This is a genomic window from Nitratireductor sp. ZSWI3 (assembly GCF_024655565.1).
GTDB lineage: Bacteria > Pseudomonadota > Alphaproteobacteria > Rhizobiales > Rhizobiaceae > Nitratireductor.
The window spans coordinates 1-57,081 of sequence record NZ_JANKOF010000003.1 but is presented as its reverse complement, the minus strand read 5'-3'; the positions used below and the strand labels follow the sequence as shown (position 1 = coordinate 57,081).

The window sequence follows — 57,081 nt, the reverse complement described above, 5'->3', positions numbered from 1 at the left end:
CGCTGGAGGCGTCCGATGCCGCCCGCCTCGCCTGGAGGCCGCAGGCAAACGAGGTCTTTGCGGTGATGAACGAGAAGACCGCGGCGGCTTTGCAGGCCGGCGGCGCACGCTTCCACGCCTGGAATCCGCCGCTCTCCTTCGCCGGTCAACTGGCGCAGGGCGAAGGGCTCTATCGTTTCGTTACCAGCTTCGCGACCGGCGCGGCCGAAATCGAGGCCTTTGCCGACAGGCTGTCCGCGCGGCGGTAACGCAACCTCTCACGGTCATGTGAACCTCCCTCGCGCGCGCTTGATTTCCAAGTGAGCGCGACCTCTGGGAGAACGACGGGGTCGGTGCAAGACCGGCGTCAACCTGACCTCGAGAGGAGAAATCCATGTCTACGAAAGCCACGCTGAGCCTCGCCTATCTGGCGGGCGCGGTTGCAACAGCGCTTGCCTCCAGCGCCGCCGCCGCACCCCTTTCCCAGGAACAGGTGGATGCAGCGATGAAGGCCGGCAAGGAAAAATGCTACGGCGTTTCCCTTGCAGGCCAGAACGACTGTGCTGCCGGCCCCGGCACCACCTGCGCTGGCACGTCCAAGGTCGACTATCAGGGCAATGCCTGGAAGTTCGTCGACGGCGGCACCTGCACGACGATGGACCTGCCGGACGGCCGCCAGGGCTCGCCCGAGCCTCTCGACCGCGATCTTCCGTCCTGACCTACCGAATGCCGGGAGACGCGATGATGAAACGCGATTTCACCAGAACCACCGTATCCAACGGCCGTTTCCCGGCGTTCGATCCCGTCGGTCGTGCCGGCGCGAGCTTCAAGCCGCAACACATCGAGGCGATCGCCGGGCAATCGGCCTCGATCGGTTTTCTCGAAGTGCATGCGGAAAACTACATGGGCGCCGGCGGCGCTCCCCATGCAGCCCTCGCGAGAATGCGCGATATCCTGCCGCTCTCGTTGCATGGCGTCTGCATGTCGATCGGGGGCCTTGCTCCGCTCGATCGCGAGCATCTCGCCCGTTTCGCCGGTCTCGTCGAACGCTACGAGCCATTCCTGGTTTCGGAGCACCTTGCGTGGTCGACCCATGACGACGTGTTCTACAACGACCTGCTGCCCCTGCCTTACACCGATGTGACGCTGAAGCGGGTGTGCGAGCACATCGACCAGGTCCAGGAGGCGATCCGCCGGCCGATGCTCTTGGAAAATCCCTCGACTTACGTGATCTTCCCCGAATCCACCTGGAAGGAGACCGATTTCCTGCGCGAGATCGTGTCGCGGACCGGGTGCGGGCTGCTGCTCGACGTCAACAACGTCTTCGTCTCCGCCACCAATCACGGCTTCAGCGCCACCGGGTATCTCGCTGATTTCCCCCTGGAACACATTGGCGAAATTCACCTTGCAGGCCACGACGAGCAAGAGGACGACGAGGGCGCACCGCTGCTCATAGACAGCCATGATCGCCCCGTGGCCGACCCGGTGTGGACGCTTTATGAGGAGGTCATCGCCAGATGCGGCCCCATAAACACGCTGGTCGAATGGGATGCGGATGTTCCCGACTGGCCGGTTCTACAGTCGGAAGCGGCCGCCGCCCAACGCATCCTCGATCGTTCCCTGTCCTCGGCAGCAAGCGAAAGATCCCATGCGCTTCACGGCTGACCGTCCCCGGCGGGCTCCTTCCCCAACCGCTTACGATGCGGCCTTCGGCCAGACGCTCCTCAGCCCGGATCGCCCGCAACCCTCCTGCGTCGCAGGCCCGGGCGGAAAAGCTGCAGTCAAGCGCTTCAACGTCTATCGCAACAATGTGACCCACAGCCTGGTGACGGCCCTGACCGAGATCTATCCCATCGTCACGCAAATCCTGGGCGAACAGAATTTCCGCATGATTGCCCGGGATTTCGTCCGCGCGCATCCTCCGACATCGAAGCTCGTCCTCGAATACGGACGCGGCTTTGCCGAGCACCTCGCCGATTTCGACCCGATCCGGCATCTGCGCTATCTGCCGGACGTCGCCAGGCTTGAACGGGCGTGGCTCGACGCCTACCACGCCGCCGACCGGGCGCCGCTGGACCCGGCCGAATTCGCGGCACTGCCGCCCCAGGCGCTGGCCGAAATCCGGCTGTCGCCACACCCGGCGATGCACGTCATCGAATCGGACTACGCAATCCACACGATCTTTACTGCTCACCGATCCGGCCCGATGCCCAGGAGGATCGACGCCGGCATTCCCGAGGCCGTCTTGATAAGTCGTCCCCTGCTGCGGGTCGAGATTCGCAAGCTCGCCCGCGGGCAACCGGTCTTCTTCAAGGCCCTGCGAAAAGGAGCGCCGCTCCGCCAGGCCGCCTCGCTGGCGATGGAACAGGATCCCTCCTTCGATCTCGTCGAAGCCATCGGCCTCACCATCGAAAGCGGTGCCTTCAGCGGAAGCGGTTTTCCGCCCCCGAACTAGCAAAAAGGACTGATGCCGTGATTCGTTCTGCAACTACCGTCGCCTCGGCCCATCACCGCGTCTTCGCGACGATCGAGCGGCTGCTCGACGGCTGGTTCCTGGGGCTCGCCGCCCGCTTCGCCTTTTTGGCGGTTCTCTATTTCTACTTCCTCAATTCGTTCCGCACCAAGGTGGGAGCCGGCCTGTCCGGATTCTTCGAGGTTTCCGACGGCGCTTACTACCAGATCGTCCTGCCGGCGGTCGAAGCTGCGGGAGGCGATGTTGCTGCGCTGGCGTTCTTTCCCTGGCGGCTGATCGTCTGGCTCGGCACCTATTCCGAGTTCGTCCTGCCGCTGCTCATCGTCGTCGGCCTTTTCACGCGCCTCGCCGCGCTCGGCATGATCGGCTTCGTCCTGGTCCAGTCCTATGTGGACATCAACATCCACAAGGTCGGTGCGGAAACCGCAGGCGCCTGGTTCGACCGCTTCTCCGACAGCCTGATCTGGGATCAGCGCACGCTCTGGGTGTTCCTGCTGCTGTATCTCGTGGTCAGGGGTGCCGGCCGGATCTCCATCGACGCCTTGCTGGCGCGCCGCATGCGGCTTGCCTGACCACAAAGAAAAAGCGGCGCCCTTTTTGAGGGCGCCGCCGCGACTTCTCCTATTGTCGGAGAGTTACTCGGCCTTGGCTTCGATCTTCTTCGCGCCCTTCACCGATGCGATCGGGATGCGGCGCGGCTTCATCTCCTCGGGGATGTTGCGCTTGAGGTCGATGTGCAGAAGACCGTTCTCGAGGTTGGCGCCCGTCACCTCGACATGGTCGGCGAGCTGGAAACGGCGCTCGAAGCTGCGCGCGGCGATGCCGCGATAGAGCAGCTCACCTTCGCCTTTCTCTTCGGCGGTCTTCTCGCCCTTGATCGTCAGCACATTGCGGTGCGCCTCGATCGCGATGTCATCGTTGCCGAAGCCGGCGACGGCCATCGAGATGCGGTAGGCGTCTTCGCCGGTGCGCTCGATGTTGTAGGGCGGATAGGTCTGGCCGCCATCGGGCTGAGCCAGGGAATCAAGCATCGTGAAAAGCCGGTCGAAACCGACAGTCGAACGATACAGAGGCGAAAAATCAACATGACGCATGGGTCTGTTCTCCTGTTGAGCAACATTGCGTTTGGCCTTTCCTCGGAAACCCGCTCAAGGGCGTTTCCTGCGTGGCCAGCGACCCCGGATTGGCGGCCGCAAACATCATATGGGCCTTGCAAAACAGGCCTTCAAGACCGGCCGGACCAAGATGAACGCCGGATGAACGGCACCATCGGACAGCGTTCAGCTTCGCCCGGTTAGGCTCTTCTCAGTTGTTTGGCGGCGAAACGGCCTGCCTAACCCAACGCACCGGATGTAACGTCCCTTCCACCGGTGCGCTACGCCGGAAGCGGCTTCGTGCCGCTTCCGGCATTCGTCTGTCAGAGACCGCTCATTCTTGCCTATCGGCGCGTCCACCAGTATCACTCGGCACGTGCCGTCGTTGAACGCATCTGAGGCAGTCACCCCCGCATGGCCGACCTTCTCGTCGAGATTCCGGAGAACCCGATCCCGAAGGGCACAGACGCCGGCCTGATCGAGACGGCGGACGGCTGCCGTTTGCGCTATGCGCGCGTGCCGGCGCCCACCCCCTCCGGCAAAGGCACGGTCGTCATCCTGCCGGGGCGCAACGAGTTCATCGAGAAATATCTGGAAACGGCACAGGATCTTCTCCGGCGCGGTTACGGCTCGGCGATTCTCGACTGGCGCGGGCAAGGAGGCTCGGACAGGCTGCTGCGCGATCCGGATCGCGGCTACATCGAGAACTTCAGTGACTATGTTCGCGACCTCGACGCATTCTTCCAGTCCGTCGTGCTGCCGGACTGCCGCGGTCCCTATTACATCCTCGCCCATTCCACCGGTGCGCTGATCGCCCTGCTCGCCACCCCCAACCTGACCAATCGGGTGCGGAGGATGGTTCTGTGCGCACCGCTGCTCGGCCTCTACGCAAAGCCGGCCGCCGCCCGCTGGGTGGAACGGCTCGCCGGGTTTCTCTATGCGATCGGTCTGGGCAAGCTCTACATGCCCGGGCGCAGCCGGCGCGGAAAGACCCCGCTCTTTTCGGATGCCGCTCTCAGCACCGACGCGAAGCGTTTCGAGCGCAACCGGGCCGTCGTTCTGCAAAGGCCGGACCTGGCCATCAACGGCCCGACCGTCGCCTGGACGCGCGCCATGTTCAAGGCGATCGAAACGGTCACCGCTCCGGCCTTCATGGCTGAAATCCACATCCCAACGCTGTTCCTGGCGGCCGGCCGCGAACGCGTCGTCTCGACCCTTGCCATAGAGCGCTACGTTCGGCGCCTGCGCAGCGCCTCGTTGCTGACCATCGACGGCGGCCGCCATGAACTTCTGCAGGAGGCTGATTTTTATCGGGAGCAGGTGTTGGCTGCGTTCGAGGCCTTTGCCGACAATGACGGCCAGCCCTGGCTGTGAACTCTACCGCAGCAGCGCCATCGCCTGTTCGTGCAGTTGCGGCGTTGCTGCCGCAAGAATGTCGCCACCGCCTTCCGCGCGCCCGCCCGCCCAGGTCGTTATGATGCCGCCCGCCTGCTCGATGACGGGAATGAGGGCGACGATATCGTATGGCTGCAGCCCCGCCTCGATCACCAGGTCCACCTGACCGGCCGCCAGCATGGCATAGGCGTAGCAATCGGTGCCATAGCGCGCCAGGCACACGCCCGCCTCCACCCGGTCGTAGGCCGCGCGCCGCAGCGGATCGAACAGTGCCGGCGTGGTGGTGCAGAGCGTTGCATCCGAGAGGACGGTCGTGTCGCGCACCGAAAGACGCCGGTTGCCGCCCGGGCCCTCATAGTGGGTGCCCTCGCCGCAGGCATAGAACAGCTCGCCCGTGAAGGGCTGGGACATCAGGCCCGCCACTGCACGGCCCTCGACCGTCAGCCCCACCAGGGTTCCCCACAGGGGAAGGCCGGAGATGAAGGCGCGCGTGCCGTCGATCGGATCGATGATCCAGCGGTGGGCGCTCCCTTCCCGCTCGAGCCCGAACTCCTCGCCATGGATGCCATGATCCGGATAGGCCTCGGCAATCAGGGTCCTGATCACGCGTTCTGCTTCGCGGTCGGCTTCCGTTACCGGGTCGAACCCGCAGGCCAGCTTGTTGTCGATCAGAGCCGGGCGGCGAAACCGCGGCAGGGTTTCCGCAGCAGCCGCCTCGGCAATGCGGCGCATCAGGGCCGGCGTGATCGTCATCGATATCTCCTCAGGCAGCCGGCCGAAATCCGGCCGGTCCGGCAATCGGCCTCTTTTGCCACAGCCCTCCGGCTTTGCAATGGTGAATGACCGGTAAAGCGCTTGACAATTGTGCAGCGCAACATAAACTTTGATCGGGCAGTTGTTCTGCCTAATGCCCTTTTGGGCGTTTCCTCCCTAGACTTTAGACCGCGTCGCCAGGCGATGCGGTCTTTTTTTTTTGCAGCGCAACAAGTTCCGCGCGGTTATTCGGCGGCCAGCGGAACGTCAGCGAAATGCTGCCCCGCAATCACCATCAGCTCGCGGGCAAAATCGCTGAGATCGTCCATCAGGGCATGAAAACCCGCTGTCTTCTCCAGTGTGCGCTCGTTCATGTAGAGCCCGCGATTGACCTCGATCTGCACCGCATGCAGCCCCTGGGCCGGCCGGCCGTAATGTTCGGTGATGAACCCGCCGGCATAGGGCTTGTTGTGAATCACGCAATAGCCGCGCGCCGATAAGAGCCCGATGACGCATTCCGTCAGGGCAGGAGACGCCGAAACGCCGAAACGATCGCCGATGATGAAGTCCGGCCGCAGCGCGCCCTCGCCGGAGCGGATGCCGGCCGGCATGGAGTGGCAGTCGATCAGGATGCCGACGCCGAAGGCGCAGTGCGTATCGATCAGCAGGCGCTTCAGGCAGTCGTGATAGGGCATGTAGATCGCCTCGATGCGCGACCTCGCTTCCGAAAGGGGCAGGCGCCCCGAATAGATGTCCAGCCCCTCGCCGACCAGTTTCGGGACGGTGCCCAGCCCACCGGCCACGCGCGGCGAGCGGATGTTGGCGAACGGCGGCACCGGATCGCTGAACATGCGCGGATCGAGCTCCCACGGCTCGCGGTTCACGTCGAGATAGGCGCGTGGGAAATTGGCCGTGAGCAGGGGGGCTCCGCAGCCGACGACGCCGGAGAACAGCTCGTCGACATAACAGTCCTCGGACCGCCGGATCATGGACGCGTCGAGGCGGCTCATCGCCAGAAACCGGTGAGGATAGTGCCGCCCGCTGTGAGGCGAATTGAACACGAAAGGAACGGTTTGTGAGGTCGGTGTAAGCACCTCAAAGGCCGGAACCTGCTCGAAGTCCGCAACCGCATTCATCCGTGTCGGCGCCTCCAGCCTCATGACATCATTGTGAAGCCTGCCACCGGCGACAGCCCCTGTCCAGCCCGCATTCGGCTCTTGCATGGCGGGATTCACTTGATATTTACCACGTGAGAATCATATAGCTAAACACAGTGATGCGGTTTGCGGGACGGCCGCTCTTGCACAATTCGGACGACATGATGGCACGGATTCTCCTGGCGGAAGACGACAATGACATGCGGCGCTTTCTGGTGAAGGCGCTTGAGCGGGCGGGGTACGAAGTGGTCGACTTCGACAACGGTGCAGGCGCCTATGAGCGGTTGCGCGAGGAGCCTTTCTCTCTGCTTCTGACCGATATCGTCATGCCCGAGATGGACGGTATCGAACTGGCGCGCCGCGCGACCGAGATCGATCCCGACCTGAAGGTGATGTTCATCACCGGCTTCGCGGCCGTTGCGCTCAACCCCGATTCCAACGCACCACGCGATGCGAAGGTGCTTTCCAAGCCCTTTCACCTGCGCGATCTGGTGAACGAGGTGGAAAAGCTGCTGCAGGCTGCTTAGGCTTGAAGCGGGAGACCCGCGGCGGCCGTTTTCGCGTGCTCGCTGGGAAGCGAAAAATCGCTTCAATCCTCTATTGACGCCGACTGCGAATATGTGGTCTATGCCCGCGTCGGATGGGCGTGTAGCTCAGCGGGAGAGCACTACGTTGACATCGTAGGGGTCACAGGTTCAATCCCTGTCACGCCCACCATCCTTTCAAAACTTCGCGACAGGCTCCAGCCCGGAACGGGTGCGGGAGAGGCGTGCGGTCAGTGCCTGACCGTGCGGAAGCGCTCCTCCAGATAGGAGACGAGCCGCACCAGCGGCCACAGGACGATGAGATACATCACCGCGGCGGCGATCAGCGGTGTCGGGTTTGCCGTCAGCGCCTGCGCATCCGTCGCCTGCTTGAGCAGGTCCGGCATCGCCACGACGGAAGCCAGCGAGGTGTCCTTGGCGATCGCCACGGAATTGCTCGTGTGCGGGGGAATAGCGACCCGGAACGCCTGCGGCAGGATCACCTTGTAGATGATCGCCCAGAAGGGCATGCCCAACGCCTTGGCGGCTTCCGTCTGCCCGGGCGGGATCGACTGGATGCCGGCCCGGAAGACCTCGGCGGTGAAGGCCGAGAAAACCAGCCCCAGCGCCATCGTCGCCGAGGTGAAGGCGTTGAGCCTGATGCCGACGAAGGGCAGCGCGTAATAGATCAGCACCAGCACCACGAGAATCGGCAAGGCGCGAAAGATGTCGACGTGAAGCACCGCCAGGACCCGCACCGGCTTGGGCGCGTAAAGGCGGGCAAGGCAGATCAGCACGCCGGCGAGGCCACCCAGGATGATGGTGGTGAGCGCAAGCAGCACCGTGTTGCCCACACCCCTGAGAAGCATGGGAAAGATGCGCACGAGCACATCCGCGTTCAAGAACGTGTCGACGAATCCCGGCATCGCGATGCGATCCTCCCATTATCGCTTGCTGAAAACACGAAAGCCTCTGCCCGTCTCAACGATGGGCGCCTCCCTCCCCCGGCGTCCCTTGCGCGGCGACCGAGCGATAGACCATCAACGTGAACTGCACATGCGCGCGCATGAGGTTCAGCGCCGACGGCGTGTCCCTGGCAAGGGCTGCATTCATCAGTTGCGTGTGGTGATCGAGGGCGAGTGCCTGTCGCAACAGCTCTTGCGTCCGTGCGTCGTGGCCGCCCTCCCCGGTCGGCTTCCCCATGCCGGGATGAAACAGCAGCGCCTGGTGGTGGCGCCGCAACTGCTCGCTGACCTGTCGCTGAAACGACTTCAGCCAGGAGGAGCGGGCGGCCGCCAAAAGCGCCTGATGGAAGGCGTCGTGCGCCTCCATCCAGGCTGCAACGCCATTGCCCTCTCCGGCAGGGCAATCGCCTAGGATCTTTCTTGCAGGCTGCGCCTGCGACCCCCACCCTCGATCCCTCCCCTCAAGGGGGAGGGAAGTCAGGGGGTGCGCCCGATCGTCCCCCTCCCCCTTGAGGGGAGGGGTAAGGGGTGGGGGTACCGCGGCGGCGCCATAGGCGATTGCACGGCCCTCTCGAGTCAGCGCCCTCGCCGCGCCGGTGAGCTTGTGATGCGCGGCCACGATGCCGCTCTCCCAGGCGAGATCGCCACAGGCGATCGCATCTTCGAGCAGCGCCGTCTCGACCACGCTGCGTGCCTGTTCGAGATCCTCCAGTTCCGTCAGCGAAACCGGGGCGACCCGGTAGCCGCGGTTTGGTTGCAGAACCACCAGCCCCGTTGCCTCGAGGCGGGACAGCGCCTCGCGAAGCGGGGTGTAGCCGATGTCGTATCGCTTCGACAGAGCCATCAGGCGCAACGGCGCATCGGGCGCCAGAACGCCGCTCACGATGTCGCGCCTGAGAGCGGTCAAGGCGGCCTCGACCCTCCGCCCACCATCATCAGCCATTGTGCCGACCCATGATTTCATATAATCCATCACAATATATATAATTCTTCGGCACAATCCATCTTGATCAAATGAGCACGGAGGAAGAAATCAGGATATGCGGGACGAGACAAGTGCGCATGAGCGAGACCGGCAGGATCCGCTGCGGGAATTCCGCGCCCGGTTCCGTCTTCCTGAGGGCGTGATCTATCTCGACGGCAACAGTCTCGGCGCCATGCCTGCCGGCATCGGCGAGCGCATGCGCGAGGTGGTCGAGCACGAATGGGGCGATCATCTGGTGCGCGGCTGGAACGACGCCAACTGGATCGACCTGCCGGCGCGGGTCGCCGCGAAGATCGCTCGCCTTGTCGGTGCGCCGGAAAACACGGTGGCGGTCGGAGATTCGACGTCCGTCAACGCGTTCAAGATTCTGTCCGCCGCGCTTTCGCTGCGCCCGGAAAGGCGCGTCATCCTGTCCGACAGCAACAACTTCCCGACGGACCTCTACATCGCTGACGGTCTCGCCCGCCTGCTCGGCCAGGGCTACGAGCTGCGCACCGCGACGGCGGACGACATGCACGACGCCATCGACGAGACCGTCGCGGTCGCCCTCCTGACCGAGGTGGATTACCGCACCGGCTGGCGCTACGACATGGCCGAAACCACGAGACGGCTGCACGAACGGGGCGCGCTGGCGGTCTGGGACCTCTGCCACAGCGCCGGCGCGTTTCCGGTGCATCTTGAAGAGGCGAAGGCGGATTTCGCGATCGGCTGTGGTTACAAATACCTGAACGGCGGGCCCGGCGCCCCGGCATTCCTCTATGTGGCGCAAGCCCACCTGCCGCATGTGCGACCGGCATTGTCTGGCTGGATGGGCCACCAGGCCCCCTTTGCCTTCACGCCGGACTACACGCCGGCGGGCGGCATTGCCCGCATGATGGTCGGCACTCCGCCCATTCTCTCGCTCTCCTCGATCGATGCGGCGCTCGACGCCTTCGAGGGCGTCGACATGCAGCTCGTGCGTGCGAAGTCCCAATCCCTGTGCGATCTCTTCATTGCGGAAGTGGAGCGGCGCTGCCCCGGGCTGGAGCTCGTCACGCCGCGGGACCACCAGCGGCGCGGCAGCCAGGTCTCCTTCCGCCACCCGGAAGGGTATGCCATCATGCAGGCATTGATCCGTGAAAACGTGATCGGCGACTTCCGGGCCCCCGACATCCTGCGGTTCGGCATGACGCCGCTCTATCTGCGCCACGCCGATGTGGTGGATGCGGCAACGGTTCTTGAGCGGGTCATGCGGGAAAAGCTGTGGGACCGCCCGGAATTTCACAGACGTGCAAAGGTCACGTGAGCGCAAGCCTTCCCCCTGCGCCGGCGGTGCGTGACAGCCGGGCGGAGTCCCGTTTGTGCGTGCAAGACCTATGCGCCACATCCATTTGTGGCGCATGACCTTACGATAATTTAATACTAGAACAGATGAAAACCTCCAGCGAAGCTGGCATAAAGACGATCGCCTGATGCGCTCGGTTCACCGGCTGTCGGCACCGCCTTACACCAGTGATCCAACAAGCCGGAGCGTGCATGTCTTTATGGAAACAGGCGATCCTCTGCCTACTTCTCGCTGTCGCGGCAGCGCTCGCATGGCTTTGGTACTATCCGGGCTCCAACGCCTTTCTGGCCCGCATCGGCCTTGCCAGGCAGACCGTGGCAAGCACCGAAGGAGCGCCTGCCGAAGGACAGCGCCGCGGCCCGCGCGCCGGAGCGTCGGGCCCCGTCGTCACCGCTCCCATCAGCTTTTCGACGATAAACGACCGTCTCACGGCCATCGGCACCGGCCGCGCCCTGCGCTCGGTGGTGGTCAACCCGCTGACATCGGGAACCCTTCGCGAGATCGCCGTCACGTCGGGCATCGAGGTCAAGAAAGGCGATCTGATCGCCAAACTCGATTCCGAGTCTGAGGAAATCGCCGTCGACCGCGCCATCATCGCGCTCGACGATGCCAGGACCAAGCTCGACCGCATCATGGCCCTTCGCACCACCAACACAGTCACGGTGGCGCAGCAGAACGAGGCCGAACTGGCGCTGAGGAATGCCGAACTCGCCAGGCGCGAGGCCGAGCTGGCGCTGGAGCGCCGCTCCATCACCGCCCCGATCGACGGCACGGTCGGCATCCTGCCGATCTCGGCGGGAAGCTACGTTACCAGCAGCACGGAAATCGCGACGATCGACGACCGGTCGCGCATCCTGGTAGATTTCTGGATTCCCGAACGTTACGCGGACCTGGTCGAGATCGGATCGCCGCTGGCGGCAACCTCCGTGGCCAGGGCCTCGTCGCAGCACCAGGGCGAGATCACTGCCGTCGACAATCGGATCGACCCGGAAAGCCGCACCCTTCGGGTCGAGGGCCAGATCGAAAATCCCGACAACCGGCTGCGCGCCGGCATGGCTTTCAACATCTCCATGCGCTTTCCCGGCGAGACGTACCCGGCCATCGATCCGCTGGCCATCCAGTGGAGCTCGGACGGGCCCTATGTATGGGTCGTCGAAAACGGCACGGCGCGGCAAAAGCCGGTGCGCATCATCCAGCGCAATGCCGACAGCGTCCTCGTCGACGCCGAGTTCTCCGACGGCGACCTCGTGGTGACGCAAGGCATCCACAACGTCCGCGAGGGCGTTCCGGTGGAGGCGGCCGGCGCCCCCACATCCAGCGGTTCCCGCGTCGTGAGGGCCGAGGGGAGCGCTTCGTGAAGGACCGGATTCACAATGCGCAGAGCGGCCTGACGGCGATCTTCGTCCGCCGTCCGATCCTTGCCTTTGTCTTCAACACGCTGATCGCGGTTGCGGGCCTTGCCGCGCTGTTCGGCATCGAGGTGCGCGAGTTGCCGGATGTCGACCGGCCGGTGATCACCGTCTCCACGGACTTTTCCGGCGCCTCCGCGGAAACCATGGACCGGGAGGTCACGGCCATCATCGAAGGCGCGGTGGCCCGCGTATCGGGTGTGGCGGCGATCTCCTCGAATTCCTCCTATGGCCGCAGCCGGGTGACCGTCGAGTTCAGCGACAGCGTCGATCTCGACGCGGCCGCCTCGGATCTGCGCGACGCCGTGAGCCGCATCCAGAACAGCCTTCCAGAGGACGCCGACGTTCCGCGGATCGTGAAGGCCGACAGCAACGCGCAACCGGTCATAAGGCTGGCCCTGACCTCGGACCGGATGTCCATTCAGGACATGACCGTTCTCGTCGAAGACGAGATCGTAGATGCCTTCGCTTCCGTCCCGGGCGTGGCCGACGTCCAGGTCTATGGCGACCGAGCCAAGATCTTCCGTGTCGACATCGACCAGACCAAGCTCGCAGGCTTGGGCCTGACCGTGGCCGACGTGTCGAAAGCCCTGTCTTCGGTCGCCTTCGACACGCCTGCCGGATCGCTGACCAGCAGCACGCAGGATCTGACGGTGCGGGCGACGGCCGCCGTCACCACTCCCGAGGAATTCGAGGCGATCTACCTCAAGAACCACGTGCGCCTCAGCGACGTGGCGACGGTGACGCTCGGTCCGGATATCGGCGAAAGCCAGCTGCGCGCCAACGGCCGCAACGGCATCGGGCTGGGCATCGTCCGCCAGGCGCAATCGAACACGCTCGACATCTCGTCGGGCGTGCGGAAAGCGGTCGAGGAAGTCCGTGATATCCTGCCGGAGGGAATGGACATCGAGGTCACCAGCGACGATGCGACCTTCATCAACGGCGCCATCCACGAGGTGGAGATCGCGCTGGGCATCTCCGTGACCGTGGTTCTGCTCGTCATCTATCTGTTCCTGCGCGACATCCGCGCCACGATCATTCCAGGCCTTGCCATCCCCGTCGCGCTGATCGGCACGCTGGCCGCGATCTACCTGACCGGCTTCTCGATCAACATCCTGACGCTTCTTGCACTGGTGCTGGCCACCGGCCTTGTCGTGGACGACGCGATCGTCGTGCTCGAGAACATCGTGCGCCGCCGCAACGAGGGCATGGGGGGGCGCGCCGCCGCCGTGCTCGGCACGCAGGAGGTGTTCTTCGCCGTCATCGCCACCACGGCGACGCTGGTCGCCGTTTTCGTGCCGATCTCCTTCCTGCCCGGCCAGGCCGGCGGCTTGTTCAAGGAGTTCGGCTTCGTCCTTGCCATTTCCGTCTTCCTGTCATCTCTGGTGGCTCTGTCGCTTTGCCCCATGCTGGCGTCGCGCATGCTGTCGGCCCGTTCGGGAACCGAGGAACATCACTCGAGCGGCGTGCTCGGGCGCATCGGCGGAGCGTTCGAAGTCATCTACCGCCGAATGCTGCACGCCTGCCTCGACGCTCCCCTTGTCGTCATTCTGGTATCGGCCTTGTTCGCCGGAGCCGCCTATGGGCTGTTCGGCACGATCAAGTCCGAGGTGACACCGACGGAGGACCGCTCGATCGCCTTCATGCGCATCTCGGCCCCGCAAGGTGTCAGCCTCGACTATTTCGCCGAGCAGATGCGCCGGATCGAGACGCTCATCCAGCCCATGCGCGAAAGCGGCGAGGTGCTCAGCACCTTCTCCCTCGCCGGACAGGGCGGCTCGAGCAACAGCGGCTTTCTCGTCCTGCGCCTTGCCCCATGGGAAAACCGTGCGCGCACCCAACAGGAAATCGTCGCCGAATTGTCCCAGCGCACCAGTTCCGTGCCCGGTGTCCGCGCCTTCGTCTTCCAGCCGAACAGCCTCGGCATCCGCGGTTCGGGCAGCGGGCTGCAATTCGCGGTGGCCGGCAGCAATTACACCACGCTCAACGACATCGCCGCCAGGATCGTCGCCGAAATGGAAAAGGACGGGCACTTCCGCCAGGCCCGCCTTTCCAACGACACGACGCAGCCGCAGCTCTCCATCGCCATCAATCGTGAACGTGCCTTCGACCTCGGCATCGAGATCGACGGGCTCGGCAACACCATCCAGGCCATGCTGGATGGACGCAAGATCGGCTCCGTCTTCATCGATGACCGAAGCGTCGACGTGAAGCTGGTCTCCACCACCAATCCGGTCAACGACCCGACCGACATGGAGAACATCTTCATCAAGGCCGGCGACGGCCGCTTCGTGCCGCTTTCGGCGATCGCCACGCTGAAGGAGGAGGCGGTGCCGCCTTCGCTGACCCGCGAAGGCCAGTTGCGATCCGTCAGCATCAGCGCCGCGCTGGCGCCCGGCGTCGCCCTGAGCGAAGCCTATGCGCGCGCGCAGGAGATCGCAGCGCCCATCCTGAAACCCGGCACCCGCATCATTCCGCTTGCCGAAACCGCGACGCTGGGAGAGACCTCCGGTTCCATGCGCACCATTTTCGGCTTTGCTGTGGTGATCATCCTGCTGGTTCTGGCGGCACAGTTCGAGAGCTTCGTCAGTGCCCTGATCATCATGGCAACGGTGCCGCTCGGCCTTGCCTGCGCGGTCTTCGCCATGCTGGCGACCGGCACCAGCCTCAACGTCTACAGCCAGATCGGCCTCGTCCTCCTGGTCGGCATCATGGCCAAGAACGGCATCCTGATCGTCGAGTTCGCCAATCAGTTGCGCGACCGCGGGCTGGGCGTGCGCGAGGCGATCGAGCAGGCTTCCCTGATCCGCCTGCGCCCGGTGGCGATGACGATGATCTGCACCGTGGTGGGCGGCATACCGCTCGTTCTGGCAAGCGGGGCCGGCGCCGAGGCACGCATCGCGCTAGGCTGGATCATCGTCGGCGGTCTCGGCCTCGCCGCGCTGTCGACCCTGTTCCTGACCCCCGTCGCCTATCTGCTGCTCGGCCGCTTCATGACGCCCAAGGCGGAAGAGGAGGCCCGGCTGGAGCGTGAGCTCGATCATGCTGCGGGAATTGACGCGCCGTCCGGCCGCTCCTGATTGCCGCACGTCCGACCCGCGCCGTGCAATGCGTGACAATGCGCGCACAAAACGGTATCTGTGCCCGGCGCGCAGGCGCGCCGGCGTTCTCGGCCCGTCCTTGCGCAATTCGCATTGCAGCATTGGAGTTCGCGTTGAGCGCCGGTACCATCAGCATCGAGAAGGCCCAAGAGCTTGTGGGCCAGGAAGTCGGCCTGTCCAACTGGCGTGTCGTCTCCCAGGAGATGATCGATCAGTTCGCCGCCGCGACCGACGACCATCAGTTCATTCACACGGATCCTGAACGCGCCGCGCGCGAGACCCCCTACGGCAGCACGATCGCGCACGGCTTCCTCTCGCTCTCCCTTCTGTCGACCATGGTCTTCGAGGCGGTCCCGCTGCTCGAGGGTTCGAGCATGGGCGTCAATTTCGGCTTCGAGCGCATCCGTTTCCTGGCACCGGTGCGGTGCGGCGCGCGGATTCGTGCGCGTTTCGTGCTCGCCAATCTGAACGTGCGCCCCTCGGGCATCGTCGAAGTCAATTATGACGTGACGGTCGAGATCGAGAATTCGTTAAAGCCCGCGCTCACAGCCCATTGGCTGACGCTGGCCATGCCGGACCGCTCCAAGGAGGGCTGAGGGCCGGTGCGCAGAGTGGAAGGACCTACAGCGTCCTTTATGCATCCAAAAGGATGCATGGCACCCTAAACGATGCCGCAAGCGCGGACGAGCTTCAAAAGCCGGGGCAAGGAAGGTGTGGTGTTCATCGCGCACCACGTCTCACGCGTTTCTCCGCCGTAGCTTTCCTTGTGCTTGGCGAGCGATTGCGTGGGGTAGATGAAGCGCTGCGCGAGCGGATTCGTGTAGATGAAGCGGAAGGCCCTGCGGGTCAGCCAATCCTTGTTGAATTCCTTGTCCTCGATCCGATGAAACGGCATCAGGCCGAAATAGACCCGCGGCACGCCCTCGGACTGAAAGGTCTCGACCGCATGCCGCACGAGGAAATAAGCCGCCAGAGGATCGACGTCCGGCAGCCAGCGGCGCGTCGCCGAGAGATAGCCGATCAGCTTGCCGTTTTCATAAAGAGGATCGAAAAACGCCAGCGCGACCGGCTTCCCGGCAGAATCGAGAATGAAGAATTTGCGCACGCCCTTCTCGTCGGTCAGTTGGATCGGGCGGACGAGAAAGGAAAGCTCCCGCCGCTTCGTCGTGCGTGTCTTCCGCCAGCCGACAGAAACCGCCTCCACCTGCTCGGGATCGAGAGTCGCGAGCGGTATCTCGGCGACCGAGTGACCGGTGCGCGTGAAGCGGTTGACGGCCGTGCGGAAGCTGCGCCGCTTGGGGCCATCGAAACTGAAATCGGCAAGATCGATGAAGTTCTCGATGCCCAGTGCGTTGACGAAGAACCCCCGCGACGTCAGCAACTGCGCCATTGGCCGCGAGACCTGCCAGAAGGTGACGTCCTTCTTCTGCGCCACAAATTCATCGAGCAATGACGGCCAGCGCTCTTGCGGCGCCAGCGGATCGGCAAGCGCAAAGGCGGTCTTGCCGACTTTCCGATAGGCGATGAAGCCGCGTTCGTCGCCGAACCGGTACATGCGCGGCTGGAACGCCACGGAATAGGCCAGAACGAAATTCCCGTGGTTCTGGAGAAGCGCCTCGCGGACTGATGCGGGAATGACACCGCCTTCAGCAAAAGGCGCTTTGGTAGGCACGCGCATTGGATGGGTCACGATAGTGAATCACGCTTTACACCCCCACCGGAGGAGGGATGCCACGCGCCGCGGCGACTGGCAAGATGCGTTGACAATAAAGAAACAAAAGAGTTATTTAATTGGCTCTTGGGAGATTCGCCATGGTCACTGTCATTTCCGCCGAACACGAGGAAGCCCTGCCCGAAACGGCGGACGAGCGCGTCCTTTTCAGTCTCAAGACCAAGGGGGCGATGACGGCGCAGCGGCTCGCCCATCTGCTCGGAATATCGCCCGTCGCGGTGCGCAAGCAGCTTGCCCGGCTCGAAGCAGCGCAGCTCGTTCGCTATCAGGAGGAGGTTCGCGGCCCGGGGCGCCCAGAGCGCGTCTGGCGCCTGTCGGCCAAGGGGCACGCGCGGTTTCCCGACAGCCACTCCCAGCTCACTCTCGAACTGATTTCCTCGATCCGGCGCATCTTCGGCGAGGATGGGCTGAACCGGCTGATCGGCCAGCGCGAACAGACCATGGAAACGGTCTACGCGCAGGCGCTCGAGACCGAGCGGAGCCTCGAGGCTCGCGTCACCACCCTCGCCCGTCTGCGCGCGAAAGAGGGGTATATGGCCTCGGTCGAGAAACTGGATGACGGTGCCTTCCTGCTGATCGAGGATCATTGCCCCATCTGCGCGGCCGCACACGCCTGCCAGGGATTTTGCCGTTCCGAACTCAACATTTTCCGCACGGTTCTCGGGCCGCAGACACGCGTTACCCGCACGGATCACCTCCTCGCCGGCGCCCGGCGCTGCGCATATCGCATAGAGACCAACAGGCCGGCCTGACGGCGCACCGGCTTTCGCGGCCAAACGAGGCTCACATCATGACCGACACGAACACGCACGCCCCGCTCGGCAATGCCGGCTGGTCCGCCATAATCAGAACGGGCCAGCTCGGACAGTTCGCCCTCCTGTGCCTGGGCATCTGGCTGCATGCGGCCGATACTCTGCTCGTCGCCACGGCGATGCCGGCCGCGGTGGCGGAGATCGGCGGCGACCGCCTCGTGAGTTGGACGCTCTCGCTCTATCTGCTGGGCTCGATCCTGTCGGGAGCGGCAGCATCCCTGACGGCCGCGGCGACGGGCCTGAGGCGCGCCTTCGTGCTCGCCGCGCTCATCTACACCGCAGGCTGCGCGATCAGCGCGCTGGCGCCCGACATGATCGTCATGCTGGCCGGCAGGTTCGGCCAGGGCGTCGGCGGCGGTCTCCTCGTGGCGCTGACCTATGTGGCCATCCAGCGTCTGTTCCCCAAGGACATGTGGCCGCGGCTTATCGCATTGATGTCGGCGATCTGGGGCGCATCGGCCTTCTGCGGGCCTCCGATCGGCGGCTTCTTCGCCGATATCGGCCTGTGGCGCTGGGGCTTCTGGGTGTTCGCCTTCCAGGCCCTCCTGCTTTCGGTCATGGTGCCCGCCTTCATGCGCCCCGGCGAGCGCGTCACCGCCGCCGGTCAACGCTTCCCGGTGGTGCGGCTGGTCCTTTTGTCGGCGGCCGTTCTGTCCGTGGCGGCCGCGGGTATCTACGTCACGCCCGGGACCTCCCTCCCGCTGGTGATCGCCGGCGGCTTGTTCTTCTGTCTTTTCCTGCGGCGCGACGGCAGCCGCGCCGCGAACCGGATGTTCCCGGCCCGCGCCTTCGACCTCCGCACCCTCGTCGGCGCCGGCTTCCTCGCCAATCTCGCCCTGGGCACGGCGGCCATGTCCTTCACGGTCTACGGGCCGTTCCTGCTGAACCGGATCCACGGCATATCCGCGCTCACTGCCGGATACATCATCGCCGCCGAATCGGTCGCCTGGAGCACGACCGCGATCGTCTTTGCCGGCGTCGGGGCGGTCGGCGAACGGCTGGTGATGCGCAGCGGCGCCTTGCTGATCGTGCTGGCGATCGCCTTGATGGGGCCGGCCATGGCCGAGGGGCCGGTATGGGCGGTGTTGATGCTCTCCCTCGCTCAGGGCGCAGGGTTCGGCCTGCTGTGGGGCTTCCTCATCCGCCGGGTCGTTGCCGCCGCCCCGGAGGCCGAACGCGACAGCGCCTCCTCGGCCATGCCGACCACCCAGCAGATCGCCTTCGCGCTGGGTGCCGCTCTGGCGGGCATCGTCGCCAACATGGCCGGCTTTGCGGAAGATGGCGCAAAGCTGGAAACCATGCAGGAAGTCGCCTGGTGGTCCTTCGTCAGCTTCGTTCCGCTCGCCGCCTTCGGCGCGGCCGCGGCCTGGCGCGTGGCGCGATCCTGAAATCGATGGCGCTAACCCTTCTTCGGCTCGGCCTCGTGGTCTGACCGAAACAGATGGTACCATCTGTTTCGATAAGTCAGCCCACAAGCTGTTGATCTGTTGGGATCGCACCACTAGTTCCGCTTCGGCGCTCCGGCATGACTGGTTGAGGTCACCGAAACGGGGTCGCTGGCCGGAAACGTGCTCTCGAGTCCTTCCTCCAGTTCCTCGTCGTGCTCGTGATCGCTCTTCTGGTGCCTGGTGGCCTTCCTGGTCGCAAACTCGCCCGGGGCGCCCGTGCGGGTTATCTGGGTCGCCGAGACCGGGTCGCTGGCCGGAAACGTCTCTTCCAGCCCTTCCTCCAGAGCCTCTTCCTGCGCGTCGTAACGCTCCTTCTCGCGCGCAGTGCGCTTTTCGTCCTGGTCCTTGGGCGGCTTCGGGGAAGTTTTCGGGGGGTTCTTCGGGTCTGGCTGCATCGCGACAATCCTTTTTGCGAAAACGCGGCGCCCCCCACGGTGGTTCCGCCATGGGTTCGAGATCATGCGCGGCCGCTTTCCACGCCGAAACGAGCGCCGCCACTCAATGCAAGATGCCGGACCGCTGCACCGCAAGATGTCGGACCGCTGCACCTCGTCAGCTTTCGGGTGGCTTGCGCAAGCCCCGTCTGAAAGTTTTCGGCGACCCGCCATAGCGGGCGCAACGGACATCGAAAGGAACCGGACATGTTCTCATTGATCGGCAAGGTCGCCATCGTCTCAGGCGCGAGCTCGGGCATCGGTCGGGCTGCTGCGAAGCTGTTTGCCGCACAGGGCGCGAAACTGGTGATCACCGCGCGCCGCCGGATCGAGCTCGAAGCTCTGATCGGTGAAATCGAAACGGACGGAGGCGAGGCGATCGCTGTTGCCGGCGATGTTCGCGACGAGGCGCATCATGCGGCCTTGGTCGACCTTGCCGAACGCCGTTTCGGCGGTCTCGACATCGCCTTCAACAACGCCGGCGTGGTCGGCACGCTGGCCCCGCTCGCGCAGCTCACGGCGGAAGACTGGCACACGGTCATGGAAACCAATCTCACCGGCGCCTTCTTCGCCGCCAGACATCAGGTTCCCGCCCTGCAGAAAAGAGGTTCGGGATCGCTGATCTTCACATCCAGCTTCGTCGGCCACACCGCCGGCATTCCCGGCATGGCCGCCTATGCCGCGACCAAGGCAGGCCTGATCGGGCTGACACAGGCGCTGGCCGCCGAACTCGGCGCCGAGGGCATCCGCGTCAACGCTCTGCTGCCGGGCGGCACGGACACGCCGGCAGCAACCTTCAGGACACCGGAAGAACGTGCCTTCGTCGAAGGCTTCCACGCACTGAAACGCATCGCGCGCCCGCAGGAGATCGCCCAGGCAGCGCTCTATCTGGCCTCCGACGCATCGAGCTTCACCACCGGCACGGCCCTCCTCGCCGACGGCGGTGTCTCCATCAGCAAGACGTGAGGAAGGCACCGGCGCCCGGTTTTTCCGGGCCGCCGGAGCCCGAATTTATTCGCCTCAGCCTAGACAAAGACCGCCGGTTCTGGTATGAGCCGGCCCAATTCATGGCTGATCATGGCCAGGAAACCTTTGCCCATGGGTGAAGGAGAAGCAGATTTCAACGTTTTGAAGATCAACCTTCGACAGGAAGCCCACGTGCAGGTACTCGTCCGCGACAACAATGTTGACCAGGCGCTTCGCGCGCTCAAGAAGAAGATGCAGCGCGAAGGCATTTTTCGCGAGATGAAGATGCGCGGGCACTATGAGAAGCCGTCCGAGAAGCGCGCCCGCGAAAAGGCCGAAGCCGTGCGCCGTGCGCGCAAGCTGGCCCGCAAGCGCGCCCAGCGCGAAGGACTGGTCGGCGGCGGCCGCGTCGCAGCCCGCTGATAGCGCCTATCTTTCGACGATTTCTGTCTTTATCCAGCGCGGTGTGATCAAGGGATTGCGCCGCGTTTTTGGCGTATCCGATGATTTTCAGAACGGGGACAGCAATGGCTTGGTTTGGCATGCGGGGTGTGGCATTAGAAACGATGACTTCGATCCGAACCACACGCGCCTCCTCCTATAGGAACGGCCTCGCCGCACTCGCCCTCCTGGCGCTCGCCGCCTGCCAATCCAGCGGCCCAGCCACCGATATCACCCGGATAGACACGGCCCAGGGCTCGACCGAGAACATATCCTCCCTCAGCGCCGTGATTCAGCGGACGCCGAACGAGCCGGAAGCCTACAACATGCGCGGCAGCGCCTATGGCAGGGCCGGACGTTATGCCGAGGCCCTGAAGGATTTTGACAAGGCGATCGAGCTCAATCCGCGCTCGCACAACGCCTATGCGAACCGCGCGCTCATCTACCGTTACATGGGCCAGAACGACCGCGCGCTCGCCGACTATAACCAGGCGATCGCGCTCGACCCCAAATATGACACGGCCTATATCGGCCGAGCGGAGATCTACCGCCTTTCCGGTCGCAGCACCGAGGCTCTTGCCGATCTCGAACGCGCCATTCAGCTCGACACCACCGATCCGCGCGCCTATCACCGGCGCGGCCTGCTCTACCAGGCGAGCGGCCAGCACCAGTATGCGATCGAGGACTTCGCCACAGCCATCTCCCTGGCTCCCGACACCCCTTACGGCTACAACGGCCGCGGCCTTTCCTATCTCGCCCAGGGCGACGATGAAAACGCCTTCACCGACTTCAACACCGCCATCCGCCTCGACGACAAGATCGCCGAGAGCTGGGCCAACCAGGCGCTCGTCTACGAGAAACGCGGCGACAGCGCCAAGGCCGCGAAATCCTATGCGCGGGCGCTTCAGCTCGACCCGGATTACGGTCCCGCGCGCGACGGCCTGGCACGGACCCGGAGCTGATTTTTGCGTTTTCCGCGCGAACGCATCCGCCATCTGAACGGCTGATCCGGGCCGGCGTGCGCGGCGATCGTGATCATGCAAACCTGGAACCTTGCTGCTCCTGACGGGTTATCGGCCCGAACCGGACCCGAACCGGAAAGGAGTTCAGCAATGAAAAATGCGCTCATCCTCGCCTCCCTCCTGACTGCTTCGATGACCATTCCCGCTCTCCCCCAGGAGCGGGTCGAACTCGGCGTGTTGGATTGCGTGATCGAGGGCGGTGCCGGCGCGGTGGTCGCCTCCTCCAAGGAACTCGCCTGCACATTCGAGCCTGCCGATGAGAACCGCCCGCCGGAGAACTATGTCGGCGTCGTCAACAAGTTCGGCCTCGATATCGGCGTCACCGATCCGGCGGTCATGCAGTGGCTCGTCCTCGCCCCGACATTCGATCTCTATGCGCCCGGCGCTCTTGCCGGCGATTTCGTCGGCGCCAGCGCAGAGGTTTCCGCCGGTTTCGGAGCCGGGGCCAATGTCCTGGTCAGCAGGAAAAGTGACAGCCTGATGCTTCAGCCGGTCAGCGTGCAGGGCCAGACGGGCATCAACGTCGCCCTGGGCGTCAGCGAATTCAAGCTGCGTTCGACCGCTCCGTAAACACGGACCCGCCAGAAAAAGAGAGCCCGGCTGATGGCCGGGCTCTTGTCTTGGAACTCAGTGATCCATCGCCTTGACGATGTCTTCCGTCATCTTCTTGGCATCGCCCAGAAGCATCATCGTGCCGTCCTTGTAGAACAGCGTGTTGTCGATGCCGGCATAACCGGAACCGAGCGACCGCTTGACGAACAGGCAGGTGCGCGCCTTGTCCACCTCGAGGATCGGCATGCCGTAGATCGGCGACGACTTGTCGTCGCGGGCGGCGGGGTTGGTCACGTCATTGGCGCCGATGACATAGGCAACGTCGGCTTGCGCGAACTCGGAATTGATGTCCTCGAGCTCGAACACCTCATCGTAAGGCACCTGGGCTTCGGCCAGAAGGACGTTCATGTGTCCGGGCATGCGGCCCGCCACCGGGTGAATGGCATACTTCACCTCGACGCCGGCGGCCTTCAGCTTGTCGGCCATTTCGCGCAAGGCGTGCTGTGCCTGCGCGACGGCCATGCCGTAGCCCGGCACGATGATCACCTTCTGCGCGTTCTGCATCAGGTAGGCGGCATCGTCCGCCGAGCCCTGCTTGATCGTGCGCTCGATGCCGTCGTCGCTGCTCGCCGCCGTCTCGCCGCCGAAGCCGCCGAGGATGACGGAGATGAAGGAACGGTTCATGCCCTTGCACATGATGTAGGACAGGATCGCACCCGAGGAGCCGACCAGGGCGCCGGTGATGATCAGCGCCAGATTGCCGAGCGTGAAGCCAATGCCGGCCGCCGCCCACCCCGAATAGGAGTTGAGCATCGAGACCACGACGGGCATGTCCGCACCACCGATCGGCACGATGATCAGGACGCCGAGAACCAGCGAGGCGAGAACGATCAGCCAGAAGACGGTCGAGCTCTGCGTGGTCACCAGCGCGATGATCAGAACCACCAGCAAGGCCGCCAGCCCGGCGTTCACGAAGTGGCGCATGGGCAGCAGGATCGGCTTGCCGGACATGCGACCGTCGAGTTTCAGGAACGCGATGACCGAGCCGGTAAAGGTGATTGCGCCGATGGCGACACCGAGGGACATTTCAACCAGCGCCTGGGCGTGGATGTCTCCCACCGTGCCGATGCCGAAACTCTCCGGTGCATACATGGCGGCGGCCGCCACCATCACAGCGGCGAGACCGACCAGCGAGTGGAACGCGGCCACCAGTTGCGGCATGGCCGTCATGGCGATCCGCTTGGCAATCACCGCGCCGACGCCGCCGCCGATGACGATGCCGGCGAGGATGAGCACGAAGCCGCCGAAGTTCGGCGTCGCATAGACGAGCGTCGTGACGATGGCGATGCCCATGCCCACCATGCCGTAGAGATTGCCCTTGCGGCTGGTCGTCGGATGCGACAGGCCCCGCAGAGCCATGATGAAGAGGACGCCGGAAACGAGATAGAGGAAGGATGCAAGATTGGCGCTCACGTCACTTGTCCTTCTTCTTGTACATGGCGAGCATGCGGCTGGTGACGAGGAACCCGCCGAAGATATTCACCGAGGCCAGCACCAGGGCGATGAAACCGAAACCGGTGGCGAGCCCGGAGGCGGAGATGCCGACGGCCAGCAGCGCCCCGACGACGATCACCGAGGAAATCGCGTTCGTGACCGACATCAGCGGCGTGTGCAGCGCCGGGGTGACCGACCAGACCACGTAGTAGCCGACGAAGATCGCCAGCACGAAGATCGCCAGCCGGAACACGAAGGGATCGATCGCGCCGCCCGAGGCGCCATGCGCCAGCGCGCCGGCCGCATCGGCCACTTCGGCCGCCTGCATGCCTTCGATCGCGGCGCGCACGCTCGCCACGGCGCTGTCGAGCTGACCGAGCGCCTTTTCGAGAGCAGTTTGTTCCATCAGGCTTCTCCTCCCGATTTTGCTGCCGCAGGTTTCTTTGCGGCGCCCTTGGCGCCGGTCGCCTTGGCGGCCGGCTTCCTTGCCACGGCCGCACCGCCCGCCTTCGCGGCGGGCTTGCGTGCCGGCGCTTTCCCGGGAGCGGCCGCCTTTGCCGTATCGGCGAAATTGGCATGCACCACCTTGCCGCCATGGGTGAGCATGGTCGCCTTCACCAGCTCGTCGTCCATGTCGATGGCAAGCGCCTTCTTCTCCTTGTCGATCATGGTCTCGAGGAAGGTGTAGAGGTTCTTGGCGTAAAGCAGCGAGGCCGAAGCGGCGACGCGGCCCGGCACGTTGAGATGACCGATGATCTTCACGTCGTTGGCGGTGGTGACCACCTGGCCGGCGACCGCGCCCTCGACATTGCCGCCGCGCTCGACCGCCAGGTCGACGATGACGGAGCCCGGCTTCATCGCCTTCACCATGTCGGCGGTGACGAGGCGCGGCGCGGGCCGCCCGGGGATGAGCGCCGTGGTGATGACGATGTCCTGCTTGGCGATGTGGTCCGCGACGAGCTCGGCCTGCGCCTTCTTCTCGTCCTCGGTGAGTTCACGGGCATAACCGCCCTCGCCGGAGGCGTCCTTCAATGCGTCGGTCATGATGAATTTGGCGCCGAGCGACTGCACCTGTTCGCCGGCGGCGGCGCGCACATCCGTTGCCGTGACGACTGCGCCGAGGCGGCGCGCCGTCGCGATGGCCTGCAGGCCGGCAACGCCGGCCCCCATGACGAACACCTTCGCCGCCGGCACGGTGCCGGCCGCCGTCATCATCATCGGGAGCGCCCGGTCATACTCGGCGGCGGCATCGATCACCGCGCGATAGCCGGCGAGATTGGCCTGCGAGGACAGGACGTCCATCGACTGGGCGCGCGTGATGCGCGGCATGAATTCCATGGCGAAGGACGTGACGCCCGCATCGGCCATGGCGGCCACATCGGCTTCGTTGCCGTAAGGGTCCATGGTGGCGATGACCACCGCGCCCTTCTTATAGGATTTCAGCTCGGACGATGTGGGGCGGCGCAGTTTGAGGATCACGTCGGCTTTGGCGGCATCTGACGATTTGCCGATCCTGGCCCCGGCCTTTTCGAATTCCCCGTCGAGGATACGGGATCGCGAGCCGGCGCCCGCCTCGACCACCACATCCAGACCGAGGCCCGTCAGCCGTTTGACCGTGTCCGGGGACGCCGCTATGCGGCTTTCCGCAACGTCAACTTCCTTAGGCACAAATATGCTCTGCCCCACCGTAACATCCTTTCGGTTGGACCGTCCTCCCCTCGGGACCGCAAGGCGCGGCCCCGCGCATCAGCCTCGCTTGCTCAGCGCAGCAGCCAGGTGCCCAATGCCGTGATGAGGATGAAAAGGACGGTGCTGGAGAAAAAGCCCGCAGAGGTGAAAAAACCGAACGCCATCGCAACCAGGATCGCGATGACCACCAGGCTCGAATATTTGGAGATGGTCAGGAAAAGATTATACGTGCGCTCGTGCTCGGCGTAATCCATTTCCGCGCCCGTTTCGGCCGGACCGGCCGGCGTATTGTCTGCCATCAGAAAAACCCCATGGGAATACAAGTGGTCTTGGGGAATAGCGAAAAGATGGCGCAAGGGCAATGGCAGGAATGCCGCATTGGAGGCTGTCCAGGCGTTTCAATCGGTTTGCGGCTTCCGCAGCGTGCCGTCCGGCTCCGCCTGGCCTGCCCGCATCACGAAAGCCAGCGCTTGCGGCGCTTGTAATGCTTCACGTTGCGGAACGAGCGGCGCCCCTCGCCGCCGACGCCCAGGTAGAATTCCTTGACATCCTCGTTCTCGCGAAGGGCGCCGGCCTCGCCGTCGAGCACGATGCGGCCCGACTCGAGGATATAGCCGTATTTGGCGTAGCGCAGGGCGACATTGGTGTTCTGCTCGGCCAGCAGGAACGACACGCCCTGCTCGTCGTTGAGCTGCTTGACGATCTCGAAGATCTCCTCGACGAGTTGCGGAGCAAGTCCCATCGACGGTTCGTCGAGCAGGATCATCTTCGGCCGCGACATCAGAGCCCGGCCGATCGCCGTCATCTGCTGCTCGCCGCCGGAGGTGTAGCCGGCCTGCGAGTTGCGCCGTTCCTTGAGGCGCGGAAAATAGGTGTACACCAGGTCGAGATCCTCGCGGATCGCGGCCTGCCCGTCGCGCCTGGTGAACGCTCCGGTCAAGAGGTTGTCTTCGACGGACAGGTGGCCGAAACAATGCCGCCCCTCCATCACCTGGATGCAGCCACGGCGCACCAGCGCGTTCGGCGACAGGTTCTGAACCTCGGCTCCCTCGAAGAGGATCGACCCCTTCGTCACCTCGCCCCGCTCCGCATGAAGCAGGTTGGAGATCGCCTTCAATGTCGTGGTCTTGCCGGCACCGTTGGCGCCGAGCAGCGCGGTGATGCCGCCGCGCGGCACGGACAGCGAAACGCCCTTGAGCACCAGAATGACGTGATCGTAGATCACCTCGATGTTGTTGACCTCGAGAATGGTCTCTGCCGCGTCGATGGCCTGTGCCGGAGCTGTCGTCATGCTGCGCCTTCTTCCATTTTTGGACCCGCCGCCCCACGCCCGTGCGAGCGTGGGGCGACGCCTCGCATGTGCTACATCTTGCACTCTTCGTTGATCGGCCACGGAGCGTTGGCCGCGGCATATTCCTTCGCCTTTTCCATCTCCAGAGGTTCGATGTCGGCGCGATCGGGCATCAGGATATCCGACGCCTTCACGAATTTCGCGCCGTCCCATTCGAGCATCCAGCCGCCGCCGTGGCCAGTGTGGTCTGCACAGGAGGTGCTGAACGGCACCAGCATGCCTTCGGCTCCGAGTTCCTTCAGGCGGGCCTCGTCGAGCTTGATGTTCTCCAACCCCCAGCGCAGCTGGTCCGGATTGGGCGCGCGCACGTCAAAGTGCTCCTGCGCCGCCTTGATGCCCTCGACCAGGATGATCGAGATCATCAGCCCGCGCTGGTAGAACACGGAATCGAACTCGCCTTCGGCCTGGCTGATCTGCGACTTGCCGGCATCGACGACGTGCTTCTTGATGTCCTGCATCAGCGGCGTCTCCGAATTCGGGACGCTCCACGAGATCGAGCGGTAGCCTTTGCCGGCATCGCCCACCAGCTTCAGGTCGCCGTCATGGCCCGACCACCAGATGCCGAGGAACTGATTCATCGGATACTTCGTCTTGACGGCTTCGGTGACGGCGCCCGCATTCATCGCGCCCCAGCCCCACATGATCACGAAATCCGGTCGCTCGCGGCGGATCTGCAGCCACTGGGCCGACTGGTTCTGCATTTCCGTGAGACCGACCGGGATCGGCAGCAGCGTGAAGCCATGTTTCTCGGCGAGCGCCTCGAGCAGCGGAATGGGCTCCTTGCCATAGGGGTGATCGAGATGCAGGAGAGCGATCTTCTTGCCGTTGAGACTGTCGAGATTGCCGTCGGAGATGTGCTTCAGGATCATCGATGCGCCGTCCCAATAGGACGATGGCGGGTTGTAGGCCCACTGGAACACCTTGCCGTCGGACATCGGCGAGAAACCGTAGCCGGGCGCCAGAATCGGAATCTTGTCGACATTCGACTTCGGCAGCACCTGCAGGGTGATGCCGGTCGACCAGGGCTGTGTGACCACGGCCCTGGCCTTGGTCTTCTCGTAGCACTCGACGCCTTTCTCGGTGTTGTAGCCCGTCTCGCATTCGTCATACTGGAGCTTGACGCCGTTCAGGCCGCCGTCGCGCTCGTTGAGCAGCGTGATGTAGTCGCGCTGGCCGTTCATGAGCGGCGTGCCGGTGGCCGCGAAGGGCCCGGTCCTGTAGGCCAGGTTCGGGATGTAGATGCTATCGTCCTGCGCTGCGGCCGGCACGGCAATGCCGACGCCGAGCGCCAGCACCGACGACAGGACCACGGTCTTGAGCAATGTCTTCATGCTGTTTCCTCCACTTGTTCTGTCCTCCGGGTGGAAGGGCGAACCCGCCCTTTCCCGGGGGCATACCCCTTTGCTTCTCATCAGTGCGGGAATGGCCACAATATGAGCTTCTCCCTGATCATCGCCCAGAAGCGCGCCAGGCCGTGCGGCTCGACGATGAGAAAGGTGATGATGAGCGCACCGATGATCATGATGTTCAGATGCTCCACCGTCGCCGCGTCGAGAGGCAGGCCCAGGGCCCTCGGCACCGCGCTGATGATGACCGGCAGGGCGACGATCAGGATCGCCCCCAGGAAATTGCCCAGCACCGAGCCCAACCCGCCGATGATGGCGATGAACAGCACGCGGAACGAGAGGGGGATATCGAACAGGTTGGCCTCGGCGGCCCCCCTCCACAGGAACACGAACAGCGCCCCGGCGATGCCGACCACATAGGACGAGACGAAAAACGCCATCAGCTTCGTGCGCATCAGGTTGATGCCGACGAGTTCGGCGGCGATGTCCATGTCGCGCACCGCTTTCCACATGCGCCCGATGCGCCCACGCGTGATGTTGATCGCAAAGACGGTCATCACGCAGACGACCGACAGCACGAAATAATACTGCACGATCGCCGAGGCCCGCGGCCCGGCCACGGTGACGCCGAACAGATTGATGTTCGGCACCTGGATGGCGCCGGAGGCATTGTAATTGTAGAGCCACGACCATTTCTGGAACAGCCAGACCAGAAAGAACTGAGCGGCCAGCGTGGCGATCGCCAGGTAGAAGCCTTTGATCCTGAGCGAGGGCAGGCCGAAGATCACGCCGACGGTGGCGGAGAAGAAGCCCGAAAGGGCGATCGCCACGACGATGTTCATCTCCGGGAAGATCGAGATGAGCTTGTAGCAGGCATAGGCGCCGACCCCCATGAAGGCGCCGGTGCCCAGCGACAACTGCCCCGCATAGCCGGTGAGGATGTTGAGGCCGAGCGCGGCCAGGGAATAGATCAGCACCGGGATGAGCAGCGCGCGAAAGGTGAATTCGCTGGCCGTCAGCGGAAAGACCGCAAAGGCGAAAACCAGGATCACCGCGAGCAGGATGGCATCCTGGCGCACGGGGAACAGCGCATGGTCGGCCTGGTAGCTGGTCTTGAACTGGCCTGCAGTGCGGTAGAACACGGGCTATCTCCTCCAGCCGGATGCTGTGGTGGCGAGGTGGGTTACCCCCCTCTGGCCTGCCGGCCATCTCCCCCTCAAGGAGGGAGATTGGCCTTCATCGGGCACGCCATCCGTTCTGCAAGGCCGGCGGTTGAATGCCGTCCTCCATGTCAGCCGATCTCCCCCCTTGAGGGGGAGATGCCCGGCAGGGCAGAGGGGGGTGAGTCGCGCCGACCGGAAACCCATGGTTCATACCCGCTCGATGATTTTTTCGCCGAACAGCCCCTGCGGGCGGAAGAGAAGCACCAGCAGCGCCAGCACGTAGGCGAACCAGGCTTCGGTGTTGCCGCCCAGAAGCGGCTGCCCCCAATAGATCTCGAAGACCTTCTCGAGGATGCCGATGGCAAGCCCGCCGATGATCGCGCCCATGACGCTTTCGAGCCCGCCCAGCATCAGCACCGGCAATGCCTTGAAGGCGATGACCTCGAGAGCGAAGGACACGCCGGCGCGCGCGCCCCAGACGATGCCCGTGGCAAGCGCGATGACACCGGCGATGAACCAGACGATCACCCATATGGTGGACAGCGAGATGCCGACCGACAGCGCCGCCTGATGATCGTCGCCGAGCGCCCGGATGGCCCGGCCGATCTTCGATTTGTTGAGGAAGACGAGGAGCCCGATCACCAGGAACACCGCACCGACGACCGCCGTCAGATCCTTCTGCTCGATCGACACGAAGCCGCCGAAAGGCTCGAAGATGAAGCTGTCCGTCGGGATCATCAGTTCCCGGGTGATCATCACCTTGTTCTCGCCCCCGAAGATCAGCTCGCCGAAGCCGATCAGGAACATGGTGATGCCGATGGTGGCCATGAACAGGATGATGTCGGGCTGGTTCACCAGAGGCCTCAGCACCACGCGCTCGATCGCCATCGCCAGGGCGAGCATCACCAGCAGCGTGAGCGGCAAGGCGAACAGCGCCGGAACGCCCCTCTCGTGCAGGCCGACCAGCGTCAGCGCGGCGAAGACGACCATGATGCCCTGCGCGAAGTTGAAGATGCGCGAGGATTTGTAGATCAGGACGAAGCCCAGCGCGATCAGCGCGTAGAGGACGCCCCCGACGAGCCCCTCCCACAAGACCTGCAGCAGGAAGTCGGGCGCCGCCGCCATGTCGGCGAAGGGTTTCACCAGGATACCGTTGAGAAAGTCCATCTGCTTCCCGCTCCCTGCCGAGGTCTAGTGAGGCACGCCAAGATAGGCGTCGATCACGTCCTGGCTGTTCTTCACCTCATCGGGCGGCCCGTCGGCGATCTTCTTGCCGTAGTCGAGCACGACCACCCGGTCGGACAGATCCATCACCACGCCCATGTCGTGCTCGATCAGCGCGATGGTCGTTCCCCGCTGCTGATTCACGTCGATGATGAACCGGCTCATGTCCTCCTTTTCCTCGAGGTTCATGCCGGCCATCGGCTCGTCGAGAAGAAGGAGGCTCGGCTCCATGGCGAGCGCCCGGCCGAGCTCGACCCGCTTTTGCAGGCCGTAGGGCAGCTTGCCCACCGGCGTGCGCCGGATGTGCTGGATCTCCAGGAAATCGATGATCTCCTCCACCTTCTCGCGATGCTCGATTTCCTCGCGCAGCGCCGGGCCGTGCCACAGCATCTGCCAGCCGATGTTGCGCTTCATCATGACCGAGCGACCGGCCATGATGTTGTCGAGCGTCGACATGCCCTTGAACAGGGCGACGTTCTGGAAGGTGCGGGCGATCCCCTGCCCCACGGCCTCGTGCGGCTTCATCGAACGACGCTCCTTGCCGCGAAAGACGATCGTTCCCTGCTGGGGCGTGTAGAAGCCGTTGATGACGTTGAGCATCGAGGTCTTGCCGGCGCCGTTGGGGCCGATGATGGCGCGGATCTCCCCCTTCAGCACGTTCAGCGATATGTCGGTGATCGCCTTGACGCCGCCGAAGGAGAGCGAGACGTTGCGCACGTCGAGCAGCACGTCTCCCTTGGCGATGCCGTCTTCGGGCGCGACGAGCTGCGTGTGGTCCGGACGCGGGTTCATTCGGCTGCCTCCCGCATGATTTCGGCCGGAACGTCGTGCACCTTGGCATCGACGATCCTGACGGTGGCGCGGATGACGCCCTTGCGGCCGTCCTCATAGGTCACCTGCGTCTCGACGGACTTCTCCGACGAGCCGTCATACAGCGCTTCGATCAACTCGCCATACCGTTCGGCGATGAAGTTGCGGCGCACCTTCTGCGTCCGCGTCAGCTCGCCGTCGTCGGCGTCGAGCTCCTTGTGGAGGACCAGGAACCGCTTGATCTGCGAGGCGGCCATCAGCGGCTCGCGCGACAGCCGGCGGTTGGCCTCGTCGACATGCGCGGCGATGGTCTCGTAGACGCGCGGATGGTTCGCCAGCTCCTGATAGGAGGCATAGGCGATGTTGTTGCGTTCCGCCCAACTGCCGACCGCGGCGAGGTCGATGTTGATGAAGGCGGCGCAGAACTCGCGGCCATGGCCGAAGGCCACCGCCTCCTTGATGTCGGGGAAGAACTTGAGGGTGTTCTCGATGTATTTGGGGGCGAACAGCGCCCCGGACGAAAGCTTGCCCACATCCTTGGCGCGATCGATGATCTTGAGCTGCCCGTCCTTGTCGAAGAAGCCGGCATCGCCGGTGTGCACCCAGCCATCCTCGGTCTTCGTCTCGCGCGTCGCCTCCGCGTTCTTGTAGTAACCCACGAAGACGCCCGGCGAGCGGTACATCACCTCGCCGGTATCGGCGATCTTGATCTCCACTTCTGGCGAAGGCAGGCCCACCGTGTCGGGGCGGATCTTCCCGTCGGCCTGGGCGGTGATGTAGACGGTCGCCTCGGTCTGGCCGTAGAGCTGCTTGAGATTGAGGCCGAGAGACCGGTAGAAGCTGAACAGCTCCGGGCCGATCGCCTCGCCGGCCGTGTAGCCGACGCGCATGCGCGACAGTCCCATTCTGTTCTTCAGCGGGCCATAGACCGCGAACTCGCCGATCGCGTATTTCAGGCGGTCCCACGCCCCCACGGCATCGCCGTTCAGAAGGCGCTCGCCGACCTTCGAGGCATGGGCGAGGAAATGGTCGAACATCCACTTCTTCAGCCGCCCCGCATCCTCCATCCGCACCATGATCGAGGTCAGCAGGGTCTCAAACACGCGCGGCGGCGCGAAGAAATAGGTCGGCGCGATCTCGCGCCGATCCTCGTTGATGGTCTCGGCGCTCTCAGGACAGGCGACGCAGAAGCCCGCCGTGTAGGATTGCGCGTAGGAGAACAGGTGGTCGCCGACCCAGGCAAGCGGCAGATAGGCGATGATGGTCTCGTTCTCGTCGAGCTTGTCGAACGCGTTCCCGTTGATCGCCGAACGGACGAAATTGTCCTGCGAAAGCATGACGCCCTTGGGCCGCCCGGTGGTGCCGGAGGTGTAGAGGATGACCGAGAGGTCGTCTCCCCTGCCTTTCTCGATCTCGGCGAGCCATGCCGGGCCCGCATCCGCGTCTTCGGAAAAGCGCTTCAGGCCGGCTTCGCGCACGCTCTGATAGGCATGAAGATGTGTGTGATCGTAGTCCTTGAGGCCGCGCGGCTCGTCGTAGATCAGCTCGGTCAGCGCCGGCACGCGATCGGCGACGGACAGCACCTTGTCGACCTGCTCCTGGTCCTCGACCACGGCGAACTTCACCTCCGCGTGGTCGAGCACATAGGCCATCTCCTCGGCCACCGAATCGGCATAGACGGGCACCGGCACCGCGCCCAGGGACTGCACCGCGGCAAAGGACCAGTAGAGCCGCGGCCGGTTGGAGCCGATGACGGCGACCTTGTCGCCGCGCTTGAGGCCGATCGATTGCAGGCCGAGCGCCAGGGCCCGCACCTCGTCGAGCTGTTCGGCCCAGGTCCAGCTTTGCCAGATGCCGTAATCCTTGAAGCGCATGGCCGGGCGGTCGCGAAAGCGCTCAGCATTGAGCAACAGATATTTCGCAAACGTGTCCGTCGACGCTCTGCTTTGCGCCAAGCCGTTTCCTCCCGCTTTCGGCGGTTTACCACCGTTGTTTCCGATTCCTCCCGAACCGGACAGTCTTGATTGGGTGGAGGTTTTCATGAAAACCACGCGCAATCAACAGGCCGCTTGACAGACAGGCCGCTAGTTTGCCTTTATAATGCAGGTGGGTTGTGCTTGAGCATTTCTGGATGCCGGGCTGCGCAACAATTCACGGCTTTGTCCCAACCTCTCCAACCAAAGTATCAGACGATGGGGTGGCGCTGCTCTTCTTTGCCCGAGCCGGCGCATCACGAGCCGTAGCGGCTCAAGGCTTCCGCATCGACGATCGTGATCCGTCCGTGCGCAGCCTTCAGCAGCCCCTCTTCCTCAAGGTCGCGCAAGCTGCGGTTGACCACTTGCCGGGAGACGCCCGCAAGAAGTCCGAGCTCCTCCTGGCTGATCTCGATCTCGTTGCCTGCCGCCGGATAAAGGGCGCGATTGAAGAACCAGGACAGGTTCCGCGCCACCCGCGCCTTCGGATCCAGGATGCGGTCGTATTCGATGGTGGCGATGAACTGGCCCATGCGCTCGTTCAGCTGCCGGACCAGGAACCGGTTGAAACCGGTGCTGTTGTCGAACAGCCACATGAAGGCGCCGCGCGACAACATGGCAAGGCGCGTGTCGCGGATCGCCACGACATCGTATTTGCGGCGTTCGTTCTTGAGGACCGACCCCTCGCCGAACCAGCCACCATCCGTCACCCCGGCAAAGGTCATGGCCTTGCCGGCGGCAGAGATGGCGCTGATCTTGATCAGCCCCTCGATCACGCCGGTCCAGTGGTCGAGCCGGTCGCCGCGATGGCAGATGTAGCTACCCTTCGAGAAGAAGCGCTCGGTCAGGCCACGCCGTGCGCGGTCGAGCTCTTCTTCAGTGAGCTCAGCCGCCCAAACGACGGTTGCAACGATGTCCTTCTTGGCGCTCATCTCTCATCGATAGCCTGCCAACCCACGGGCGACAAGAAGGCCCACGCTCGGCTGGCGCTCTAAGCCGCACTGAGCAGATACTTGGCCGTCGGCAAGACCGTCAGCGACGCCGCTTCTCCGCTGGCCGGCCGCTCGAACAGCAGACGCTGCTCGGCCCGGTTCGAAAGGAAGAAGGGAAACCGCTCGACGATGGGTCCGAACTCCTTGGCGCAAACACCGCCGAACAGCATCAAGGGGACGCTGATCGGCGGGTAAACCCTCTCCGGGCTCATCTGCCGCGCGCCGAAGATCCGGCTGTAGAAGGCCGTGTGCTCCTGGCGGATGAGACAGGCGCAATAGGTCGAGCGGAAATACTCGTAGGCGACGATCACCAGCCGCAACGTGATGTAGGGAAGCGTCCGGTATTCACGCGCCAGCTCCGGGTCGGCCGCCAGCATGCTGGGGTTGATGCAGCTCTCCCCCCGCTCGATCAGCGGCGTCATTACATCGCCGAATCCCTTGGTGACCGGACCGAGCGGATTCTCCCGGTCGATCTGATGAAGCCGCACCGTGCTCACCAGCTGGCCGTCGATATAGACGCCAAAGTTGTAGCAGTTCGGAAGATCGTCCAGATCGTCCTTGGTGATCTGTCGCTCGGATTCGGGAACGAACCCATGCGCGCGGTAGGACCTGTAACGAAGATTGTAGATCGCCTCACGATCTTCACCGGTGTCGCAGCGTCGGTATTCGGTCCGTTCCAGAAGCGCCATGACGCTGTCTACGAAACCGGAAGCCTTCTTCTCTGCCCCACTCACGACCCCACGCGCGTCGGATTTCAGCCCGACCAGGCCAGTACTCGTGACCATTGCCGCATTGCCCCACGTCGATTTTATGCCTCTCTTCACAACAGCGTAGACCACCCGCTCTCGTTGTAAAGCTGAAATTAAGAGGTATCTTGTTTAGATTTTATTAACCTTAACAAAAGGTTTTCGGCGAGAACTCATCAAGGACAAAAGCGCTTCCACGCAACAGGTGGTTGCTTCACAGGCTGAGGCGATTGCGGCCCGCCCGGGCCTTGGTCACGACGGGCTGTTTCATTTCTGCCATCGTTTCGATGCCTGAGGCCGTCAGCGCCGGCCCGAACAGAAAGCCCTGGAGCAGGTCCGGCTTCACGAAGCTTTCGAGCAGCTTTAATTGGTCGAACCGTTCGACGCCCTCGACCGTCACCGCCAGCCCCAGCTTGCGCGACAGGTCGACGACGCCCTGCAAAAGGTAGAGCGAGCGCTGCCCTTCCTTGAGATTGGCGACGAAGCTGCCGTCGATCTTGACCTTGTCCAGCGGCAAGGTGTGCAGATAGCTCAACGAGGAATAGCCCGTACCGAAGTCGTCGAGCGCAATGCGCACGCCCAGTCCCTTGAGCGTGCGGATATAGGCGATCGTCGCCTCTGTGTCGTTGAGAAGCGCCGTCTCGGTCACCTCGATCTCCAGACGATTAGGCGAGATGTCCGCCGCCTGGAGGGCGGAGCGGACCTTGTTCACCACATCGCTGGAGCGGAAGTCCTTTGCGGAGAGATTGACCGAAACGCCGATCTGCTCCGGCCATTTCGCGCACTCCTTGCACGCCGCGTCCAGGACGACGGAGCTGATCTCTGAGATCAGGCCCATCTCCTCCGCCAGGGGAATGAAGACCGACGGCGAGACGAGGCCGAGTTCGGGATGGTCCCAGCGGCAAAGCGCCTCGCAGCTGGCGATCCGCATCGTCCGGGCGTCGACGATCGGCTGGTAGACGACCCGCAGATTGCGCGCCTCGATGGCGCTCCTGAGATCGGCTTTCATGATCTGCCGGTTGCGGAAGGCGACATCCATCTCCGTCTCGAACAGGCGCCACCCGTTCTTTCCGAGTTCCTTCGCCTTGTAGAGCGCGAGATCGGCCTTGACGATCATCGAATCGACATCGCCGTCCCGCACCGACACGACGACCGCGCCACCGCTCGCCTGCAGGCGCATAGCGTGGCCGGCCACATCCACCTCGCCCCGCAGCGCGCCGAAGATCTCGTCGAACTGCGCGCTGAAGGCGGCCTCGCTGTCGACCTGATTGAAGAAAATCATGAACTCGTCGCCGCCGAAGCGGCTGATCCGCACATTGTCGCTGCCGAACGCCGACAGGCGCTCCGCCATGGCATAGATGAGGCCGTCGCCGACGGGATGGCCGAGCGTGTCGTTGACGCTCTTGAAATCGTCCAGATCGAGCACGGCCAGGCCGCACAGGCGATCCTGATCGCCCGCCGCCATCGCCTCGGTGACCTTTTCATGAAAATAGGCCCGGTTGGGCAGGCTCGTCAGGCTGTCGTAGCGGGCCATGAAGCGGATCTTCTCCTCCGCCTCGACGCGGCTCGTCACCTCCTCGAAGGTCAGGACGCCCACCTCGTCGTGCCCCTCGCGGGCCGCGAATTCGAAATGACGCCCGTTCGTCATGCTCAGGAGCACCTTGCGGTCGCGCCCCTCGCGCAGGGCCTTCGAAAGATGCTCTTCCGCATAGGCATAGTCGCGCTGGGAAAGCAGCCCACTTGCCACGCCCCGCATCAGCAGCGATTTCAACGTGCGCCCGAGCATCTGCTCGGAAGACCGGAAGCCCAGCATTTCGGCGGCCTGTGCATTGCTGACGACGACGCGCTCTTCGTTGTTCAGCATCAGGAGCCCGTGCGGCATGGTGTTCAGCGCCCGGTCGAAGCGCTGCGCCAGACGCGTCGAGCGCTTCTCCTCGCTGATCGCCGTGAAGAGCACGGTGCGCACCAGCTCCGCCATCTTCATGACGACGAGCATGAACGGCGCGATGAACATGCCGAGAATGAAATGATAGATGTCGCCCTTCATCATCAGCGCGAGGGCGATCGGGAAGACGATGGTCAGGGTGAGCACCGAGACCATCTTGCGCGAGCCGTAATTGCGGCCCGCGATGGTGATCGTTCCGCACAGAATGGCCGAGACGGCAGCGAGTTCGGCGAAGCTGTCGTTGCCCCAGAAGATCGACACGAAGCCGAAGGCGCCGACAACCACCCCGTGCATGCTGCCCCACCACAGGTAGCGTCGTTCCCAGGCGAGAGCGGAGGCGTAATCGGAAATCAGGGCGTGATCGACACGGGTGATCTTGAAGTAGCGCCAGATGCCGGCCACCAGCATCAGCGGCCCCAGAAGCAATTGCGCGACCTGGCCGGTCTTGTAATAGAGAAGGACGGCGATCAGCGCATAGCAAAGCGCCCCGAGAGGCAGCACTCCGACGTCCTGAAACAAGGACCGGATGTACCCCACATAGACGTCTTCAGGAATGCTGTTCTTGCTGTTTTTCACCGCACGAGCCCGATTGACGTGCTCAGCAATGGCATAACAGCACTTAAGAAAGCTTTATATTATAGACCTTTCGCCCGGCCTGCTGGTAACCGGCTATTCATTCCGCCGCCTTCAGCAGGGTTCCCTGATCGTCGCCGTCCTCGAGCCGGCGGACCAGCCGTTGCCGTTCCTCCGCCGCCTTGCGCGCGTTGGCTTCCTTGACGTGGCCGAAACCGCGGATCAGCGCCGGCACCGAAGCCAGCGCTGCGGCAGCTTCTGCACGGGCCGGCGAAAGAATCGCTTCGATACGGTCGAGATCGCCTTCATATTCGGCCAGAAGCCGGCGTTCCATCCGGCGCTCGGCGCTGCGCCCGAAAATGTCGAACACCGTGCCGCGCAGCCCCTTCAGCCGGGCGAGCATGCCGAAAACCGTCATCATCCACGGGCCGAAATTGGATTTTTTGGGTTTGCCGTCGGCATCGCGCCGCCCGAGCACGGGGGGAGCGAGATGGAACTCCAGATGGTCATAGCTCTCGAATTCGGCGGCGAGCTGGCGCTTGAAGGCCCCGTCCGTAAAGAGGCGGGCAACCTCGTACTCGTCCTTGATCGCCATCAGCTTGAAGAGGTTGCGGGCAGCAGCCTCCGTCACCGCCGTCGAGCCGGGAACGGCCCTTTCCTCCGCTGCCCGCAGCCGCGCGATACGCTGGCGATAGCGCTCGGCATAGGCCTCGTTCTGATAAGCAGCCAGAAACACCGCGCGCTTGTGGATGATCTCGTCGAGCGTCTGCGACAGAGGCGCCCGCACGTTGCCGTTGGACGACTTGGCGACCAGATGCCGGACGAATTCGGGTTCGTGGGCGGCCCGGCGTCCCCAGCGGAAGGCGGTGACGTTCATGGAAACGGCCTGGCCGTTGAGGGCGATCGCCTTTTCGATCGCCTCGCTCGAAACCGGCAGGCCCCCGAACTGATAGGCCATGCCCAGCATGAACATGTTGGCGCCAACCGAATTGCCGAACAGGACGGTTGCCGCATGGGTCGCGTCGAAGAAATGCGCCTTCTTCTCGCCGACGGCCTGGCGAACCGCCTTCTTGAGGCGTTCGACCGGAAGCGAGAAGTCGGCCGACCGGGCGAAATCGCCGGGCATCACCTCGGCCGTGTTGGCCATGAACAGCGTATGCCCCTCGCGCGCGGCCGCAAGAACCTTCTTCGCCCCCGAGACGACGAGGTCGCAGCCGAGGATGAGATCGGCCTCGCCGGCGGCGACGCGGATGGCGTGGATTTCCTCCGGCGTCTCGGCGATCCGCAGATGCGTGAAGACGGCTCCCCCCTTCTGGGCAAGCCCTGCCATGTCGATGATGCCGGCGCCCTTGCCTTCCAGATGCGCCGCCATGCCGACGATCGCGCCGATGGTGACGACACCCGTGCCGCCGATTCCATCGACCACGGCCGACCAGCCATGCTTCATCTTGAAAAGCTTCGGCTCGGGCACACCCTCGAGCGGGTCATTGGCGCCGGTCACCCCTTGCGCCTTCTTCAGCTTGCCCCCGTGAACGGTCACGAAGGACGGGCAGAATCCGTTGACGCAGGAAAAGTCCTTGTTGCAGCTCGACTGGTCGATGCGCCGCTTGCGGCCGAACTCGGTCTCCTGGGGCTGCACGGAGACGCAATTCGACTTCACCCCGCAATCGCCGCAGCCCTCGCACACCAGTTCGTTGATGAAGACGCGCTTGTCCGGGTCGGGGAAGGTGCCGCGCTTGCGCCGGCGCCGCTTCTCGGCCGCGCAGGTCTGATCGTAGATGAGAACCGACACGCCACTGATCTCGCGCAGCTCGCGCTGCACCCGGTCGAGGTCGTCCCGGTGATTGATGGTCGCTCCGCTCGGGAAGGTGACGACGCCGGCGTATTTTTCCGGCTCGTCGCTGACCACCGCGATGCGCGACACCCCTTCGGCGCGCACCTGGTCGGCGATCATGTCGACGGTCAGGCCACCTTCCAGGGGCTGGCCGCCGGTCATCGCCACCGCATCGTTGAAAAGGATCTTGTAGGTGATGTTGATGCCGGAAGCGATGGCAAAGCGAATGGCCATGATGCCGGAGTGGTCATACGTGCCGTCGCCGAGGTTCTGGAAGAAGTGCTGGCGCTTGGAGAAAGGCGCCTGGCCGACGAACTGCGCGCCCTCGCCGCCCATCGCGGTAAAGCCGACATTCGAGCGGTCCATCCAGGTCGCCATGAAATGACACCCGATGCCGCCGCCGGCGATCGAGCCTTCCGGCACCCGCGTCGAGGTGTTGTGCGGGCAGCCGGAGCAGAAATACGGGGTGCGCGAGGCGACGTCCTGCGTGTCGGCGAGCATCGCCTGGGACTGGCGCAGCCGCGTCACATGGGCGGCGATTTCTTCCGAGGGCCCGATGACGCGCAGGATCCGCTCGCCGATGGCGATGGCGATCTCGTTGGGATCGAGCGCCGCCGTCGGCGCGAACAGCCTCGCCCCCTTCTCGTCGACCTTGCCGATGATCTCCGGCTGATTGGCGGTGCCGTAGAGATTTTCCCTTAACTGAACTTCGATCAGTGAGCGCTTCTCCTCGACGACGATGACCATGTCGAGGCCGCGCGCGAAATCGCGCATGTGCTCCACGTCGAAAGGCCACGGGCAGGCGACCTTGAACAGGCGGATGCCGAGATCAGCGGCACGCGCCTCGTCGATGCCCAAATCGTCCAGCGCCTGGCGCGTGTCGAGATAGCTCTTGCCGAGCGTGACGATGCCGATCCTGGCGTTCGAGCCGCCCGAATAGACGATGCGGTTGAGCTTGTTCTCGTGAACGAAAGCCGCCGCTGCCGCCCGCTTGAAGTCATAGAGCCGGGATTCCTGGCCCAGCATGTTGATCTCGTTGCGGATGTTGAGCCCGCCGGGCGGCATGTCGAAATCCGGCCGCACGATGTTCAACCGGTCGAGCGACACGTCGACGGCGGCCGTCGATTCGATGTTGTCCTTGACGCATTTGATCGCGGCCCAGGTGCCGGCAAAGCGCGACAGCGCGTAGCCGTAGAGACCATAATCGATCAGTTCCTGAACGCCCGCCGGGTTCAGGATCGGGATCATCGCGTCGACGAAGGCGAATTCGCTGGCATTCGCCACCGTGGATGATTCCGCCGTGTGGTCGTCGCCCATCAGGGCGAGGACGCCGCCGTTTCTCGACGATCCCGCCTGATTGGCATGGCGAAAGACGTCGCCGCAGCGGTCGACACCGGGTCCCTTGCCGTACCATACGGCGAAAACGCCGTCATATCTGCCGTCGCCCAGAAGCTCGGTCTGCTGAGACCCCCAGCATGCCGTGGCGGCCAGTTCCTCGTTCAGGCCAGGCTGGAAAATGATGTTGGAGCCTTCCAGCGACTTCTTTGCTTTCCAGAGTTGCTGGTCAAGCCCGCCAAGCGGCGAGCCGCGATATCCCGAGACGAAACCGGCCGTGTTGAGGCCGGAACGGCGATCCCGCTCGCGCTGCATCAGAAGCATGCGCACGACGGCCTGCGCCCCGGAAACGAAGATGCGTTCCTTCGTCAGGTCATACTTGTCGTCAAGCGAGACGTCGTGAAGCGTCATCTATCGTATCCTCCTCAACGGCCAGCGACTTGAGCGCTTCCGTCAGGGTAGTTTTCTATCGCCCTCCGATCCCGTCAAACGAAATCAGGGGCCTCGGATCAAAGAGCAAGTCCGCCGCTTTTCACACGCTTTCGGCGACATTTTGTTAGCCGGAGAGGCGAACCTGCGAACGATTCTGACCCGAGTATATCTCCCTTCGGCGACGGGTGTGGGCAGACGCGTTGCTCATCCACCATTCATCTAGGCTACTCGGGCAAAAAAGCGACTTTTCGCGCCCCATCGCTTTTGCCCTTCGCATAAAGCTGCTAATCAGACGCGCCCGGAAACGGGCAAGGTGGGCAAGCTCGGGACACAACGGGCACCCGCCAAAGAGGGGAAACGCAAGAGGGCAAAGAATGACTGAGAAACATGCGCCGCGCATCGCGCGCGCCGACGGTGAGGGATTCTGAGCCGTGCGCGCAATCGCTTTGATCGTCCGTCTCATCAGCGGGTTGAACCTTCTGATCGGCAACATCTTCTCATGGCTGTCGCTGGCCATCGTCCTGGTGTGTTTCACCGTCGTCGTGCAGCGTTACGTCTTCTCGATCAGCTTCGTATGGATGCAGGATCTGTATGTGTGGCTGAACGGGGCGATGTTCACCGCGGTCGCCGGTTTTGCGCTGCTGCGCAACGACCATGTGCGTGTCGACATCTTCTATCGGCCGGCGAGCACGCGCCGCAAGGCGCTCGTCGATCTGATCGGCGTCATCCTCTTCCTGTTACCCTTTTCCTGGATCGTCTATTATTACGGATGGCCCTTCGTCAGGCGCTCCTGGCGGATTTATGAGGCGTCGGCCAATGTCGGCGGCATGCCGGGCCTGTTCGTGCTGAAGACCTTCATTCTGGCATTTGCCCTGCTGATCGCCCTGCAGGGCATATCGATGGCGCTGCGCTCGATCCTCGTCCTCGCCGGCAGGGAAGACCTGTTGCCGGCGAAGCTGCGTTACCAGGAACAAACCGAAGAGTTGCCGGAGGCGAGCGTCTGATGGATCCGATCCTCATTGGCGAGCTCCTTGCCGGGCTCATGTTCTTCGGCATCATCGGCTTCCTGCTGCTGGGTTTTCCCGTCGCCTTCACCCTGGCCGGCGTATCGCTCATGTTCGGCGTGGTCGGCATGGCGTTCGGCGTGTTCGATCCCTCCAACTTCGGCAGTCTCGCCAACCGCTACATCGGCTACATGACCAACGAGGTGCTGGTCGCGGTCCCGCTGTTCATCTTCATGGGTGTGATGCTGGAACGCTCGAAGATCGCCGAACAGCTCCTGCTCACCATGGGCAAGCTGTTCGGCAATCTGCGCGGCGGGCTCGGCATGTCGGTCATCGTTGTCGGCGCGCTGCTGGCCGCCTCCACCGGCGTCGTCGGCGCCACCGTCGTGACGATGGGCCTGATTTCGCTCCCGGCCATGCTGCGCGCCAATTACGACCCGCGTCTTGCGACCGGCGTCATTTGCGCTTCCGGCACGCTGGGGCAGATCATCCCGCCGTCGACGGTCCTCATCTTCATGGGCGACATGCTGTCGGGCATCAACGCGCAGGTGCAGATGTCGAAGGGAAACTTCGCGCCTGTTCCCGTGTCGGTGGGCGATCTTTTCGCCGGCGCCCTGCTGCCGGGCGTCCTGCTGGTCGGGCTTTATTTGAGCTGGACCATCCTCAAGGCGATCTTCGATCCGGCCTCCAGCCCGGCAACGCCGGTCGCTCCCGAGCAGAAGCAGCACCTCCTCCGAGAGGTGCTGGTCGCGCTGGTGCCGCCTTTGCTCCTCATCATGGCCGTGCTGGGCTCCATCCTCGGCGGCATCGCCACGCCCACGGAGGCCGCGTCCGTCGGCGCGGTCGGCGCGATGGTGCTTGCCGGCATCCGCTGGCGCCTGTCCTTTTCCGTGCTGCGCGAGACCGCCATCGCAACCGCCAGCATCACCTGCATGGTGTTCATCATCCTGTTCGGCGCTTCGGTCTTCTCCATCGTGTTCCGTCTGATGGGCGGCGACAATCTGGTTCACGAGTTCCTCGCCAACCTGCCGGGCGGCACTTTGGCCGCCGTCGCGCTGGTCATGTTCATCATGTTCCTGCTGGGCTTCATCCTCGACACGTTCGAAATCATCTTCATCGTGATCCCGATCACCGCGCCGATCCTTCTGGCGCTCGATGTCGACCCGGTGTGGCTGGGCGTTCTCGTCGGCGTGAACCTGCAGACGAGCTTCCTCACCCCGCCCTTCGGCTTCGCCCTGTTCTACCTGCGCGGCGTCGCCCCTTCGACCGTGTCCACCTCGATGATCTACCGGGGCGTCCTGCCCTTCGTGCTGCTGCAGGTCCTGGCCATCGCGATCATGTTCATGTTCCCGCAGATCGCCACCTGGCTGCCGAGAGCGATCTACTGACCGCCTGAAACGAAGAAAGCCCGGCGATGCCGGGCTTTCTTCTTGCTTTGCGTTTGTGCTGGACGAAGAAGCGTCAGATCGAGAAGTACTTCTTGCGCGCTTCCACGAAGGCGCCGTCGGTGCCTTCGGTGCGTGTCCGCACGATGTTGAGCGCCTCGATGAAGCTCTCGGTCGCCTTCTTGGTCAATGCATCGCCGGAATCGCGCAGCTCGCCGAGGATCTCCGCAGCTGCCTTGGCGCCGGCTTCGATGATGTCGTCCGGGAACTGACGGACGATGACGCCGTGATCGTCCACCAGCGTCTTCAAGGCGCGCGGGTCGTTGGCATAGAAGTCCGACGCCACCTGATCATACTCCGCCTGGCAGACATCCTTGACGATGGCCTGCAGATCCGAGGGCAGTTCCTGGTACTTCGACTTGTTGACCACGAGCTCGGTGGCGAGGCCAGGCTCGACAAAGCTCGGGAAATAATAGTTCTTGGCGACCTGATAGAAGCCGAGCGCCAGATCGTTGTAGGGTCCGACGAACTCGGCCGCGTCGAGCGTGCCCGACTGAAGCGCCTGGAAGATTTCGCCGGCAGCCATGTTGGTGACCGTGGCGCCGAGCTTCTCCCACACGCGGCCGCCGAGGCCGGGGGTGCGGAAGCGAAGGCCCTTGACCGAATCCAGACCCGTCAGCTCGTTGCGGAACCAGCCGCCGGCCTGCGTGCCCGTATCGCCGGACAGGAAACCCTGCACGCCGAACTGATCGTAGATCTCGTCCCAGATTTCCTGGCCGCCCATATAGCGCACCCAGGCCGCCATCTCGCGCGAGGTCATGCCGAAGGGCACGCCCGTGAAGAAGGACAGGCCGGCGCTCTTGTTCTGCCAGTAGTAGGCGGCGCCGTGGCTCATTTCGGCCGAACCGTCGATGACGGCGTCGAGCGACTGGAGCGGCGGAACCAGCTCGCCCGCGGCGTAGACCTGAATGGTCAGCCGCCCGCCGGACGCAGCGGTGATGCGGTCGGCCAGGCGCTGCGCGCCGACGCCGAGACCGGGAAAGTTTTTCGGCCAGGTGGTGACCATGCGCCAGGTCTGATTGCCCTGCGCAATGGCCGGCGTCGCAAGCGCGGCAGCACCAGCGCCGGCAAGACCGGCTTTCTTGATAAACGATCGGCGATCCATGAAATACCTCCCGAGACAATCGCAATCGAAAAAAATGGCCGCAAGACGGCCACGTGACTGACCTGCAGGGACTGGTCCGAACCACCCCCGCGATCCGAGCGCGTATCAATACACGCGGTCGCGCAGGTGTCCAGACTGCCATGGATGCTTTTGAGACCCCGGTGAATGGCCGAATCCCGGCCATTCAAGCCGGTGCGCGCACTAGCCTGCGACTTTGGTAGAATGCGCCCAGGCGGCTTTTGCGCAAACGGCCGCTTGCGCCAGACCCGCGATTCCGACTGATGCTGGCCGCAAAACGGAGCGCACGCCGGCGTCGAGACGTTGGAAAACCATTGGAAATGATTACATTGCCTCGCAACGGGCCATTTGAAAGCAAGCAGAAAGACATGCAACAACCTCTCGTCGCCGTCTCGACGGACGCCAAGGATTTCGAGAACTACACCTGGCATGCCGCTCCCCAGCAATATCTTGAAGCGGCCCTGTCGGGGGCCGGCGTGTTGCCCCTTCTGGTGCCGTCACTCGGCGACAGGCTGGATCTGGACAGCCTGCTCGCCTCGGTCGACGGTGTCCTCCTGACCGGCTCCAAGTCGAACGTCCATCCGGATCTTTATGGCGGCGACGCCAGCGAGAAGAACGGTCCCTACGATACCGCCCGCGATGCCACGACCCTGCCCCTGATACGCGCAGCCATCGACAAGGGCGTGCCGTTGCTGGCGATCTGCCGCGGCATTCAGGAGCTGAACGTCGCGCTGGGCGGCACGCTGGCGACCGAGATCCAGGAAGGCGACGGCAAATTCGACCATCGTGCTCCGGAGAGCGACAGCCAGGATCAGCGCTTCGCCATCCGCCATCCGGTGCGCATCAAGCCATCCGGCTGTTTTGCGTCGATTTTCGGGACCGACGACATCCAGGTGAACTCCGTGCACCGCCAGGGCATCGCGACCGTCTCCCCTCGCCTGCAGATCGAAGCAATTGCCGATGACGGCACGATCGAGGCCGTCTCGGTCGCGGGCGCCCCGGCATTCGCCGTCGGCGTCCAGTGGCATCCTGAATATTGGGCGGCGACCGACCCCGATTCGGCCCGCATCTTTCGCGCTTTTGGCGATGCCGTGCGGGCCCACGCGGCAAAGCGGCGGGGAGTGCCCGTCGCGGCGGAATAAGCCGCCGCGGACTGCCGTGATCAGCCGCGCACGTGCTCGGTCTCGGCGACCGGCGTGATCGGCTTTCTGGTGGTAAACCACGACAGAAGGTTGTCGACCACGAGGTCCGCCATCGCTTGGCGTGTCGCCACGGACGCCGAGCCGACATGCGGCAGAAGGGAGGCATTCTCCAGCGCGATCAATGCTTCGGGGACATGCGGCTCGTGCGCGAACACGTCGAGACCGGCGGCAAATATCGTTCCGTCGGCCAGGGCCTTGATCAGCGCCTCCTCATCGACCGTGCTGCCACGGCCGATGTTGACGAACACGCCCTCAGGCCCCAGCGCTTGCAGCACCTGTGCGTTGACTGCCTTTTCCGTTGCAGCGCCCCCCGGCGCGACCGAGATCAGCGTGTCGACTGCCGTCGCCAGCGAAAGCAGGTCGCCATGATAGGTGTAAGGCACTCCTTCCACGGGACGGCGGTTGTAGTAAGCAATCGGCAGGCCGAAGCCGGCGAGACGGCGGGCGATAGCCTGGCCGATGCGCCCCATGCCGAAAATGCCGACGCTGCGGCCGCGCAGGGAGCCGCGTGAGAAACGATAGGCGCCTTCGCGTTCCCAGCGTCCCTCGCGAAGCCAGGCCTCGGCGCGCGGCAATTCGCGCACCGTGTTGAGCAGAAGCCCGATCGCCGTATCCGCCACCTCGTCCGTCAGCACGTCCGGCGTGTTGGTGACCATGACACCCTTGCGCCCCGCATGGGCGGCATCCACTGCGTCGTAGCCGACGCCGAAATTGGCGATGATCTCGAGATTGGGCAGCGCATCGATGAAAGCCGCGTCGATGCGCGTCATGCCCGCGAGCCCCCTCACCGCACTCGCGATCTCGTTGCTCAGGAGCGCGGGATCCGCCGTGTCCAGCCACTGCAGCCTGAAATTTTCTTCGATGCGCCTTGCCGCATGAGGATGCAGCCTGCCTGGAACCAGAATGGTGATCTCACTCGTCTCAGCCAAGACCGGGTCTCCCTTCTTCAGGTGGAATGATGGATGTCCTGCCTCTCGGCGCCCCGGCGGTCAATGCCGCTCGACGGGTTTGCCCGTCGACTGGCGGACATGCAGTTCGGGCTTGATGAGCTCCTGCGCCGGATTGACCTCTGCGCCGTTCAGGCGGTCGAGAAGGACGCGGGCGGCGCGGCGGCCGACCTCCCGCTGCCCGTTCCACACGGTGGTCAGGGCCGGCGTGGCGATCGCCGCCTCCTCGAGATCGTCATAACCGGTCACGGAAATGTCGACACCCGGCACCAGACCGGCACGGGCGATGCCGTTCATCAGACCGATGGCAACGAGATCGTTCCAGCACACGGCGGCCGTCGGCTTGTCCTTGAGCGCCAGGAACGCGCCGGCCACTTCAAAGCCCGCCTGCTTCGTCCGCGGCCCGGCAAAGCGCCATTGCGGCTTGATCTCCAACCCCGCCTTGGTCATCGCATCGGCGTAGCCCTGGTACCGGTCGCGGCCGGTCGAGGTCTGGTCGGTGCCGCCGATCATCGCGATGCGGCTGTGCCCCAGCGAGATGAGGTGATTGGTTGCAAGCGCCGTGCCGTAGGCATCGTCGCCGCGGAAGACCGGGACGCGCGCGCCTTCCACCGATCGGGCGATGAGCACCACCGGCAGACCGTTTTCTTCCACCAGCCGGATATCTTGGGCAGGGGTTCCGATGGCCGGCGACATGATGAGCCCGTCGGCGCCGAGCTGGAGCAGGGTGTCGATGAAGGTCCGCTGCTTTTCGAGCTGATCGTAATGGTTGGACAGCAGGAAGGTCTGTCGCGAGCGATCGAGCTCGCTCTCGATGGAGCGCAGGATCTCGGCGAAGAACGGATTCATGATGTCGTGCACCACGACGCCGACAATGCCGGAGCGCGAGGTGCGCAGGCTGGCGGCCCGCCGATTGTAGATATAGCCGATCTCCCGCGCATGCTCCTTGATGCGCTGGCGCGTGGTGTCCGCCACCAGCGGGCTGTCGCGCAGGGCAAGAGAGACCGTTGCCGTCGAGACCCCAAGCGCTTCGGCTATGGTCGATAGCTTGATTTTCTGGGCCAGACCCGAACTCCCCTGCTCACCGGATTTGCCGCACGGCGCAATGTCCGATATCCGGCAAAACCGCATCGCGCGTCAAGCCGTCGGACCACCCGGCCGACAATGCGCGATGGGTTTGGATTGCCTGGACAGGCGCAATGCGGTGCTGCAATGCCAGAACGAGGTCAGGGGAAAACGGGGTCGGTGGGCACGGGTGCGCCCCGGCAACGGCTCGCCACACTCAGGATGTCACGCCTCTTCTTCGACGCTTTCGTCCTCTTCCTCGACGAAGGGAATGCCCGAAAGATTCGCTTCTACCTTGCTCAGGAGACGGGTCAACGCCTTGTGTTCCTTCTTGTCGAAGCCTCTCAGCGCCTGCTTCTCCGTCTTGCGGACCGATTTCTCGATCGAGCGGATTGCCTGCTCGCCATTGTTGGTCAGAAAGATGAAGGCGCGCCGGCCGTCATCCTCCGAGAAACGCTTTTCCAGAAAGCCCTGACTCGTCAGCCGGTTGATGGTTTTCGTGACGGTCGGAGGACGGACACCCAGAAGCGCCGCCAGCTGGCTGGGCGTTTGTCCGTTCTCGACAGCAAGCGCCAACATGATCTTGTCTTGGCCAGCATACAATCCATGCGCCAAAAGCCGCTCGGCCAGAGCGGTGCGTGAAAGCCTGGCCGCCGACTGTAATAAACCAATCGTCGCGCCCCTTACAGCTTTGGCCATACAAAACTCCCCTTTAGACATCCTCAGCCATTAGATAGAACGTCCCCTATGAATCAAAATAGCCACGCCGCGCGGCTTTGCAACCTAAGATTGACCTTGCGTAAGCGAGGGGTTACGCGATACGCTCCCACGATTGTGTTCCAGACCGCGTCCGGCGGCGATGCGGGCTCCTGGATCAAGGCACCATAAGACATGTCTTTCTCGTCAAACCGCATCTCCGTCCTGCCCCTGGGCGCGACCGAACAGCACGGACCTCATTTGCCGGCTGATACGGATTGGATCATCGCCGAAGGCTTGGCGCTGAGAGCGAAACGCAGCCTTCCTTTAGGTCTCGACGTCCATTTCCTGCCGGTTGAAAAAGCCGGCTATTCAATTGAGCATTCCGATTTCGCCGCAACGCGGACCCTGGGCTTTGCGGAGGCGATCGAACGCTGGATCGACATCGGCAAAAGCCAGTATGAGGCCGGCGTACGAAAGGTTGTCCTTTTCAACGCTCACGGTGGCAATTCACCGTTGATGACTATTGTGACAACCGAATTACGATCCCGCTATCCGATGCTCGCGGTCGCCACGAGCTGGACGCGATTCGGCTATCCGCCGGACCTCGTGAGCGAAGAAGAACGGGCGCTCGGCATCCATGGCGGCTTCATCGAGACCTCGGTCATGCTGGCCCTGCGGCCGGACCTCGTGAGCATGGACGAGGCGCGCGACTTCGGCTCGGCACAGGCTCGGTTCCGGCGCGACTTCAAGCACCTGCGCGCCTATGGGCCGCATGCCTTCGGCTGGATGATGCGGGACCTTGCGCCCGAGGGAGTGGTCGGCAATGCGGCGGCGGCGACCGCCGACGCCGGCGAGCGCATCATCGACCACGCGGTGACAGGCTTCATCGAGCTGCTCACCGACATCGACCGGTTCGACCTCGCACATTTCACGCGTTGATGCCAAGGAAGACATAAGCCTCGTGCAATCGCACTTCGCACCCCTTATATGATGGCGACCGAACCAAGCTTTTTTTGCGAGAAATCATGTCCGACGTGCAGACTGAGACGCTTGCCGAGATCGTCACGCAGATTCCGGTGACCGTGCTGACCGGCTATCTCGGCTCAGGCAAGACAACGCTTCTGAACCGCATCCTGTCCGAAGACCACGGCAAGCGCTATGCCGTGATCGTCAACGAATTCGGCGAGATCGGCATCGACAACGATCTGATCGTCGAATCGGACGAGGAAATCTACGAGATGAACAATGGCTGCGTCTGCTGCACGGTGCGCGGCGATCTGGTGCGCGTCGTCGAGGGTTTGATGCGCCGGCCCGGCCGCTTCGATGCGATCATCGTCGAGACCACCGGCCTGGCGGATCCCGCCCCCGTGGCCCAGACCTTCTTCATGGATGACGATGTCCGCGCCAAGACGAAGCTGGATGCCGTGGTCGCCCTGGTCGACGCCAAGCACCTACCGCTGCGGCTGAAGGATTCGAACGAAGCCGAGGACCAGATCGCCTTTGCCGACGTGGTGATCGTCAACAAGACGGATCTGGTGACCCCGGACGAGCTGGCCACGGTGGAAGCCACGATCCGCGCCATCAATCCGTCGGCCCGGCTCCTGCGTGCCGAGCGTGCCGGCGTTCCGCTGTCGGACGTCCTGGACCGCGGCGCCTTCGACCTGAGCCGCGTGCTCGACAACGATCCGCATTTCCTCGACCAGGACGACCACGACCATGTCTGCGGTCCCGACTGCGACCACGATCATCACGACCATCATGGTCATCACCACCACCATCATCACGGTGAAGCCTCGCCGATCCATGATGTAGGGGTGAAGTCCGTTTCGTTGCGAGGCGGCGAGATGGACCCCAAGAAATTCCTCCCCTGGATCGAAAAAACGACGCAGATGGACGGGCCGAACATCCTCCGTCTGAAAGGCATCGTCGCGTTTGCGGACGATCCCGACCGTTTCGTGGTGCAGGGCGTGCATATGATCATCGAGGGCGATCATCAGCGGCCCTGGAAGGACGACGAAAGGCGCGAAACGCGGCTCGTCTTCATCGGCCGCGAGCTGGACGCCGAACGCCTGCAGCGCACGTTCGAAGCCTGCCAGGCCTGACCCGCATGCCCACGGTTGCGCCGCTTGATCTCGACGGCCACGCGATCGCCGTCGCCTGGCTGAACGACATTCCGCATTTCGCCCTCGCCGACGGGGTGGTTCACAGGCTCGACCACGGCCATAAATGGGTGGAAGCCCATGATGGCCTGCTTGCCGCCTGCCCGTCCCTCGACGCGACCTCGCTGATCACCGGCGGCGAGGACGGCAAGGTGGCGGCGGTCGGCCCGGGCGGCGAGGTCAAGGAGATCGCCCGCCTCGAGCGCAAATGGATCACCAGCGTCGCCGCCGGCCCGCAGGGGGCCGTCGGCTTCGCCTCGGGCCGTGTCGCCTATGTCCGGTTCGCCGATGGGCGGCAGCGCGAGTTGGAGCATCCCCGCTCCGTCGAGGCCTTGGCCTTTGCCCCCAAGGGAATGAGGCTCGCCGTTGCGCGCTATAATGGCGCGACGCTGCATTTTCCCGCAACGGAAGGCAAGCCGGCCGAGCTCGAATGGGCCGGCGCGCACACCGGGATCACCTTCTCTCCGGACGGGAAATTCCTGGTCACGACGATGCAGGAAAACGCCCTGCATGGATGGAAGCTGGCCGACGGCAAGCATATGCGCATGGCCGGATATCCGGCAAAGGTGAAGAGCTTTTCCTGGAGCGTGAAAGGGCGCTGGCTGGCCACATCCGGAGCGCCGGCGGCGATCGTCTGGCCGTTCCAGGCCAAGGACGGGCCGATGGGCAAGGCACCCCTCGAACTGGGCACGCGCGGCGACACGATGGTCACGCAGGTCTCCTGCCACCCGGCAGAGGAGATCACCGCCATAGGCTATGCCGACGGCATGATCCTCGTCGCCCGGTTCGCCGACCAGAAGGAGGTCCTTCTACGCCGCCCCGGCAAGGGAGCGATCACCGCCATGGCCTGGGATGAGGGCGGCCGCCGTCTGGCCTTCGGCAGCGAGAGCGGCGAAAGCGGCGTGGTCGACATCGCCGGCTGAACGCGCCGCACCAGCAGTCTGACCCAAACGGATGGTACCCGTTTGTCAGGATCGCACCACCAGAACGGCGCGCAGATCGTTGACGTTCGTGCCCGTCGGTCCGGGAACGAAAAGATCTCCCAGCACATCGAAGGCGCCCCATGCGTCGTGGGCGGCGAGCAGGGCCTTCGGGTCGTGCCCGGCCGCCCGCAGGCGCCGGATGCTCGTGTGATCCGCAAAGGCGCCGGCATTGTCCTGCGAACCGTCGATGCCGTCGGTGTCGGCGGCAAAGGCCGAGATGCCGTCAGCGCCGTCGATGCCGAGCGCCAACGCCAGCAGAAACTCCGTGTTGCGGCCGCCCCGTCCGCCCTTGCGACGGATGGTGACGGTGGTTTCCCCACCGGACAGGATCACGACGGGTTTTTTGAAAGGCTGGTCGCGGATCGCGACCTCGCGGGCGATGGCGGCATGGACGCTGCCCACCTCGCGCGCCTCGCCCTCGATGGCGTCGGACAGGATCACTGCCGGCACGCCCTGCCGTTCCGCGGCCACTGCCGCCGCCGCCAGGGACCGGGCGGCCGACGCGATGAGATGGACCTCGTTTCCCGCAAAACGGGCATCGTCGGGCTTCGGCGCTTCCGCCTCCGCCGAGGCGAGATGCTGCAAGACGCGATCCGGCAGCGACAATCCATAGCTGCGAACGACATCGAGCGCGTCCTGCCGCGTCGCCGCATCCGGTACGGTGGGACCGGAGGAGACGAGCGCCGGATCGTCGCCCGGAATATCGGAAACGATCAGAGAAACCACTCGCGCCGGGTGGGCGGCGGCGGCCAGCCGGCCGCCCTTGATCGACGAAATGTGCTTGCGCACCGTGTTCATGGCCGAGATCGGAGCGCCCGAGGCGAGCAGCGCCTCGTTGACGGCGATCTCATCCTCGAGCGTCAGGCGCCCTGCCGGCGCCGGCAACAGCGCCGACCCGCCACCGCAGACCAGCGCGATGACGAGATCGTCGGCCGTCAATCCTTCGACGAGTTCGAGCAGCCGTCTCGACCCGGCAAGACCTGCCTGATCGGGCACGGGATGCGCGGCCTCGATGACCTCGATCTGCCGCGTCGGCGCGCCGTATCCGTAGCGGGTGACCACCGCCCCGGTCAGAGGACCGTCCCACGCGGCCTCGAGCGCCTGCGCCATCTGGGCAGCTCCCTTGCCCGCTCCCACGACGATGGTGCGGCCCTTGGACCTTGGTGGCAGGAAATCGCGGATCGATTCGGCTGGATCGGCGGCCGCAACGGCGGCATTGAACAAGCTCTTGAAGAATGCCTGCGCGTCGAAACTGCTGTCCACCCGTTTCCCCCTTTGCCTACAAGCTGCTCTTCACCGCCTCCCCCGCCACATAGGTTTCCACGATGGCGCGGTCGTCGGCCAGCGTCTGTAGCACAAAAAGTTCTTCGGCGAGACTCTGCACCCGCTCCATGCGCAGGGCCATCACCGGCGTCGCCCGCGCGTCGAGAACCACGAGGTCCGCATCGGAGCCGACCTCCAGCGTGCCGACGCGTTCGGCCAGCGACAGCGCCTCGGCGTTGCCGCGCGTGATCTGCCAGAAGGAAGCGAGCGGATTGAGCTTCTCGCCGTTCAGCGCGATGACCTTGTACCCCTCGTCCATCGTCCGCAGCATCGAATAGCTCGTGCCGCCGCCGACATCCGTTGCCGAGGCGATGCGCAGCGGCTTGCCGCGCCGGCGATAGCGCTGATAGTCGAAAAGGCCCGACCCCAGGAACAGGTTCGAGGTCGGGCAGAAGACCGCGACCGATCGCGTATCGGAGAGCGCATCGGCCTCGCGCTCCGACAGGTGGATGCAATGTCCGAGCAGGGCCTTCGGCCCCAGCAGCCCATAATGCTCGTAGATGCCCGTATAGTCGGGCGCATCGGGATAGAGCTCCTGCGTGTAGGCGATCTCGGCATGGTTTTCGGATAGATGCGTCTGCATGTGCAGATCCGGAAACTCGCGCATCAGGGCGCCGGCCATCTCCATCTGCTCCGGCGACGAGGTGATCGCAAAGCGCGGCGTGACGGCGTAGTGCAGCCGCCCCTTTCCGTGCCACGCGGCGATCAGCGCCTTGGTGTCGTCATAAGAGGTCTGCGGCGTGTCCGTCAGCATCGGCGGCGCGTTGCGGTCCATCATCACCTTGCCGGCGACAACGCACATGTTGCGGCTGTCGGCCTCGGCGAAAAATGCCTCCGCGCTTTCCTTGTGCACCGAACAGTAGGCGGCGACCGTGGTCGTGCCGTGCCGCAGCATCTCGTTGAGGAACAGCCGCGCGATGCGCCGGCCGTGCTGCGTGTCGTGGAAGTTGGTCTCTTCCGGGAACGTGTAGTTGTTGAGCCAGTCGAGCAATTCGGCCCCGTAGCTCGCGATCACCTGCATCTGCGGGAAATGCGCATGCGCGTCGATGAAGCCCGGCACGATGAGATGCGGGCGATGGTCGACCACACCATGGTCCGAAGCGGCCTTTGCGGAGACTTCGGCGAAGCTGCCGCGGGCGATGATGATGCCGTCTTCCACCAGCACCGCGCCGTCTTCCTCATAGGAATAGGAGGCGTGGTCGTCGAGCCCCTGCGGCTCGGCGTGGAATGTCAGCAGGCGTCCACGGATCAGTGACTGGGCCATGCGCTAGCGTGCCTCCTCGAACCAGGTAACGATCAGACGGCGTTCGTCTTCCGTGATGCCGGAAACGTTTCCGGGCGGCATGGCATGACTGCGGCCCGCCTGCAGGTATATTTCGCGCGCGTGCTCGGCAATGGCGGCATCGGTGTCGAGCACGACATCCTTCGGGGCGAAGTGGATGCCCTCATAGCCGGGCTCGGCTGCATGGCACATGGAGCACCGCCCCATGACCGTATCACGCACGGCCGGAAAATGCGTGGACGCGACGAAGGCTTCGCCGGCAGCCGACAGCTTCTCCTCGCCCGTCAGCACCTTCGGCACGGTCGACAGCCACATGATGATGATGAACAGCACGCCCGCCGCTCCCCAGGTCCAGTGGGGGTTGCCCTTGCGCGCGTGCACCGTGTTGAAATAGTGCCGGATCAGGACGCCCATGATGAAGATGATCGATGCGATCACCCAGTTGAACTTGGTGCCGAACGCCAGCGGATAGTGGTTCGACAGCATCAGGAAGACGACCGGCAGCGTGAGGTAGTTGTTGTGCAGCGAGCGCTGCTTGGCCTGCATCCCAAGCTTGGGGTCGGGCGCCCGGCCGGCGATGAGGTCGGCCACGACGATCTTCTGGTTGGGGATGATGATCAGGAAGACGTTCGCGGTCATGATCGTCGCCGTGAAGGCGCCCAAGTGCAGGAAGGCCGCGCGCCCGGTGAAAAGCTGCGTGTAGCCCCAGCTCATGACGACGAGGATCGCGTAGAGCACCAGCATCAGGCCCGTATCGCTCTTGCCGAGCGGAGATTTGCAGAGCAGATCGTAGAGCACCCATCCAAGACCGATCGAGGCCACGGAGATCAGGATGGCGACCGGCGCCGAAACGTCGAGCACGTTGCGGTCGATCAGGAAGAGATCCGCCCCTGCATAATAAACCACCGCGAGCAGGGCGAAGCCTGAAAGCCAGGTGGCATAGGATTCCCACTTGAACCAGGTCAGGTGCTCCGGCATCGCCGCCGGCGCGACCAGATATTTCTGGATGTGGTAGAAGCCGCCGCCATGCACCTGCCACTCCTCCCCCGAGGCGCCTTCCGGCAGGCCGGGCCGCTTTGTCAGCCCCAGATCCAGAGCGATGAAATAGAACGACGACCCGATCCAGGCGATCGCCGTCACCACATGCAGCCAGCGCACGCCGGCAGCCAGCCAGTCCCACAGAACCGCAAAATCATTCATGCCCGCTTCCTCATCCTTGGAGCCCCAAGGTTACGGACTCCCGTATAAACAGAAAGAAGGGATAAGCACGATGACTTTCAAAATTTTCTGGAAAATAATGTGGGAGAAAACAGGAGCGCGTGCATGGCCTATCTGGACAACATCGCCGTCTTCGTCCGCGTCGTCGAGCTCGGCAATCTGTCGTCGGCCGGGCGCGACATGCGTCTTTCTCCCGCCGTCGCATCAAATCGGGTGAAAGAGCTGGAAAAGCATCTGGGCGTGCGCCTCTTCAACCGCACGACGCGGCAGTTGACCCCCACCGAGCAGGGCCGCGCCTTCTATGAGGGCGCCCGCAAGGTGCTGGAGGCGGTGGCCGAGGCGGAGGCATCGGTCGCGGCTCTTTCGGGGCAGCCGCGCGGCACCATCCGGGTCACCGCGCCGCTCGGCATCGGCAAGCGCCTGATCGCCAGCGGCATTCCCGAGTTCCGCGACAAATATCCCGAGATCGAGGTCCGCCTCCGCTTGTCCGATCACGAGGTCGACATGATGCGCGAGGGCATCGACGTCGCCTTCAAGCTCGGCATCCTGGAGAATTCGAGCTTCCGCATGCGCGGCATCATGGATTGCGAACGGGTGCTCGCCGCTTCGCCTGCCTATCTCGAACGGCGCGGCGAACCGGCAACGCCATTCGAGCTCATCGACAAGGAGCACGACTGCCTCATGCTGCGCTTTCCGGGCGCGCGCGAGCATTTCTGGATCCTGGAAACGCCGGAAGGGGCGCAGAAATTCGAGGTGCGGGGGCCCTTCGACTCCGACGACGGCGACGTCATCACCGGTTGGGCGCTGGCCGGGCGCGGCATCGTCAACAAGCCCAGATTCGAGATCGAGCCCTTCCTGCGCGACCAGCGGCTGAAGGTCATTCTGCCGCAGAACCCGCCCGTGCCCGTCAAGCTCGCCGCCCTCTATCCACACAAGAAGTTTCAGGACCCGAAGGTGCGCCTTCTGGTAGACTTCATGGCCAGCCGCTGCCAGCGCATGATCGGCGAGACTCTGGCCAGTCGCTGAGAAAGGTCGAAGATTACCGGCTGAGCGCCGTCATGATCTCCGCCGCCGCCAGCGCGGCGATCACGGCAGGACGCTTGTCGCGCACGCCCTCCCCGCCGATGGGGGTGACGAGCCGCGCGAACCGCGTCTCGT

General features: G+C 64.0%; 52 protein-coding genes, 1 tRNA gene and 1 pseudogene (1 of these 54 only partly in view). 25 read left to right on the top strand and 29 right to left on the bottom strand.

The window, feature by feature from the left end:
* From NUU27_RS02130 to NUU27_RS02110, 5 genes are all read left to right on the top strand, one after another.
* Positions 1-248 carry the end of a low specificity L-threonine aldolase gene (locus NUU27_RS02130; RefSeq protein ID WP_257760397.1) on the top strand. 811 nt of this gene lie to the left of the window's left edge, so 248 of the gene's 1,059 nt are visible here — the last part of the coding sequence; its start codon lies beyond the left edge, outside the window; the stop codon is at positions 246-248.
* A gap of 125 nt (positions 249-373) precedes the next feature.
* Positions 374-697 (top strand): DUF2282 domain-containing protein, encoded by a 324-nt coding sequence (locus NUU27_RS02125; RefSeq protein WP_257760396.1) that lies wholly within the window; start codon positions 374-376, stop codon positions 695-697.
* A 26-nt stretch (positions 698-723) separates the two neighbouring features.
* Positions 724-1,644, top strand: a complete 921-nt coding sequence (locus NUU27_RS02120) for a DUF692 domain-containing protein (RefSeq protein ID WP_257760395.1) — start codon at positions 724-726, stop codon at positions 1,642-1,644.
* The gene (locus NUU27_RS02115; RefSeq protein ID WP_257760394.1) at positions 1,628-2,434 is read left to right on the top strand and encodes a DNA-binding domain-containing protein; all 807 of its coding nucleotides are present in this window, start codon (positions 1,628-1,630) and stop codon (positions 2,432-2,434) included. Before NUU27_RS02120 ends, NUU27_RS02115 begins: the two co-directional genes overlap by 17 nt.
* A gap of 20 nt (positions 2,435-2,454) precedes the next feature.
* Complete coding sequence (locus tag NUU27_RS02110) at positions 2,455-3,024, top strand: DoxX family protein (protein ID WP_374565336.1); 570 nt, start codon at positions 2,455-2,457, stop codon at positions 3,022-3,024.
* A 63-nt stretch (positions 3,025-3,087) separates the two neighbouring features.
* Here the strand turns inward: NUU27_RS02110 and NUU27_RS02105 are convergent, their stop codons facing one another.
* Positions 3,088-3,546: an Hsp20 family protein gene (locus NUU27_RS02105; protein ID WP_257760392.1), complete on the bottom strand. Its 459-nt coding sequence runs from the start codon at positions 3,544-3,546 to the stop codon at positions 3,088-3,090.
* Between the two features lie 414 nt (positions 3,547-3,960).
* Between NUU27_RS02105 and NUU27_RS02100 the strand changes: the two genes are divergently transcribed.
* Positions 3,961-4,920 (top strand): alpha/beta fold hydrolase, encoded by a 960-nt coding sequence (locus NUU27_RS02100; protein ID WP_257760391.1) that lies wholly within the window; start codon positions 3,961-3,963, stop codon positions 4,918-4,920.
* Positions 4,921-4,923: 3 nt separating this feature from the next.
* On the opposite strand, the gene hisN is transcribed toward NUU27_RS02100, so the two are convergent.
* Together hisN and NUU27_RS02090 are read right to left on the bottom strand one after the other, a co-directional pair.
* Complete coding sequence (hisN, locus tag NUU27_RS02095; RefSeq protein WP_257760390.1) at positions 4,924-5,694, bottom strand: histidinol-phosphatase; 771 nt, start codon at positions 5,692-5,694, stop codon at positions 4,924-4,926.
* 245 nt (positions 5,695-5,939) lie between these two features.
* On the bottom strand, positions 5,940-6,830 hold the full coding sequence (locus tag NUU27_RS02090) for an N-formylglutamate amidohydrolase (protein ID WP_257760388.1): 891 nt from the start codon (positions 6,828-6,830) through the stop codon (positions 5,940-5,942).
* A gap of 185 nt (positions 6,831-7,015) precedes the next feature.
* Here NUU27_RS02090 and cpdR point away from each other — a divergent pair, with 185 nt between their 5' ends.
* Positions 7,016-7,378: a cell cycle two-component system response regulator CpdR gene (gene cpdR, locus NUU27_RS02085; protein ID WP_008599113.1), complete on the top strand. Its 363-nt coding sequence runs from the start codon at positions 7,016-7,018 to the stop codon at positions 7,376-7,378.
* 115 nt (positions 7,379-7,493) lie between these two features.
* Positions 7,494-7,568: transfer RNA gene (locus tag NUU27_RS02080), tRNA-Val, on the top strand.
* Between the two features lie 58 nt (positions 7,569-7,626).
* Here NUU27_RS02080 and NUU27_RS02075 read toward each other — a convergent pair.
* The gene (locus NUU27_RS02075; RefSeq protein WP_257760387.1) at positions 7,627-8,301 is read right to left on the bottom strand and encodes an amino acid ABC transporter permease; all 675 of its coding nucleotides are present in this window, start codon (positions 8,299-8,301) and stop codon (positions 7,627-7,629) included.
* 55 nt (positions 8,302-8,356) lie between these two features.
* The gene (locus NUU27_RS02070) at positions 8,357-9,247 is read right to left on the bottom strand and encodes a GntR family transcriptional regulator (protein WP_257760386.1); all 891 of its coding nucleotides are present in this window, start codon (positions 9,245-9,247) and stop codon (positions 8,357-8,359) included.
* A 133-nt stretch (positions 9,248-9,380) separates the two neighbouring features.
* Here NUU27_RS02070 and kynU point away from each other — a divergent pair, with 133 nt between their 5' ends.
* From kynU to NUU27_RS02050, 4 genes are all read left to right on the top strand, one after another.
* Positions 9,381-10,610: a kynureninase gene (gene kynU / locus NUU27_RS02065; RefSeq protein ID WP_257760385.1), complete on the top strand. Its 1,230-nt coding sequence runs from the start codon at positions 9,381-9,383 to the stop codon at positions 10,608-10,610.
* A 230-nt stretch (positions 10,611-10,840) separates the two neighbouring features.
* Entirely contained in the window at positions 10,841-12,007 is a 1,167-nt protein-coding gene (locus NUU27_RS02060; protein ID WP_257760384.1) for an efflux RND transporter periplasmic adaptor subunit, read from the top strand.
* On the top strand, positions 12,004-15,138 hold the full coding sequence (locus NUU27_RS02055; protein ID WP_257760383.1) for an efflux RND transporter permease subunit: 3,135 nt from the start codon (positions 12,004-12,006) through the stop codon (positions 15,136-15,138). Before NUU27_RS02060 ends, NUU27_RS02055 begins: the two co-directional genes overlap by 4 nt.
* 134 nt (positions 15,139-15,272) lie before the next feature.
* The gene (locus tag NUU27_RS02050; protein WP_257760382.1) at positions 15,273-15,755 is read left to right on the top strand and encodes a MaoC family dehydratase; all 483 of its coding nucleotides are present in this window, start codon (positions 15,273-15,275) and stop codon (positions 15,753-15,755) included.
* A 65-nt stretch (positions 15,756-15,820) separates the two neighbouring features.
* Here NUU27_RS02050 and NUU27_RS02045 read toward each other — a convergent pair whose 3' ends face one another.
* Positions 15,821-16,837, bottom strand: a complete 1,017-nt coding sequence (locus NUU27_RS02045; protein WP_257760381.1) for a DUF2156 domain-containing protein — start codon at positions 16,835-16,837, stop codon at positions 15,821-15,823.
* A 134-nt stretch (positions 16,838-16,971) separates the two neighbouring features.
* On the opposite strand from NUU27_RS02045, the gene NUU27_RS02040 reads away from it, so the two are divergent.
* Positions 16,972-17,643 (top strand): metalloregulator ArsR/SmtB family transcription factor, encoded by a 672-nt coding sequence (locus tag NUU27_RS02040; protein ID WP_257760380.1) that lies wholly within the window; start codon positions 16,972-16,974, stop codon positions 17,641-17,643.
* 38 nt (positions 17,644-17,681) lie between these two features.
* Positions 17,682-19,091, top strand: a complete 1,410-nt coding sequence (locus tag NUU27_RS02035; RefSeq protein ID WP_257760379.1) for an MFS transporter — start codon at positions 17,682-17,684, stop codon at positions 19,089-19,091.
* 113 nt (positions 19,092-19,204) lie between these two features.
* On the opposite strand, the gene NUU27_RS02030 is transcribed toward NUU27_RS02035, so the two are convergent.
* A complete protein-coding gene (locus NUU27_RS02030) occupies positions 19,205-19,546 on the bottom strand; it encodes a hypothetical protein (RefSeq protein WP_257760378.1) in 342 nt (113 codons plus the stop codon).
* Between the two features lie 246 nt (positions 19,547-19,792).
* Between NUU27_RS02030 and NUU27_RS02025 the strand changes: the two genes are divergently transcribed.
* The 4 genes from NUU27_RS02025 (at position 19,793) to NUU27_RS02010 (ending at position 22,584) form a co-directional block, all read left to right on the top strand.
* On the top strand, positions 19,793-20,551 hold the full coding sequence (locus NUU27_RS02025) for an SDR family oxidoreductase (protein ID WP_257760377.1): 759 nt from the start codon (positions 19,793-19,795) through the stop codon (positions 20,549-20,551).
* Positions 20,552-20,743: 192 nt separating this feature from the next.
* On the top strand, positions 20,744-20,974 hold the full coding sequence (gene rpsU / locus NUU27_RS02020) for a 30S ribosomal protein S21 (protein WP_022712514.1): 231 nt from the start codon (positions 20,744-20,746) through the stop codon (positions 20,972-20,974).
* Positions 20,975-21,117: 143 nt separating this feature from the next.
* Positions 21,118-21,954 (top strand): tetratricopeptide repeat protein, encoded by an 837-nt coding sequence (locus NUU27_RS02015; RefSeq protein WP_257760376.1) that lies wholly within the window; start codon positions 21,118-21,120, stop codon positions 21,952-21,954.
* 150 nt (positions 21,955-22,104) lie between these two features.
* Positions 22,105-22,584, top strand: coding sequence for a DUF992 domain-containing protein (locus tag NUU27_RS02010; protein WP_257760375.1), 480 nt, complete (start codon positions 22,105-22,107; stop codon positions 22,582-22,584).
* A gap of 57 nt (positions 22,585-22,641) precedes the next feature.
* Here the strand turns inward: NUU27_RS02010 and NUU27_RS02005 are convergent, their stop codons facing one another.
* The 14 genes from NUU27_RS02005 to NUU27_RS01940 form a co-directional block, all read right to left on the bottom strand.
* On the bottom strand, positions 22,642-24,039 hold the full coding sequence (locus tag NUU27_RS02005) for an NAD(P)(+) transhydrogenase (Re/Si-specific) subunit beta (RefSeq protein ID WP_257760374.1): 1,398 nt from the start codon (positions 24,037-24,039) through the stop codon (positions 22,642-22,644).
* Between the two features lies 1 nt (position 24,040).
* The gene (locus NUU27_RS02000; protein WP_257760373.1) at positions 24,041-24,466 is read right to left on the bottom strand and encodes an NAD(P) transhydrogenase subunit alpha; all 426 of its coding nucleotides are present in this window, start codon (positions 24,464-24,466) and stop codon (positions 24,041-24,043) included.
* Positions 24,466-25,746 carry a Re/Si-specific NAD(P)(+) transhydrogenase subunit alpha gene (locus tag NUU27_RS01995; RefSeq protein ID WP_257760372.1) on the bottom strand — a complete coding sequence of 427 codons (1,281 nt, stop codon included), beginning with the start codon at positions 25,744-25,746 and terminating at the stop codon, positions 24,466-24,468. The genes NUU27_RS02000 and NUU27_RS01995 overlap by 1 nt, the downstream gene beginning before the upstream one ends.
* A gap of 74 nt (positions 25,747-25,820) precedes the next feature.
* A complete protein-coding gene (locus NUU27_RS01990) occupies positions 25,821-26,048 on the bottom strand; it encodes an aa3-type cytochrome c oxidase subunit IV (RefSeq protein WP_257760448.1) in 228 nt (75 codons plus the stop codon).
* A gap of 155 nt (positions 26,049-26,203) precedes the next feature.
* Entirely contained in the window at positions 26,204-27,040 is an 837-nt protein-coding gene (locus tag NUU27_RS01985; protein ID WP_257760371.1) for an ABC transporter ATP-binding protein, read from the bottom strand.
* A gap of 71 nt (positions 27,041-27,111) precedes the next feature.
* Complete coding sequence (locus NUU27_RS01980; RefSeq protein WP_257760369.1) at positions 27,112-28,431, bottom strand: ABC transporter substrate-binding protein; 1,320 nt, start codon at positions 28,429-28,431, stop codon at positions 27,112-27,114.
* An 80-nt stretch (positions 28,432-28,511) separates the two neighbouring features.
* Positions 28,512-29,588: a branched-chain amino acid ABC transporter permease gene (locus tag NUU27_RS01975; RefSeq protein ID WP_257760368.1), complete on the bottom strand. Its 1,077-nt coding sequence runs from the start codon at positions 29,586-29,588 to the stop codon at positions 28,512-28,514.
* Between the two features lie 228 nt (positions 29,589-29,816).
* On the bottom strand, positions 29,817-30,776 hold the full coding sequence (locus NUU27_RS01970; protein ID WP_257760367.1) for a branched-chain amino acid ABC transporter permease: 960 nt from the start codon (positions 30,774-30,776) through the stop codon (positions 29,817-29,819).
* Between the two features lie 24 nt (positions 30,777-30,800).
* Complete coding sequence (locus NUU27_RS01965; protein WP_257760366.1) at positions 30,801-31,625, bottom strand: ABC transporter ATP-binding protein; 825 nt, start codon at positions 31,623-31,625, stop codon at positions 30,801-30,803.
* A complete protein-coding gene (locus NUU27_RS01960) occupies positions 31,622-33,598 on the bottom strand; it encodes a long-chain fatty acid--CoA ligase (protein ID WP_257760365.1) in 1,977 nt (658 codons plus the stop codon). Before NUU27_RS01960 ends, NUU27_RS01965 begins: the two co-directional genes overlap by 4 nt.
* 275 nt (positions 33,599-33,873) lie before the next feature.
* Entirely contained in the window at positions 33,874-34,548 is a 675-nt protein-coding gene (locus NUU27_RS01955) for a Crp/Fnr family transcriptional regulator (protein WP_257760364.1), read from the bottom strand.
* Positions 34,549-34,607: 59 nt separating this feature from the next.
* A complete protein-coding gene (locus NUU27_RS01950; RefSeq protein ID WP_257760363.1) occupies positions 34,608-35,393 on the bottom strand; it encodes a hypothetical protein in 786 nt (261 codons plus the stop codon).
* A 175-nt stretch (positions 35,394-35,568) separates the two neighbouring features.
* Positions 35,569-37,875: a bifunctional diguanylate cyclase/phosphodiesterase gene (locus NUU27_RS01945; protein ID WP_257760362.1), complete on the bottom strand. Its 2,307-nt coding sequence runs from the start codon at positions 37,873-37,875 to the stop codon at positions 35,569-35,571.
* A 97-nt stretch (positions 37,876-37,972) separates the two neighbouring features.
* Complete coding sequence (locus NUU27_RS01940; RefSeq protein ID WP_257760361.1) at positions 37,973-41,452, bottom strand: indolepyruvate ferredoxin oxidoreductase family protein; 3,480 nt, start codon at positions 41,450-41,452, stop codon at positions 37,973-37,975.
* 452 nt (positions 41,453-41,904) lie between these two features.
* Here NUU27_RS01940 and NUU27_RS01935 point away from each other — a divergent pair, with 452 nt between their 5' ends.
* Positions 41,905-42,477 carry a TRAP transporter small permease subunit gene (locus NUU27_RS01935; protein ID WP_257760359.1) on the top strand — a complete coding sequence of 191 codons (573 nt, stop codon included), beginning with the start codon at positions 41,905-41,907 and terminating at the stop codon, positions 42,475-42,477.
* Positions 42,477-43,865 (top strand): TRAP transporter large permease subunit, encoded by a 1,389-nt coding sequence (locus tag NUU27_RS01930; protein ID WP_257760358.1) that lies wholly within the window; start codon positions 42,477-42,479, stop codon positions 43,863-43,865. Before NUU27_RS01935 ends, NUU27_RS01930 begins: the two co-directional genes overlap by 1 nt.
* Before the next feature lie 73 nt (positions 43,866-43,938).
* Here the strand turns inward: NUU27_RS01930 and NUU27_RS01925 are convergent, their stop codons facing one another.
* Positions 43,939-45,027 (bottom strand): TRAP transporter substrate-binding protein, encoded by a 1,089-nt coding sequence (locus NUU27_RS01925; RefSeq protein WP_257760357.1) that lies wholly within the window; start codon positions 45,025-45,027, stop codon positions 43,939-43,941.
* Positions 45,028-45,413: 386 nt separating this feature from the next.
* On the opposite strand from NUU27_RS01925, the gene NUU27_RS01920 reads away from it, so the two are divergent.
* Positions 45,414-46,187, top strand: coding sequence for a gamma-glutamyl-gamma-aminobutyrate hydrolase family protein (locus NUU27_RS01920; protein WP_257760356.1), 774 nt, complete (start codon positions 45,414-45,416; stop codon positions 46,185-46,187).
* 20 nt (positions 46,188-46,207) lie between these two features.
* Here NUU27_RS01920 and NUU27_RS01915 read toward each other — a convergent pair whose 3' ends face one another.
* The 3 genes from NUU27_RS01915 to NUU27_RS01905 form a co-directional block, all read right to left on the bottom strand.
* Positions 46,208-47,176 carry a 2-hydroxyacid dehydrogenase gene (locus NUU27_RS01915; RefSeq protein ID WP_257760355.1) on the bottom strand — a complete coding sequence of 323 codons (969 nt, stop codon included), beginning with the start codon at positions 47,174-47,176 and terminating at the stop codon, positions 46,208-46,210.
* 60 nt (positions 47,177-47,236) lie between these two features.
* Positions 47,237-48,259: a LacI family DNA-binding transcriptional regulator gene (locus tag NUU27_RS01910; protein ID WP_257760447.1), complete on the bottom strand. Its 1,023-nt coding sequence runs from the start codon at positions 48,257-48,259 to the stop codon at positions 47,237-47,239.
* 225 nt (positions 48,260-48,484) lie between these two features.
* Positions 48,485-48,958 carry a MarR family winged helix-turn-helix transcriptional regulator gene (locus NUU27_RS01905; RefSeq protein ID WP_257760354.1) on the bottom strand — a complete coding sequence of 158 codons (474 nt, stop codon included), beginning with the start codon at positions 48,956-48,958 and terminating at the stop codon, positions 48,485-48,487.
* A gap of 192 nt (positions 48,959-49,150) precedes the next feature.
* On the opposite strand from NUU27_RS01905, the gene NUU27_RS01900 reads away from it, so the two are divergent.
* The 3 genes from NUU27_RS01900 to NUU27_RS01890 all read left to right on the top strand — a co-directional run bounded on the left by NUU27_RS01900 (position 49,151) and on the right by NUU27_RS01890 (position 52,040).
* The gene (locus NUU27_RS01900) at positions 49,151-49,897 is read left to right on the top strand and encodes a creatininase family protein (RefSeq protein ID WP_257760353.1); all 747 of its coding nucleotides are present in this window, start codon (positions 49,151-49,153) and stop codon (positions 49,895-49,897) included.
* An 86-nt stretch (positions 49,898-49,983) separates the two neighbouring features.
* On the top strand, positions 49,984-51,060 hold the full coding sequence (locus NUU27_RS01895) for a GTP-binding protein (RefSeq protein ID WP_257760352.1): 1,077 nt from the start codon (positions 49,984-49,986) through the stop codon (positions 51,058-51,060).
* A 5-nt stretch (positions 51,061-51,065) separates the two neighbouring features.
* Positions 51,066-52,040 carry a WD40 repeat domain-containing protein gene (locus NUU27_RS01890; RefSeq protein ID WP_257760351.1) on the top strand — a complete coding sequence of 325 codons (975 nt, stop codon included), beginning with the start codon at positions 51,066-51,068 and terminating at the stop codon, positions 52,038-52,040.
* 45 nt (positions 52,041-52,085) lie between these two features.
* Here the strand turns inward: NUU27_RS01890 and NUU27_RS01885 are convergent, their stop codons facing one another.
* Genes NUU27_RS01885 through NUU27_RS01875 form a run of 3 tightly spaced genes read right to left on the bottom strand, consistent with a single transcriptional unit; the run spans position 52,086 to position 55,905 of the window.
* Positions 52,086-53,363 (bottom strand): glycerate kinase, encoded by a 1,278-nt coding sequence (locus NUU27_RS01885; RefSeq protein ID WP_257760350.1) that lies wholly within the window; start codon positions 53,361-53,363, stop codon positions 52,086-52,088.
* Between the two features lie 16 nt (positions 53,364-53,379).
* Positions 53,380-54,687 (bottom strand): guanine deaminase, encoded by a 1,308-nt coding sequence (guaD, locus tag NUU27_RS01880; RefSeq protein WP_257760349.1) that lies wholly within the window; start codon positions 54,685-54,687, stop codon positions 53,380-53,382.
* Positions 54,688-54,690: 3 nt separating this feature from the next.
* Positions 54,691-55,905, bottom strand: a complete 1,215-nt coding sequence (locus NUU27_RS01875) for a urate hydroxylase PuuD (RefSeq protein ID WP_257760348.1) — start codon at positions 55,903-55,905, stop codon at positions 54,691-54,693.
* 123 nt (positions 55,906-56,028) lie between these two features.
* Between NUU27_RS01875 and NUU27_RS01870 the strand changes: the two genes are divergently transcribed.
* A complete protein-coding gene (locus NUU27_RS01870; protein ID WP_257760347.1) occupies positions 56,029-56,949 on the top strand; it encodes a LysR family transcriptional regulator in 921 nt (306 codons plus the stop codon).
* A gap of 13 nt (positions 56,950-56,962) precedes the next feature.
* Here the strand turns inward: NUU27_RS01870 and NUU27_RS01865 are convergent.
* Positions 56,963-57,081 (bottom strand): annotated as a pseudogene (locus NUU27_RS01865) (xanthine dehydrogenase accessory protein XdhC); the annotation flags it as partial.

Excerpts from the sequence above, each read along its gene's own strand:
- NUU27_RS02090 (WP_257760388.1), bottom strand. The coding sequence starts at position 6,830 with ATGAATGCGGTTGCGGACTTCGAGCAGGTTCCGGCCTTTGAGGTGCTT.
- NUU27_RS02075 (WP_257760387.1), bottom strand. The coding sequence starts at position 8,301 with ATGCCGGGATTCGTCGACACGTTCTTGAACGCGGATGTGCTCGTGCGC.
- NUU27_RS02035 (WP_257760379.1), top strand. The coding sequence starts at position 17,682 with ATGACCGACACGAACACGCACGCCCCGCTCGGCAATGCCGGCTGGTCC.
- NUU27_RS01980 (WP_257760369.1), bottom strand. The coding sequence starts at position 28,431 with ATGAAGACATTGCTCAAGACCGTGGTCCTGTCGTCGGTGCTGGCGCTC.
- NUU27_RS02030 (WP_257760378.1), bottom strand. The coding sequence starts at position 19,546 with ATGCAGCCAGACCCGAAGAACCCCCCGAAAACTTCCCCGAAGCCGCCC.
- NUU27_RS02045 (WP_257760381.1), bottom strand. The coding sequence starts at position 16,837 with ATGCGCGTGCCTACCAAAGCGCCTTTTGCTGAAGGCGGTGTCATTCCC.
- cpdR (WP_008599113.1), top strand. The coding sequence starts at position 7,016 with ATGGCACGGATTCTCCTGGCGGAAGACGACAATGACATGCGGCGCTTT.
- NUU27_RS02060 (WP_257760384.1), top strand. The coding sequence starts at position 10,841 with ATGTCTTTATGGAAACAGGCGATCCTCTGCCTACTTCTCGCTGTCGCG.
- NUU27_RS02100 (WP_257760391.1), top strand. The coding sequence starts at position 3,961 with ATGGCCGACCTTCTCGTCGAGATTCCGGAGAACCCGATCCCGAAGGGC.
- NUU27_RS01925 (WP_257760357.1), bottom strand. The coding sequence starts at position 45,027 with ATGGATCGCCGATCGTTTATCAAGAAAGCCGGTCTTGCCGGCGCTGGT.
- NUU27_RS02120 (WP_257760395.1), top strand. The coding sequence starts at position 724 with ATGAAACGCGATTTCACCAGAACCACCGTATCCAACGGCCGTTTCCCG.
- NUU27_RS01920 (WP_257760356.1), top strand. The coding sequence starts at position 45,414 with ATGCAACAACCTCTCGTCGCCGTCTCGACGGACGCCAAGGATTTCGAG.
- NUU27_RS01940 (WP_257760361.1), bottom strand. The coding sequence starts at position 41,452 with ATGACGCTTCACGACGTCTCGCTTGACGACAAGTATGACCTGACGAAG.
- NUU27_RS02105 (WP_257760392.1), bottom strand. The coding sequence starts at position 3,546 with ATGCGTCATGTTGATTTTTCGCCTCTGTATCGTTCGACTGTCGGTTTC.
- NUU27_RS02025 (WP_257760377.1), top strand. The coding sequence starts at position 19,793 with ATGTTCTCATTGATCGGCAAGGTCGCCATCGTCTCAGGCGCGAGCTCG.
- NUU27_RS02125 (WP_257760396.1), top strand. The coding sequence starts at position 374 with ATGTCTACGAAAGCCACGCTGAGCCTCGCCTATCTGGCGGGCGCGGTT.
- NUU27_RS01905 (WP_257760354.1), bottom strand. The coding sequence starts at position 48,958 with ATGGCCAAAGCTGTAAGGGGCGCGACGATTGGTTTATTACAGTCGGCG.
- NUU27_RS01890 (WP_257760351.1), top strand. The coding sequence starts at position 51,066 with ATGCCCACGGTTGCGCCGCTTGATCTCGACGGCCACGCGATCGCCGTC.
- NUU27_RS02000 (WP_257760373.1), bottom strand. The coding sequence starts at position 24,466 with ATGGAACAAACTGCTCTCGAAAAGGCGCTCGGTCAGCTCGACAGCGCC.
- NUU27_RS01955 (WP_257760364.1), bottom strand. The coding sequence starts at position 34,548 with ATGAGCGCCAAGAAGGACATCGTTGCAACCGTCGTTTGGGCGGCTGAG.
- NUU27_RS01985 (WP_257760371.1), bottom strand. The coding sequence starts at position 27,040 with ATGACGACAGCTCCGGCACAGGCCATCGACGCGGCAGAGACCATTCTC.
- NUU27_RS02115 (WP_257760394.1), top strand. The coding sequence starts at position 1,628 with ATGCGCTTCACGGCTGACCGTCCCCGGCGGGCTCCTTCCCCAACCGCT.
- NUU27_RS02010 (WP_257760375.1), top strand. The coding sequence starts at position 22,105 with ATGAAAAATGCGCTCATCCTCGCCTCCCTCCTGACTGCTTCGATGACC.
- guaD (WP_257760349.1), bottom strand. The coding sequence starts at position 54,687 with ATGGCCCAGTCACTGATCCGTGGACGCCTGCTGACATTCCACGCCGAG.
- kynU (WP_257760385.1), top strand. The coding sequence starts at position 9,381 with ATGCGGGACGAGACAAGTGCGCATGAGCGAGACCGGCAGGATCCGCTG.
- NUU27_RS01895 (WP_257760352.1), top strand. The coding sequence starts at position 49,984 with ATGTCCGACGTGCAGACTGAGACGCTTGCCGAGATCGTCACGCAGATT.
- NUU27_RS01930 (WP_257760358.1), top strand. The coding sequence starts at position 42,477 with ATGGATCCGATCCTCATTGGCGAGCTCCTTGCCGGGCTCATGTTCTTC.
- NUU27_RS01870 (WP_257760347.1), top strand. The coding sequence starts at position 56,029 with ATGGCCTATCTGGACAACATCGCCGTCTTCGTCCGCGTCGTCGAGCTC.
- NUU27_RS01965 (WP_257760366.1), bottom strand. The coding sequence starts at position 31,625 with ATGAACCCGCGTCCGGACCACACGCAGCTCGTCGCGCCCGAAGACGGC.
- NUU27_RS01970 (WP_257760367.1), bottom strand. The coding sequence starts at position 30,776 with ATGGACTTTCTCAACGGTATCCTGGTGAAACCCTTCGCCGACATGGCG.
- hisN (WP_257760390.1), bottom strand. The coding sequence starts at position 5,694 with ATGACGATCACGCCGGCCCTGATGCGCCGCATTGCCGAGGCGGCTGCT.
- NUU27_RS01990 (WP_257760448.1), bottom strand. The coding sequence starts at position 26,048 with ATGGCAGACAATACGCCGGCCGGTCCGGCCGAAACGGGCGCGGAAATG.
- NUU27_RS02015 (WP_257760376.1), top strand. The coding sequence starts at position 21,118 with ATGACTTCGATCCGAACCACACGCGCCTCCTCCTATAGGAACGGCCTC.
- NUU27_RS01875 (WP_257760348.1), bottom strand. The coding sequence starts at position 55,905 with ATGAATGATTTTGCGGTTCTGTGGGACTGGCTGGCTGCCGGCGTGCGC.
- NUU27_RS02040 (WP_257760380.1), top strand. The coding sequence starts at position 16,972 with ATGGTCACTGTCATTTCCGCCGAACACGAGGAAGCCCTGCCCGAAACG.
- NUU27_RS01950 (WP_257760363.1), bottom strand. The coding sequence starts at position 35,393 with ATGGTCACGAGTACTGGCCTGGTCGGGCTGAAATCCGACGCGCGTGGG.
- NUU27_RS01900 (WP_257760353.1), top strand. The coding sequence starts at position 49,151 with ATGTCTTTCTCGTCAAACCGCATCTCCGTCCTGCCCCTGGGCGCGACC.